Annotated in this window: 48 protein-coding genes and 2 pseudogenes (1 of these 50 running past the window's edge); 36 read left to right on the top strand and 14 right to left on the bottom strand. The window is 58.1% G+C overall.

Annotated features, from left to right (window positions below; translation table 11 throughout):
- On the top strand, positions 1-509 hold the 3' portion of the coding sequence (locus ACFOFO_RS13535) for a helix-turn-helix domain-containing protein (RefSeq protein WP_390323514.1). 31 nt of this gene lie to the left of the window's left edge; only the last 509 of its 540 coding nucleotides appear in the window; the start codon falls outside the window, past its left edge; the stop codon is at positions 507-509.
- Positions 510-630: 121 nt separating this feature from the next.
- On the top strand, positions 631-1,161 hold the full coding sequence (locus ACFOFO_RS13530; RefSeq protein ID WP_390323515.1) for an REP-associated tyrosine transposase: 531 nt from the start codon (positions 631-633) through the stop codon (positions 1,159-1,161).
- Positions 1,162-1,449: 288 nt separating this feature from the next.
- On the opposite strand, the gene ACFOFO_RS13525 is transcribed toward ACFOFO_RS13530, so the two are convergent.
- Positions 1,450-1,932, bottom strand: a complete 483-nt coding sequence (locus ACFOFO_RS13525; protein ID WP_390323517.1) for an Lrp/AsnC family transcriptional regulator — start codon at positions 1,930-1,932, stop codon at positions 1,450-1,452.
- A 121-nt stretch (positions 1,933-2,053) separates the two neighbouring features.
- Here ACFOFO_RS13525 and ACFOFO_RS13520 point away from each other — a divergent pair, with 121 nt between their 5' ends.
- The 3 genes and pseudogenes from ACFOFO_RS13520 (at position 2,054) to ACFOFO_RS13510 (ending at position 4,159) form a co-directional block, all read left to right on the top strand.
- Positions 2,054-3,085, top strand: coding sequence for a histone deacetylase family protein (locus ACFOFO_RS13520; RefSeq protein ID WP_390331777.1), 1,032 nt, complete (start codon positions 2,054-2,056; stop codon positions 3,083-3,085).
- 37 nt (positions 3,086-3,122) lie between these two features.
- Positions 3,123-3,473: pseudogene (locus ACFOFO_RS13515) on the top strand (ornithine cyclodeaminase); the annotation flags it as partial.
- 155 nt (positions 3,474-3,628) lie between these two features.
- Positions 3,629-4,159, top strand: a complete 531-nt coding sequence (locus ACFOFO_RS13510; protein ID WP_449369376.1) for an REP-associated tyrosine transposase — start codon at positions 3,629-3,631, stop codon at positions 4,157-4,159.
- Positions 4,160-4,419: 260 nt separating this feature from the next.
- Here the strand turns inward: ACFOFO_RS13510 and ACFOFO_RS13505 are convergent, their stop codons facing one another.
- Entirely contained in the window at positions 4,420-9,249 is a 4,830-nt protein-coding gene (locus ACFOFO_RS13505) for an NAD-glutamate dehydrogenase (protein ID WP_390323521.1), read from the bottom strand.
- Between the two features lie 624 nt (positions 9,250-9,873).
- Here ACFOFO_RS13505 and ACFOFO_RS13500 point away from each other — a divergent pair.
- The gene (locus ACFOFO_RS13500) at positions 9,874-10,689 is read left to right on the top strand and encodes a class I SAM-dependent methyltransferase (RefSeq protein ID WP_390323523.1); all 816 of its coding nucleotides are present in this window, start codon (positions 9,874-9,876) and stop codon (positions 10,687-10,689) included.
- A 332-nt stretch (positions 10,690-11,021) separates the two neighbouring features.
- Positions 11,022-12,767: a PHA/PHB synthase family protein gene (locus ACFOFO_RS13495; RefSeq protein ID WP_390331775.1), complete on the top strand. Its 1,746-nt coding sequence runs from the start codon at positions 11,022-11,024 to the stop codon at positions 12,765-12,767.
- A 166-nt stretch (positions 12,768-12,933) separates the two neighbouring features.
- On the opposite strand, the gene ACFOFO_RS13490 is transcribed toward ACFOFO_RS13495, so the two are convergent.
- Entirely contained in the window at positions 12,934-13,872 is a 939-nt protein-coding gene (locus tag ACFOFO_RS13490) for a LysR substrate-binding domain-containing protein (protein ID WP_390323524.1), read from the bottom strand.
- Between the two features lie 77 nt (positions 13,873-13,949).
- Here ACFOFO_RS13490 and ACFOFO_RS13485 point away from each other — a divergent pair, with 77 nt between their 5' ends.
- The 10 genes and pseudogenes from ACFOFO_RS13485 (at position 13,950) to ACFOFO_RS13440 (ending at position 23,697) form a co-directional block, all read left to right on the top strand.
- Complete coding sequence (locus tag ACFOFO_RS13485) at positions 13,950-15,062, top strand: 4-oxalomesaconate tautomerase (protein WP_390331773.1); 1,113 nt, start codon at positions 13,950-13,952, stop codon at positions 15,060-15,062.
- 35 nt (positions 15,063-15,097) lie between these two features.
- On the top strand, positions 15,098-16,123 hold the full coding sequence (locus ACFOFO_RS13480) for an amidohydrolase family protein (protein WP_390331827.1): 1,026 nt from the start codon (positions 15,098-15,100) through the stop codon (positions 16,121-16,123).
- Between the two features lie 4 nt (positions 16,124-16,127).
- The gene (ligK, locus tag ACFOFO_RS13475) at positions 16,128-16,829 is read left to right on the top strand and encodes a 4-carboxy-4-hydroxy-2-oxoadipate aldolase/oxaloacetate decarboxylase (protein WP_390331772.1); all 702 of its coding nucleotides are present in this window, start codon (positions 16,128-16,130) and stop codon (positions 16,827-16,829) included.
- A gap of 166 nt (positions 16,830-16,995) precedes the next feature.
- Positions 16,996-18,234, top strand: coding sequence for an MFS transporter (locus ACFOFO_RS13470; RefSeq protein WP_390331770.1), 1,239 nt, complete (start codon positions 16,996-16,998; stop codon positions 18,232-18,234).
- 160 nt (positions 18,235-18,394) lie between these two features.
- Positions 18,395-18,786: pseudogene (locus tag ACFOFO_RS13465) on the top strand (4-carboxy-4-hydroxy-2-oxoadipate aldolase/oxaloacetate decarboxylase); the annotation flags it as partial.
- 47 nt (positions 18,787-18,833) lie between these two features.
- Positions 18,834-19,757, top strand: a complete 924-nt coding sequence (locus ACFOFO_RS13460; protein ID WP_390323526.1) for an amidohydrolase family protein — start codon at positions 18,834-18,836, stop codon at positions 19,755-19,757.
- 112 nt (positions 19,758-19,869) lie between these two features.
- Positions 19,870-21,171: a C4-dicarboxylate transporter DctA gene (gene dctA / locus ACFOFO_RS13455; RefSeq protein ID WP_390331768.1), complete on the top strand. Its 1,302-nt coding sequence runs from the start codon at positions 19,870-19,872 to the stop codon at positions 21,169-21,171.
- A 386-nt stretch (positions 21,172-21,557) separates the two neighbouring features.
- Positions 21,558-22,586 (top strand): porin, encoded by a 1,029-nt coding sequence (locus tag ACFOFO_RS13450; RefSeq protein ID WP_390323528.1) that lies wholly within the window; start codon positions 21,558-21,560, stop codon positions 22,584-22,586.
- A gap of 23 nt (positions 22,587-22,609) precedes the next feature.
- Entirely contained in the window at positions 22,610-23,176 is a 567-nt protein-coding gene (locus ACFOFO_RS13445; RefSeq protein ID WP_390323529.1) for a chromate transporter, read from the top strand.
- Complete coding sequence (locus tag ACFOFO_RS13440) at positions 23,173-23,697, top strand: chromate transporter (RefSeq protein ID WP_390323531.1); 525 nt, start codon at positions 23,173-23,175, stop codon at positions 23,695-23,697. The genes ACFOFO_RS13445 and ACFOFO_RS13440 overlap by 4 nt, the downstream gene beginning before the upstream one ends.
- Before the next feature lie 253 nt (positions 23,698-23,950).
- Here ACFOFO_RS13440 and ACFOFO_RS13435 read toward each other — a convergent pair whose 3' ends face one another.
- The 4 genes from ACFOFO_RS13435 to ACFOFO_RS13420 form a co-directional block, all read right to left on the bottom strand.
- A complete protein-coding gene (locus ACFOFO_RS13435) occupies positions 23,951-26,995 on the bottom strand; it encodes a transglycosylase domain-containing protein (protein ID WP_390331766.1) in 3,045 nt (1,014 codons plus the stop codon).
- A 243-nt stretch (positions 26,996-27,238) separates the two neighbouring features.
- Positions 27,239-27,586, bottom strand: a complete 348-nt coding sequence (locus ACFOFO_RS13430; RefSeq protein ID WP_390323536.1) for an energy transducer TonB — start codon at positions 27,584-27,586, stop codon at positions 27,239-27,241.
- A gap of 68 nt (positions 27,587-27,654) precedes the next feature.
- A complete protein-coding gene (locus ACFOFO_RS13425) occupies positions 27,655-29,421 on the bottom strand; it encodes a methyl-accepting chemotaxis protein (protein WP_390331765.1) in 1,767 nt (588 codons plus the stop codon).
- Between the two features lie 517 nt (positions 29,422-29,938).
- A complete protein-coding gene (locus tag ACFOFO_RS13420) occupies positions 29,939-30,790 on the bottom strand; it encodes an alpha/beta hydrolase (protein ID WP_390323540.1) in 852 nt (283 codons plus the stop codon).
- Between the two features lie 463 nt (positions 30,791-31,253).
- On the opposite strand from ACFOFO_RS13420, the gene ACFOFO_RS13415 reads away from it, so the two are divergent.
- The 6 genes from ACFOFO_RS13415 to ACFOFO_RS13390 all read left to right on the top strand — a co-directional run bounded on the left by ACFOFO_RS13415 (position 31,254) and on the right by ACFOFO_RS13390 (position 38,565).
- Positions 31,254-31,448 carry a hypothetical protein gene (locus ACFOFO_RS13415; RefSeq protein ID WP_390323543.1) on the top strand — a complete coding sequence of 65 codons (195 nt, stop codon included), beginning with the start codon at positions 31,254-31,256 and terminating at the stop codon, positions 31,446-31,448.
- Between the two features lie 497 nt (positions 31,449-31,945).
- Positions 31,946-32,824 (top strand): transglutaminase-like domain-containing protein, encoded by an 879-nt coding sequence (locus ACFOFO_RS13410; RefSeq protein ID WP_390323544.1) that lies wholly within the window; start codon positions 31,946-31,948, stop codon positions 32,822-32,824.
- 84 nt (positions 32,825-32,908) lie between these two features.
- A complete protein-coding gene (locus ACFOFO_RS13405; protein WP_390323546.1) occupies positions 32,909-33,058 on the top strand; it encodes a hypothetical protein in 150 nt (49 codons plus the stop codon).
- Between the two features lie 182 nt (positions 33,059-33,240).
- A complete protein-coding gene (locus ACFOFO_RS13400) occupies positions 33,241-33,678 on the top strand; it encodes a universal stress protein (protein WP_390323548.1) in 438 nt (145 codons plus the stop codon).
- A gap of 563 nt (positions 33,679-34,241) precedes the next feature.
- Positions 34,242-36,932, top strand: coding sequence for an EAL domain-containing protein (locus tag ACFOFO_RS13395; RefSeq protein ID WP_390331764.1), 2,691 nt, complete (start codon positions 34,242-34,244; stop codon positions 36,930-36,932).
- Between the two features lie 178 nt (positions 36,933-37,110).
- Positions 37,111-38,565 carry a Ppx/GppA phosphatase family protein gene (locus ACFOFO_RS13390; RefSeq protein ID WP_390323551.1) on the top strand — a complete coding sequence of 485 codons (1,455 nt, stop codon included), beginning with the start codon at positions 37,111-37,113 and terminating at the stop codon, positions 38,563-38,565.
- An 88-nt stretch (positions 38,566-38,653) separates the two neighbouring features.
- On the opposite strand, the gene ACFOFO_RS13385 is transcribed toward ACFOFO_RS13390, so the two are convergent.
- Together ACFOFO_RS13385 and ACFOFO_RS13380 are read right to left on the bottom strand one after the other, a co-directional pair.
- A complete protein-coding gene (locus ACFOFO_RS13385) occupies positions 38,654-38,809 on the bottom strand; it encodes a hypothetical protein (RefSeq protein ID WP_390323552.1) in 156 nt (51 codons plus the stop codon).
- A 281-nt stretch (positions 38,810-39,090) separates the two neighbouring features.
- A complete protein-coding gene (locus ACFOFO_RS13380) occupies positions 39,091-40,677 on the bottom strand; it encodes a CYTH and CHAD domain-containing protein (protein WP_390323554.1) in 1,587 nt (528 codons plus the stop codon).
- Here ACFOFO_RS13380 and ACFOFO_RS13375 point away from each other — a divergent pair.
- A complete protein-coding gene (locus tag ACFOFO_RS13375) occupies positions 40,676-41,305 on the top strand; it encodes a hypothetical protein (protein WP_390331762.1) in 630 nt (209 codons plus the stop codon). The two genes, ACFOFO_RS13380 and ACFOFO_RS13375, sit on opposite strands and share 2 nt — an antisense overlap.
- A gap of 7 nt (positions 41,306-41,312) precedes the next feature.
- On the opposite strand, the gene ACFOFO_RS13370 is transcribed toward ACFOFO_RS13375, so the two are convergent.
- Positions 41,313-41,540 (bottom strand): hypothetical protein, encoded by a 228-nt coding sequence (locus ACFOFO_RS13370; protein ID WP_390323557.1) that lies wholly within the window; start codon positions 41,538-41,540, stop codon positions 41,313-41,315.
- A 144-nt stretch (positions 41,541-41,684) separates the two neighbouring features.
- On the opposite strand from ACFOFO_RS13370, the gene ACFOFO_RS13365 reads away from it, so the two are divergent.
- The gene (locus ACFOFO_RS13365; RefSeq protein ID WP_390331761.1) at positions 41,685-42,536 is read left to right on the top strand and encodes an endonuclease/exonuclease/phosphatase family protein; all 852 of its coding nucleotides are present in this window, start codon (positions 41,685-41,687) and stop codon (positions 42,534-42,536) included.
- Positions 42,537-42,592: 56 nt separating this feature from the next.
- Here ACFOFO_RS13365 and pstS (ACFOFO_RS13360) read toward each other — a convergent pair whose 3' ends face one another.
- Complete coding sequence (gene pstS, locus ACFOFO_RS13360; protein ID WP_390323558.1) at positions 42,593-43,639, bottom strand: phosphate ABC transporter substrate-binding protein PstS; 1,047 nt, start codon at positions 43,637-43,639, stop codon at positions 42,593-42,595.
- Between the two features lie 218 nt (positions 43,640-43,857).
- On the bottom strand, positions 43,858-44,217 hold the full coding sequence (locus ACFOFO_RS13355) for a hypothetical protein (protein ID WP_390323560.1): 360 nt from the start codon (positions 44,215-44,217) through the stop codon (positions 43,858-43,860).
- On the opposite strand from ACFOFO_RS13355, the gene ACFOFO_RS13350 reads away from it, so the two are divergent.
- The 4 genes from ACFOFO_RS13350 (at position 44,201) to ACFOFO_RS13335 (ending at position 47,354) form a co-directional block, all read left to right on the top strand.
- Positions 44,201-44,449 (top strand): hypothetical protein, encoded by a 249-nt coding sequence (locus ACFOFO_RS13350; RefSeq protein WP_390323562.1) that lies wholly within the window; start codon positions 44,201-44,203, stop codon positions 44,447-44,449. The genes ACFOFO_RS13355 and ACFOFO_RS13350 overlap by 17 nt on opposite strands.
- A 156-nt stretch (positions 44,450-44,605) precedes the next feature.
- The gene (locus tag ACFOFO_RS13345) at positions 44,606-45,373 is read left to right on the top strand and encodes a GNAT family N-acetyltransferase (protein WP_390323563.1); all 768 of its coding nucleotides are present in this window, start codon (positions 44,606-44,608) and stop codon (positions 45,371-45,373) included.
- Positions 45,370-46,326 (top strand): UDP-2,3-diacylglucosamine diphosphatase, encoded by a 957-nt coding sequence (locus ACFOFO_RS13340; protein ID WP_390331759.1) that lies wholly within the window; start codon positions 45,370-45,372, stop codon positions 46,324-46,326. Before ACFOFO_RS13345 ends, ACFOFO_RS13340 begins: the two co-directional genes overlap by 4 nt.
- On the top strand, positions 46,308-47,354 hold the full coding sequence (locus tag ACFOFO_RS13335; protein WP_390323566.1) for a glycosyltransferase family 4 protein: 1,047 nt from the start codon (positions 46,308-46,310) through the stop codon (positions 47,352-47,354). Before ACFOFO_RS13340 ends, ACFOFO_RS13335 begins: the two co-directional genes overlap by 19 nt.
- 185 nt (positions 47,355-47,539) lie before the next feature.
- Here the strand turns inward: ACFOFO_RS13335 and sixA are convergent, their stop codons facing one another.
- The gene (gene sixA / locus ACFOFO_RS13330; protein ID WP_390331757.1) at positions 47,540-48,010 is read right to left on the bottom strand and encodes a phosphohistidine phosphatase SixA; all 471 of its coding nucleotides are present in this window, start codon (positions 48,008-48,010) and stop codon (positions 47,540-47,542) included.
- 4 nt (positions 48,011-48,014) lie between these two features.
- Positions 48,015-50,120 (bottom strand): polyphosphate kinase 1, encoded by a 2,106-nt coding sequence (gene ppk1 / locus ACFOFO_RS13325; RefSeq protein WP_390331825.1) that lies wholly within the window; start codon positions 50,118-50,120, stop codon positions 48,015-48,017.
- A gap of 185 nt (positions 50,121-50,305) precedes the next feature.
- On the opposite strand from ppk1, the gene pstS (ACFOFO_RS13320) reads away from it, so the two are divergent.
- From pstS (ACFOFO_RS13320) to phoR, 7 genes are all read left to right on the top strand, one after another.
- Entirely contained in the window at positions 50,306-51,364 is a 1,059-nt protein-coding gene (pstS, locus tag ACFOFO_RS13320; RefSeq protein ID WP_390327994.1) for a phosphate ABC transporter substrate-binding protein PstS, read from the top strand.
- 359 nt (positions 51,365-51,723) lie between these two features.
- Entirely contained in the window at positions 51,724-52,722 is a 999-nt protein-coding gene (gene pstC / locus ACFOFO_RS13315; RefSeq protein ID WP_390327996.1) for a phosphate ABC transporter permease subunit PstC, read from the top strand.
- The gene (gene pstA / locus ACFOFO_RS13310; protein WP_390323568.1) at positions 52,719-53,594 is read left to right on the top strand and encodes a phosphate ABC transporter permease PstA; all 876 of its coding nucleotides are present in this window, start codon (positions 52,719-52,721) and stop codon (positions 53,592-53,594) included. Before pstC ends, pstA begins: the two co-directional genes overlap by 4 nt.
- An 18-nt stretch (positions 53,595-53,612) precedes the next feature.
- A complete protein-coding gene (pstB, locus tag ACFOFO_RS13305; protein WP_390323571.1) occupies positions 53,613-54,419 on the top strand; it encodes a phosphate ABC transporter ATP-binding protein PstB in 807 nt (268 codons plus the stop codon).
- 69 nt (positions 54,420-54,488) lie between these two features.
- On the top strand, positions 54,489-55,196 hold the full coding sequence (gene phoU, locus ACFOFO_RS13300; RefSeq protein ID WP_390331756.1) for a phosphate signaling complex protein PhoU: 708 nt from the start codon (positions 54,489-54,491) through the stop codon (positions 55,194-55,196).
- Positions 55,197-55,205: 9 nt separating this feature from the next.
- Positions 55,206-55,895, top strand: a complete 690-nt coding sequence (locus ACFOFO_RS13295) for a response regulator (protein WP_390331755.1) — start codon at positions 55,206-55,208, stop codon at positions 55,893-55,895.
- A 371-nt stretch (positions 55,896-56,266) separates the two neighbouring features.
- Positions 56,267-57,568, top strand: a complete 1,302-nt coding sequence (phoR, locus tag ACFOFO_RS13290) for a phosphate regulon sensor histidine kinase PhoR (protein ID WP_390331754.1) — start codon at positions 56,267-56,269, stop codon at positions 57,566-57,568.
- The last annotated feature ends 103 nt before the right edge of the window (positions 57,569-57,671 follow it).

The following is a 57,671-nucleotide window of genomic DNA, read 5'->3' as shown; positions in this document are numbered from 1 at the left end:
TCGGGTTGAGCGAGCCATGGACGGTAGAGCGAGTTGATCTGGACGTGGCCAAGCAACATGTGGATGTGTACGTTGAACACCCAAACGGGACGCGCTTTGCGTGTCCGGAATGCGGGCAAGAGTATGGGGTCTACGACCACCTGGCGACGCGGGTATGGCGACACCTGGATAGTTGCCAATTTCTGACCTACCTGCACGCCAGTCCGCCTCGTATCTCGTGCCCGGAGCACGGCGTGCGGCAGGCACGCTTGCCGTGGGCGGAGGAAGGAAGCCGGTTTACGCATTTGTTTGAGGTGCTGGCGATTGATCTGCTGCAAGCGGCCAACGTCAAGCGTGCTGCGCAAATCCTGCGCATCAGCTGGGACCAGGCGTGGCACCTGATGGAGCGAGCGGTATTGCGAGGGCGTGCGGGCAAAGAATCGGCGCTGCCAAGGCAAATTGGTATCGATGAGAAGGCGATTGCGAAAGGACATCAAGGCCGTAAGCCGCACACCGTAGGGCGTCAATAAGCGCAGCCCTTGCAGGGCGCATATCCGCTTGCAAGCGGATACCGTTTCGCAGGCGTGGCGCTACGCCCCACGAAACCCCTGCTACACCATTGCGCCGCATGTTGCGTGATAAATTCCGACAATGCCAAATTACCGACGCGCCTGGCATCCGGGCGGCACTTACTTCTTTACGGTCAATCTACTCCAGCGATTCGGCAACGATCTGCTGGTGCGTCACATTGATCTTCTGCGTGATGCGGTGCGCGTGGTGCGGATCACGCATCCTTTCATCATCCACGCATGGGTCGTGTTGCCGGATCATCTGCATTGCGTGATCGAGCTGCCGATGGGCGATGTCGATTTTGCGGTGCGCTGGCGTTTGATAAAAATCTGTTTTTCCAAATCTCTGCCGAAAACGGAGTGGCGATCCGCAGTGCGCGAGCGTCGCGGCGAACGCGGTATTTGGCAGCGACGTTATTGGGAACATCTGATTCGCGACGACCGGGATTTTGCTGCACACATGGATTACGTCCATATCAATCCGCTCAAGCATGGTTTGGTTCGCAAGGTGATTGACTGGCCGTATTCGACGTTTCATCTGTTGGCAGGGCAGGGGGTCTATCCTGCAGATTGGGCTGGTGGCGATGAGGGGCAAACGGATTATCAGGAGTAGGCATGCGGCGCAATGGTGTAGCAGGGGTTTCGTGGGGCAATGCCCCACGCCTGCGAAACGGTATCCGCTTGCAAGCGGATATGCGCCCTGCAAGGGCTGCGCTTATTGACGCCCTACGGTGTGTGGCTTGGTCTTAAATCCGCAGCCAGATGGCGGCCTGAACAGATCCCTGTGTGACGTTAAATTGAGGGAGTATGTAAATAAACACGGCATTTCCCGCGCAATTTCATTGCGCATATTAAAAATACAGCTGGCTGTATATTTTGAGCGCCGCATGCCGCCAATGCCCTAATACACCGGCAAGCGGCTCGATGATTTGATTTCGCGCAGTGCCAGGCTGGAATGAATCGAGGTGACGCCTGGCATCGCGCGTAACACCAGTTCGACGAACTCGCCGTAGGAATCCAGATCCTCGGCCACCACTTGCAACAAGTAATCTGCCGCGCCGGTAATCTTGTGGCAGGACAGCACTTCCGGATGCGACAGGATCGCTTTTTCAAAACGGTTGGGCGAGTCGTCGGTATGAATACCAAAGCCCAATTGTACAAAGGCCAGAACGCCAAAGCCCAGTTTGCGACGATTCAGATTTGCCTGATAGCCGTCGATAAACCCTTCTTCCTCCAGCCTGCGTATGCGCCGCCAGCACGGCGTCACGCTCAGCGACAAGCGCTCTGCCAGCTTGGCATTGGACAAGGTGCTGTCTTCTTGCAGAAGACGCAAAATAGTCCGATCTATCTCGTCAAGAGATGAATTGAGGCGATTATTTCGCACCCTTGCTCCTCGTTAGTCTATTCGTCTCAAATCATAGCGTCCAATGCACAGATAGAGCAAAGTAATTTCAGCGCGCCGGCGACATAATTGTTGCCATTCAAGCCTCTCCCGGAAAACCGACATGCTCACTATTTATAGCAATAATCACCACCTGCATCATGGTACTGAACTGAAAGATGGCGTATTGAAACCCTGCGTTGAAATGCCCAGTCGCGCCGACACCGTGCTGGCACGGATCAAGGCGGTCGGACTGGGCGACATCAGCGCGCCGCATGACTATGCTTCTTCCTCGTACAGCCCGGTGCACAGCGAACGTTACGTGCGCTTTCTTGAGAATGCATGGGCCAACTGGACCGGCGCCGGACGTTCGCACGACGCCCTGCCGCTGATCTGGCCGGTACGCAATTTGCGCAGCGATATAGAGCCTGAGCATATCGATGGCAAGCTGGGCTTCTACGCGATGGATGCCGGCGTGCCGATTACCGCAGGCACCTGGGAAGCGGTGCGCACCAGCGCCAATCTGGCGTTGACCGGGATGGACGCCATTTCGAAGGGCGCAGCCAGTGTGTTTGCCTTATGCCGTCCACCGGGCCATCATGCGGCCGCCGAATACATGGGCGGCTACTGCTACCTGAACAATGCCGCACTGGCAGCGCAAGGTTTTATTAACCAAGGCGCCAAAAGGGTGGCCGTGATCGATGTCGATTATCACCACGGCAATGGTACGCAAAGCATCTTTTACGATCGCGCCGACGTGCTGTTCATCTCGTTGCATGGCGATCCGAAAAACTCGTACCCGTATTTTCTCGGGCATCGGGATGAATGCGGCTCTGGTGCGGGCACCGGCTTCAATCACAACTATCCGCTGCCGCATGGTACGGCTTGGGACAGCTACCGCAGCGCACTGGCTGACGCCTGCAGCAAGCTGGCCGCCTATGCGCCGGACGCCATCGTGGTATCGCTCGGCGTGGACACCTTCAAGGACGATCCGATCAGCCAGTTCAAACTGGAAAACGACGATTACCTCCGCATGGGCGAAGTCATTGCCGGCGTGGGCAAGCCAACGCTGTTCGTCATGGAAGGCGGCTACATGGTGGATGACATCGGCGTGAATGCAGTCAACGTGTTGCTGGGTTTTGAAGGTCGCTGCTGAACACGGCACATAAAAAAATCACTAAAGGAGATTCAAGATGACCAGATATATCGATGTAGCCGACATTCAGCAACTGGTAACAAGCGTCGGCGCCGACGCATGCATGACGACGCTGGCAGAGTACATCCGCGCCGATTATTTGCGCTGGAACGAATTTGAAAAATCGGCACGGGTGGCAAACCATGTCCCCGGCGGGGTCATTGAGTTGATGCCCACGTCAGACAGCGAACTGTATGGCTTCAAGTATGTCAACGGTCACCCGCAGAACACCAAACTGAACATGCTGACCGTGATGGCCTTTGGCGTACTGGCCGAAGTCGATACCGGCTACCCGGTGCTGTTCAGCGAATTCACCATCACCACCGCATTGCGTACCGCCGCCACTTCAAGGCCGTAAGCCGCACACCGTAGGGCGTCAATAAGCGCAGCCCTTGCAGGGCGCATATCCGCTTGCAAGCGGATACCGTTTCGCAGGCGTGGCGCTACGCCCCACGAAACCCCTGCTACACCATTGCGCCGCGTGTTGCGTGATAAATTCCGACAATGCCAAATTACCGACGCGCCTGGCATCCGGGCGGCACTTTCTTCTTTACGGTCAATCTGCTGCAGCGGTCCGGCAACGATCTGCTGGTGCGGCATATTGATCTTCTGCGTGATGCGGTTCGCGTGGTGTTGGTCACGCATCCTTTCACCATCCACGCATGGGTCGTGTTGCCGGATCACCTGCATTGCGTAATCGAGCTACCGATTGGCGACGCGGATTTTGCGGTGCGTTGGCGCTTGATTAAAATCCGTTTTTCCAAATCTCTGCCGAAAACGGAGTGGCGATCCGCAGTGCGCGAGCGTCGTGGCGAACGCGGCATCTGGCAGCGGCGTTATTGGGAGCATCTGATTCGCGACGACCGGGATTTTGCTGCACACATTGATTACGTCCATATCAATCCGCTCAAGCATGGTTTGGTTCGCAAGGTGATCGATTGGCCGTATTCGACGTTTCATCTGTTGGCAGGGCAGGGGGTCTATCCTGCAGATTGGGCTGGCGGCGATGAGGGGCAAACGGATTATCAGGAGTAGGCATGCGGCGCAATGCGCTGCGCTTATTGACGCCCTACGGTGTGCGGCTTGGTTTTAAATCCGCAGCCACTTGGCGATCTGAATAGCCCTCTATTTGATCTTAAATAACTGGAGTATGCCAATAAACATGGCATCTCACGCTTGATTCCATTGCGTGTTTAAAAATACAGTGGGCAGTATATTTTCCGGCAAATAGCACCGCAACCCACGGCGAGCAAGCGCCGAAGCATCGATTCAATCCAGGCAGCCCCTGCCGCAACTCACGACAAAGAGCGGATCTCGCGCAGCGCCACCGTGAGCATCGCGGCGTCCAAGGTCCCTGCCAACTGCAGGTCGGCCAGTAGCTTGCGGTAGCGCGCCAGTGCACTGTCAAATTTGCCGGCCCAGGTGTGCAGGATCGCCTCCGCGTTCTGTTCGCCGGAGCTCATCCCGAGTGCCGCTGCGGTGAGCGTGCGGTGCGCGACCGACAGGTCGTCCAGCAGCGCGGCGCGCGCCAGCGCCTGCCATCGACTGTCGGCCGGCAGCAGCCCGATCTGGTAGTGCAGCCAGTTGATGTTGAGGTCGCCGCCGAAGCCGAAATACACCGCGGCGACCAGGTCTACCGGCCGCCTGGTTGCGGCCGCGACCTCGGTGATGTCGAGTGCACAGTACAGCGCATCGCACTTGGCGATCCGCAGCGCCAGGTCCACCGGCACGCCGGTGGCACTGAAGCTGGCCGTGTTCGCTTCCAGTTGGGCGCGATCGGGACCGACCAATAGGGTAGTCAGGTGTTCCGCCAGTGTTGCCACACCCGGCGTGAAGCGCTCGATTACCGCCGCCATGTCCAGCTGCTGGCGGTGGTGCAGGAACCATAGCGTGCCGCGCTCGGCCAGACGCTCGGCCTCGACGATCAGCGCGATTTGGGTCGCGTAATCGATGTGGCTGTCGAGTCCGGCGATCGCCTGCCACAGGCTCACCAGGCCGAACACTTCGCGCGCGAGCAGGTAGGCGCGCACGATCTCGGCTGGCCTGGCGCCGGTTTCCTCCTGCATGCGGTGCACGAATACGCTGCCGACCCGGTTGACCATGCTGTTGGTCACATGGGTGGCGATGATCTCGCGCTTGAGCGGGTGCTGCTGCATGTTCGTGCGGTAGCGCTCGCGCAGCGGCAGCGGGAAGTAGCGCTCCAGCGCGGTCGCGACATACGGGTCATCCGGCAGTTCGGAGGCGACCAGTTCCTCGCACAGCACGATCTTGCTATACGCCAGCAGCACCGCCAGTTCCGGCGCGGTGAGGCCGGCGCCAGCCAGCTTGCGGGTGCGCAGTTCCTGCTCGGTCGGCAGGAACTCCAGTTCGCGATTGAGTTTGCCGGCCTGCTCCAGCGCCTTGATGTAGCGCGCCTGCGCGTCCAGCAGGGCGCTGCCGCGGGCGCGCGTGATGGATAGGCTCTGGGTCTGGAAGTGGTTGTCGCGCAGCACCAGCTGCGCCACTTCCTCGGTCATGTCGGCCAGCAGCGTACTGCGCTGCTTGGCGGTCAGTTCGCCGTCGGCCACCACCGCATTGAGCAGGATCTTGATGTTGACCTCGTGGTCGGAGCAGTCCACGCCGCCCGAATTGTCGATCGCGTCGGTGTAGATGCGACCGCCGCCGAGCGCATATTCGATGCGTCCCAGCTGGGTAAATCCCAGATTGCCGCCTTCGCCCATCACCTTGCAGCGCAGTTCGCCGCCATCCACCCGCACCGCGTCGTTGGCCCGATCGCCGACCTGCTGATGGCTCTGCTGGCTGGATTTGACGTAGGTGCCGATGCCGCCGTTGTACAGCAGGTCCACCGGCGCCTTCAGGATGGCCCGGATCAGGTCGGTCGGCGTCAGCGCTTCGGCCTCGATGCCGAGCACGCGGCGCACCTCGGGCGACAGCGGCAGCGACTTGGCGCTGCGCGGGAACACGCCGCCGCCGGCGGAGATCAGGCTGGGGTCGTAGTCGGCCCAGGACGAGCGCTCCAGCGCGAACAGGCGCTCGCGCTCGCCGAAGCTGGCCTGCGGCTGCGGCTCCGGGTCGAGGAAGATGTGGCGGTGGTCGAACGCCGCCACCAGCTTGATGTGGCGCGACAGCAGCATGCCGTTGCCGAACACGTCGCCGGACATGTCGCCGATGCCTGTCACCGTGAAATCTTCATTGCCGATGTCGCGGCCCAGTTCGAGGAAATGGCGCTGCACCGATTCCCATGCGCCGCGCGCGGTGATCGCCATCTTCTTGTGATCGTAGCCGACCGAGCCGCCCGACGCGAATGCATCGTCCAGCCAGAAGCCATACTCCTGCGCGATGCCGTTGGCGATGTCGGAAAAGGTGGCGGTGCCCTTGTCGGCCGCCACCACCAGATAAGGGTCATCGGCGTCGTGCCGCACCACGGCCGGCGGTGGTACCACCTTGCCGCCCACCAAGTTGTCGGTCAGGTCCAGCATGCCGCGCAGGAAGGTCTGGTAGCAGGCCACGCCTTCCTTCTGCAGCGCATCGCGGTCGCCGGCCGGGGCCCGCTTGAGCACGAAGCCGCCTTTCGAGCCGACCGGCACGATCACGGCGTTCTTCACCATCTGCGCCTTGACCAGACCGAGCACCTCGGTGCGGAAATCTTCCATGCGGTCGGACCAGCGCAGCCCGCCGCGCGCCACCTTGCCGCCGCGCAGATGCACGCCCTCGACCCGCGGCGAGTAGACGAAGATCTCGAACATCGGCCGCGGCTCCGGCAGGCCGGGCACCAGCGCCGGATTGAACTTGAATGACAGATAGGGCTTCGGCGCACCAGCGGCATCGGGCTGGAAGTAATTGCTGCGGGTGGTGGCCTGGATCAGCGCCAGGTACTGGCGCAGGATGCGGTCCTCATCGAGATTGGCGACCTGCTCCAGCGCGGCCTCGATTGCCGCCGCCGGCGAAAGGGCGGGGCGGGGCTCCTCGAGCGTTGCGGCCGGATCGAAGCGCGCCAGAAACAGTTCGAGCAACTGGCGCGCGATCTGCGGATGATGGGTCAGGGTCTGGCGGATGTAGGCCAGGCTGAAGGTGAAGCCTGCCTGCCGCAAATACTTGCTGTAAGCGCGCAGGATCACGACCTCGCGCCAGGTGAAGCGCGCGCTCAGCACCAGCCGGTTGAAATCGTCGTTCTCCGCCGCGCCGCGCCAGACCTGGTCGAAGGTGTCCTCGAACAGGCCCTTAACCCGGTCGAGCGCCAGCTCCGCGCCGGCTTCGTAGGTCATCGAGAAATCGTGGATCCAGACCGGCGCCGATTCCAGCGGCACGATCTGGTACGGATGTTCGTCTTGCACCCGCACCCCCATATGCTCCAGCATCGGCAGGCTGTCCGACAACGGTACCGGCCCGCCGGCGTGAAACAGCTTGAAATGGAGTTGCTCGGGCTGCGCTTCGAGCCGCCGGTAGAGCGACAGGCCCAAGCCCGGGCCTGCGCCTGCACCTGAGCCTGGCGGCGCCAGCTGCTCCATCATCTCGATGTCGTGTACCGCCAGCCGGGCCGAATAATCTTCCCGGTAGCCGGCCGGGAATGCGCTGGCGTAGCGGCGGTAGAGCAGGGTGGCGCGCTCCTCCCCGCAGCGTTCCAGCAGCGCCGCATACACCTCGTCCTGCCAGCGCCGCCCCGCTTGCGCCAGCCGTGCTTCGAGCGCGTCCACGTCGAACTCGGGGATGCCGCTGCCGGGCCCGGTGCGCACCGTGAAATGGATGCGCGCCAGCGGCGACTCGGACAGCTGCACATTGAACTCCGCGCTCACGCCGTTGAACGCCTCCAGCAGAATCTGCTGCATGCGCAGGCGCAACTCGGTGTTATAGGTGTCGCGCGGCACAAATACCAGACAGGACAGGAAACGGCCGTAAGGATCGCGCCGCACAAACAGGCGGGTGCGCTGGCGCTCGTTGAGGCGCACGATCCCCATCGCGTGTTGCAACAGGTCATCCTCGCCCACCTGGAATAGCTCGTCGCGCGGGTAGGTTTCCAGCACCATGCGCAGATCCTTGCCGGCGTGGCTGCCGGGCAGGAAGCCGGCACGCTGGATCACGTGTTCCACCTTGCGCCGCAGCAGCGGGATCTCGGCCAGGCTGGCGCTATAGGCGTTGTGGGTGTAGAGGCCGAGGAAACGGTGCTCGCCGTTCACCTTGCCCTGCGCGTCGAAGCGCTTGATGCCGATGTAGTCGAGGTAGCCGGGACGGTGCACGGTAGCGCGCGAATTGGCCTTGGTCAGCATCAGCAACTGCGGCACCCGCGCCAGGCGGCGCGAATCCGGCGGCAGCACGGCGAAGCTGGCGGAGCGTTGTTGCCCGCTTTGGCGCAGGATGCCCAGCCCAGAATCGGGCACGATGCGCAGCACGTCTTCGCCGCCCTCCGTCACCAGATCGTAGTCGCGGTAACCGAGGAAGGTAAAGTGGTCTTGCGCAGCCCAGTCCAGGAAGGCCTTGATCTCGGCCGCCTCCGCCCTGTCGACGGGGGCGGCATCGATCTCGGCGCTGATGTCGCGCAAGCGGGCCAGCATCGGCGGCCAGTCTTCCACCGCGTTGCGTACGTCCTGCAGCACCCGCTCGATGCCAGCCCGCAGCTGCTCCAGCTGCTGCGGGTCGGTCTGCCGGTCGACCTCCATGTGGATGATCGATTGCAGCGACCCATCGGTGGCTTCGGCGCTCAGAAATTCAATGAATTCGCCAGCGGCGTCGCGCTTGATGCGCAGCACCGGGTGGATCAGCAGATGCAGGGTGAGGCCCTGACGGTTGGCCTCCATCGTCACCGAATCGACCAGGAAAGGCATGTCATCGTTGACGATTTCGACCACCGTGTGGCCGGACTGCCAGCCGTGTTCTTCGATGCGGGGATTGGTGACGCGCAGCTTGGCCGTACCCGGGCTGAAACGGCGCAGCAAATTCCAGTGCGACAACACCGCCCCGTACAGGTCCTGCACGTTGCGCTCGCGCAAGTCGTCGGGATCGACCTGCGCATAGTATATTTGGGCGAAGCGCACAATCGACGCAATGTCCTGGCCCGCGCATCGCTCTTCAATCAGTGCGCTGATCTTGCCGATCAACTCCGTTTTGGTTTCTTCGCTATTGGCCAGCATGCGGTTCACCTTATCGTTTTTCTGTGGGCAGGCGACTGCAGATGGCCGGCGGGTTGCCCGGAACCAGTCGGCTTGTTTCAGCTTAGACGACACACCGGAGGAACGAAAGCCGAATTGGGGCAGAACTGAGAATGCGAGTGAAATAGACTAAACGAAAGGAAAAAACTGCCGCTGGAATGAACGCCCCCTTCATCCACAAGGGTGACGAGGAAAGCGGACCGGAGATAACGCAAAGAAGAGGCGGATTCTCACAGCCCGACGGGATCGAATGTGCCAAAGTGGGATGTTGAATAAAACCACTTGAGGAGGGTGAACCAAAAATGAATCATGGCGTCTGTGGCATCGACATTGCCAAGCGGTGTTCCAGTTTCACTGGGTCGAGCCGGAGACCGGTGAGGTGGTCCGCGAGCAGATCAAGCAGACCCGGTTTCTGGAACATTGCTCTCTCTGAGGTGTCTCAAGATACCTCTCTGGTAGTCCATGAGATTACACCAGCCGCCAAAAGATAGTGATGCGAAAAAATAAGCGTCGATGCAGGACATTTGGCAATCTGCACCAATCCACTATTGCAAACCGCTGTAGACCAGAGTTTTCCCAATTTTGCAATGATCGAGCAGAGGCCTAATGAAACCAATTTCAAATATGGCCTTCTATTGTTGCGGCGTACGGATGCAGGATGCCGCGCGCGAAAGTCCCGTTTGTGGCGATGTGTACGCAAAATTGTTCATCGATGAATATGGACGACGCATTTGCGATAAGTTTAAAGAGGAAACAATTTCCAGTGCCAGCATCATTGTCAGGCACCGCATAATCGATGACATTGTGCGTCATATGCTGCTTTCCAGGCCCAATCTAGGCATTGTAACCATAGGCGCTGGCTTTGATAGTCGCCCTTATCGATTAGCAGGAGGCACATGGTTTGAGCTGGACGAGCCACAGGTGATGGCATACAAAAATGAACGATTACCGATTTCTGAATGCGCAAATCCACTTCACCGTGTTTCGATCGATTTTTGCATTGATTCGCTGGAAGAAAAACTTTCGCATATTGTGCATAGGGGGCCGATAATATTAATTCTGGAAGGTGTCTTTATTTATTTAAATGAAAACGAAATCAGGAAATCACTAAAAATATTCCATAATTGTTTTCCAAAGCATCAACTCGTTTGCGATCTGGTGAGCCGTAAAATGGTCGAAAGTTACGGGAAGAAACTTCATGAAATTGTTGAGGAAATGGGGGCTTCGTTCAAGGCAGTCGATAAACCTGAATCGATATTCTTAATAAGCGGCTATCACGTCAAAAAGACGATTTCCATCCTGGAAGTATCTGTGGATCTCGGGATCAACAAAATTCCGAAATTTATTTGGAGATTTTTTTTTAATGGGGAAATTAAAGATAACTCGGTCTATGTGTTGGAAAAGCACGATCCTATTGAATGATCGCCTGCGGCCTGTGGGCCATTGTGCGACAGGTCGTCGGCTTGCTGCGCAACGTTCTTGGCAGAAGTCACGAGGGAAATTCACAAGACAAGGCACTGGATGCGATGAAGGATTGGATGCGATGAGGAAATGGCCGGAAAGGTCGAAGTCTCGTAGGTGTGGGTTCGCGCGTATATTTTCGAGAAAATCCTTGGCACGGCGCTCGATCGCGGAGGTGTTGACTGCGATGGTGATCCGGCGGCAAGCTAGCCTGCAGCCAAGCCCGAGTCTGGAGACAGGCTTCACAAGGCTATAACATATATATGCCGATGTAAAAAAATAGAAGGCAGGCGATGAGGGAAACCAAGCGGAGGCGGCTTACGGCTCTACCAAAAGCCAACGTGGGACGCGCGGCATCACAGGCCGGGAGGATCAACGCGTTCGACCCGTTCGGCATCGGGAAAGCTTTCGCCACAGTGCAGCTGGCGTGGCTGGCCCACCCTAAAGAGTTGACCGACGCGTCTATCAGGCTCTCCAGCGCGCTACAAGGTTGGGTTTTCCATTCATGGAACCGGACCATGGGGCTCGAGAACGAAGCGTGGGTTCCGGTGTTGGGTCAGGATGAGCGCTTCCTGGATCCCGAGTGGGAACGGAATTCGGGATTCTCCGCGTGGCGCCAATGCTATCTCTTCTACACGCACTGGCTGGAACAGACACTTTACGACACGCCAGGCGTGTCGAAGACGGAACGCCGCACCGCGGCTTTTTGGGCCCGGCAATGGCTTGACGCCATTGCTCCGAGCAATTTCCTGTTGACCAATCCCGTGGCGCTGAAAACGCTGGTGGAAAGCGGAGGGAAGAGCTTTCTTCAAGGCATACAAAATTGGCATGACGACGTGAAAGTGGGCGACCTGCAAATGGTCGACCGGTCTGCCTTTGCCGTCGGCAAGGATCTCGCCACCACGCCTGGGGCAGTGGTCTTTCGCAATGAGCTCATGGAGGTGATCCAGTACACCCCGACCACGGATCAAGTGCATGCGCTGCCGATTGTGATCATCGCGCCCTGGATCAACAAGTTTTATATTCTCGACCTCACCCCCCAAAAAAGCCTGGTGCGTTTTCTGCTGGATAACGGATTCAGTGTTTTCGTGACCAGCTGGAAAAATCCGACCGCCGCGCTGTCCCACCTCACCTTCGATGATTACCTGTTTAAAGGTGCGCTCGCAGCCATCGACGTCGCCCGGTCGATTACAGGGGCACCGCAGGTGCACGCCGTCGGTTATTGCCTCGGCGGCACGGCGCTGGCGGCACTGATGGCGTGGCTTAACAAGGAATATGACGAGCGCCGGGAGGACATCCCGGTCGCCCATTGGACGCTGTTGGCATCCCTGGTGGATTTTTCGAGACCGGGCGAAATTGAGGTGTTCGTCAACGAGAGTGCGATTGCCACGGTTGAGAATATCGTGTCCACAAGGGGTTACCTAAGCGGGCGGGCGCTTGCCAACACGTTCCGGATGCTGCGCCCCAATAGCCTGATCTGGCATTACTTCGTTCACAGGTATCTGTATGGGGAGAGCGTGCCTGCTCTCAATGTGTTGTTTTGGAATATGGATTACACGCGCTTGCCGCGGGCCATGCACGTTTTTTACCTGCGTGAGTTTTATCTTCGTAACAAATTGGTGGAAAAGAACGGGGTCACACTCGGCGGGCACGCGATTGATCTCTCCCGGATTGCACAACCGCTTTATGCGGTCGGCGCGCATGAGGACCACATTGCGCCGTGGCGCGCGACTTTTCGCACGGCGAGTTTGGTGCAAGGGCCAGTGCGGTACGTGCTTTCGAGCTCCGGCCATATTTTCGGCATCATCAATCCGCCTGTGCAACCGCCGAAGCGCGAGTATTGGGCGGGCGACGCTACCCATATGATTGACGCCAAAGCCTGGCGTGCGCGCCAGCCGCGACTATTCGGTTCCTGGTGGGAAGACTGGGTGGGATGGCTGGACCAGCGTTGCGGGCCCTTGCGCAGCGCTGTCCCGGTGGGAAGCTCGACCTACCCAACACTTTGTGCCGCGCCCGGCAGTTACGTACATGAGACCTGAACTGGCCACTGGCCTTTCATACCGGGTCCCCGTCGCGACACACTGAACCAGCCCCCGGCAGCCAGGGCATTCCCAATCCTTGCTTCAGACCGGAGACGAGACAATCGATGATCAGCCCATACCCCCAGATATCACCTCTTGCGCGTTAATGCAACAGAACCATCGCTCACACTAAAGCCGGATTCGCCGGCTGCGAGACATTATTGATTACACTTCCAACGACCTCCGGGATCAGTGCGATCATCGCCTTTTGGGTATCTGTCGCCGGACGGTGTGCTGAAATGGCAATCGCGAGCAGGCTGGTGATGCGAGGTTCGATAATGGGGCGGACCACGAAATTGTCAGCTTTGCCTGAAGTCGCAACCGCATGCTTTGGCAAAATTGCGTGGCCGGCGCCATCGGCCACCAACTCAAGAATTGCTGCAACACCGTCGATTTCGAATGCAATATTTGGTTTGACGCCAATGAAAGCCATTTGTGTTTCAACTAACATCCTTAACGCATTTGGCAGGCTGGGAATGATCAGCGGCAGCTTGGCGACATCGCGCAAAGATATCGGTTCGGAAAGTCTGGTGTTGCTGCCTTGCGCTAACCGGGGCGCGATCAGAAACAGGTCTTCCTCAAGCAATGGCGTGATCTCCGTGTCTTTGTCAGGCGTAGGGTTATAAAGCAAGGCAATATCAAGCCTGCCACGCATTAAGGCTTCGCGTATGGATACGGACAGGCCCTCGGTGATGGAGACAATGGCATTTGGCAAACGGTTGTGACACTCACGAATGAGCGGAACAGTCATCAACCTTGCAATACTCGGCGGCAGACCTAGCGTGACCCGCCCGGCCAAGGCGCCACCTATTCTGCCCAGCTCCTCCTGGGCACGTTCGACCTGACGCAATATCCCTCTGCCATGGCTTAACAATAAGCTTCCTGCCTCAGTCATGGTAACGCCACGCCCATGCCTGATCAGCAAATGTTGTCGTAGCTCGACCTCTAGCAATCGCACCTGGCGGCTCAACGCAGGTTGGGCAACATTGAGCAAAATCGACGCCCGCGTAAAGCTGCCCAATTCAGCAACACACACGAAATATTCCAATTGCTTCAAATCCATGAGGTATCTCATATTGTTATATCAGCTAGGTGGATTATACCGTTTCTTCCTAGGTCTGACAGCCCTACAATTGACCCATGCAAACCTCGATTCCAACCTTGTTGATGCGTGCAGGTACGTCGCGTGGCCCATTTTTCCTCGCCTCCGACCTGCCGGCCGATATTGCGACCCGTGACCGCGTGCTTCTGGCCGTCCTAGGCTCTCCCGATAAACGGCAGATCGATGGGCTCGGGGGTGCGAATCCGCTAACCAGTAAAGTTGGCATCGTTAGCAAAAGCAGCACGCCCGGTGTCGCGCTGGATTTTCTTTTTGCCCAATTGCAACCGGACAGTGACATTGTCGACACGACGCCAAACTGCGGCAACATGCTGGCCGCAGTGGTGCCGTTTGCCCTTGAGCGCGGCCTGATTGAGGGGCAGGGTAGCAGCACTACCGTGCGCGTGTTGACCCTCAACACCGGCATGCAATGTGACGTGACCGTGCTGACGCCAGATGGCCACGTGTCTTATGACGGCGATGCCAGAATTGACGGCGTGCCCGGCAGCGCAGCACCAATCACGATCAACTTTCTGGATACCGCGGGTTCGGTCTGCAGTGGCCTGCTCCCCACCGGCAAGGTACTGGATGAGGTCACAGTTGAAGGCGATGACTTTGCACCGTTCACGCTGCAATTGACCTGCATAGACAATGGCATGCCGATGGTATTGATGCGTGCCAGCGACTTGGGCCGCACCGGCTATGAAACGGTAAGCGAGTTGAATGCCGACGTTGAACTCAAGGGCCGGCTGGAGACTTTGCGCCTGAAGACCGGACATCTGATGGGCCTGGGGGACGTGAGTAAAAAGTCATACCCCAAGATGTGCCTCATTGCCCCGCCAAAAGACGGCGGCAGCATTGCCACACGTTGCTTCATCCCGCATGTTTGTCACGATGCCATTGGCGTGCTGGCGGCCGTCACGGTCGGCACCGCGTGCGTGCTCGACGGCTCAGTGACCCAAGGCATCGCGGCCATCCCTGAAGGTGACTGCAAAACGGTGTCGGTGGAGCATCCGACCGGGGAATTCAGCGTCGAGCTGGCTCTGGATCCGGCGCATCCGCAAAGCGTGACCCGCGCCGCCCTGTTGCGCACGGCGCGGCTGATCATGCGCGGTGAGGTGATGATTCCTGCATGCATCTGGACCAAAGACTGAGAAATTACAAGGAGACACAATAAATGCGAAAGCCAATGATCATCGACTGTCACGGTCATTACACGACCGCACCCAAGGCACTGGAAGACTGGCGTAACCGTCAGATCGCCGGAATCAAGGATCCCTCTTCCATGCCGAAAGCATCGGAATTGAAGATCAGCGACGACGAACTGCGCGAGTCGATCGAGAGCAACCAGCTTAGGCTGATGAAGCAGCGCGGCAGCGACCTCACCATTTTCTCGCCACGCGCCAGCTTCATGGCGCACCACATCGGCGACTTCAATGTATCGTCTGCCTGGGCTGCCATCTGTAACGAACTCTGCTATCGTGTCGCGCAGCTGTTTCCGGATCACTTCATCGGTGCCGCCATGTTGCCGCAGTCGCCCGGTGTCGATCCGGCCAGCTGTATTCCAGAGCTGGAAAAATGCGTCCAGCAATTCGGCAGCGTTGGCATCAACCTGAACCCCGATCCTTCTGGCGGTCACTGGACTTCGCCGTCGTTGAGCGATCGCCACTGGTACCCGATCTACGAAAAAATGGTGGAATACGACATTCCGGCCATGATTCATGTATCCACCAGTTGCAATGCCTGCTTCCATACTACCGGCGCGCACTACCTGAATGCTGATACCACGGCGTTCATGCAATGTCTCACCTCGGATTTGTTCAAGGATTTTCCGACGCTCAAATTTATCATTCCTCATGGCGGAGGCGCCGTGCCCTACCATTGGGGACGCTTCCGTGGCTTGGCGCAGGAACTGAAGAAACCCTTGCTGCAGGACCACCTGCTCAACAATATCTTCTTTGACACCTGCGTCTACCACCAGCCAGGCATTGACCTGCTGACCAAAGTTATACCGGTCGATAACATTTTGTTCGGATCCGAGATGATCGGCGCGGTGCGCGGCATCGATCCCGAAACCGGCCATTATTTCGACGATACCAAGCGCTACATCGAAGCATCGACTCAACTGAGCGATGAGGACCGGTACAAGGTCTACGAAGGCAACGCGCGCCGGGTATTCCCGCGGTTAGATGCCGCACTTAATGCAAGAAAGTAAGCTCATGAACAACAACGATCTAGCAAATACCCTGGGAGTGGTCAAACGCAACATCATGCGTGCCGACCAGGCTGCCGTCGAAAAATTATCGCGTTTTGGCGTCGCCACCATTCACGAAGCCATGGGACGTGTCGGCCTGATGAAGCCATTCTTGCGACCCGTGTATGTCGGCGCATACGTGTGCGGCACAGCGGTGACGGTGCTGCTGCAGCCCGGCGACAACTGGATGATGCATGTGGCCGCGGAACAATTGCAGCCCGGTGACGTGGTGGTAGCAGCAGTTACTTCGGACAATATCGATGGCTTTTTTGGCGATCTGCTGGCCACGTCGTTCCGCGCTCGCGGGGCCAGGGGTTTGATCATTGATGCCGGCGTGCGCGATGTCAAGGAATTGACGGCCATGCAGTTTCCGGTGTTCTCCAAAGCGATCCATGCCAAGGGCACTATCAAGGCCACTCTGGGCTCGGTGAACATTCCAGTGGTGTGCGCCGGCGCCATGGTCTACCCGGGGGACGTGGTGATCGCCGATGACGACGGTGTCGTTGTCGTGCCTGCTGCCATCGCTCGGCAAGTGGCCGATGCGGCTGAAGCACGTGAGGCCAATGAAGGCGACAAGCGCGCCAGGCTGGCAGCCGGCGTGCTGGGTCTGGACATGTACAACATGCGTGGGCCATTGGAAAAGGCCGGTTTGAAGTACCTCGACTAAAAGCGAATTCGGCAACAGTTGATCGTCCGGCAAAGTCTACAAAAAACTTGTTTCCCCGAAAAAATTAAAAAACCCCTGATTGCCTGAAAGGATGCGCGGACAGTTTGATTGCGCTTTCAACCAAATCAGGCACATCCAATAACGATTGAATAAAGGAGATTCGACAATGTTTAAGTGGTTCACAGAGCTTACAAAGTCCGAGAAACGCACCTTCTGGGCATGTTTCAGCGGCTGGGGGCTCGATGCGATGGATACCCAAATGTATGCCCTCACCATCCCGACGCTGATCGCGTTATGGGGGATGACCAAGGGGGAAGCCGGAATTCTCGGGACGACCGTTCTCATCATGGCCGCTATCGGCGGCTGGATTGCCGGCATCCTGGCCGACCGCTACGGCCGGGTCAGAATCCTGCAATTAACCATCATCTGGTTTTCGGCGTTCACGTTCTTGTCCGCGTTCACACATTCGTTCGGGGAACTGATGTTCACGCGCAGTCTGCAAGGGATCGGTTTCGGAGGCGAGTGGGCGGTCGGTGCTGTCCTGATTAGCGAAACGATCAACCCGCAGGTGCGTGGCCGGGTGGTCGGAGCGCTACAGGCCGGGTGGGCAGCCGGCTACGGCATCGCCGTGTTGGTGTCGACGATTCTTTTCAGCTACCTTCCTCAGGATGTAGCCTGGCGGGTGTTTTTCAGTCTCGGCCTAGCACCCGCACTACTTGTTCTTTGGATCCGGCGCAACATCAAGGAGGCCCCGGTATTTGCCGAAGCGCGTCCAGATGCAAAAAAAGCAAATGTCTGGGAAGTCTTCCATGTTCCCAATAGGGCGACAACTCTCAAGGTCATCCTGCTGACATTCGGAATCTACGGTGGGAACTACGTGATGATCACCTGGTTGCCGGCCTATCTGAAATTGGTACTGCACCTTTCCATTGCAAACGTGGGTGGCTACCTCGCCATCAACATTCTCGGTTCCTTCGCCGGGGCGTTCCTGAATGGCTGGATGGCCGATGCCTTCGGACGGCGTAAGACCTTTATGATCATTGCCTGTTGTCAGGCCATCGCGGTCGCGGTTTATACGCTGACGCCGATCAACCTGACGGCGACACTTATCCTGGGATTTGTGCTGGGCACCTTGCAGTCGGGCACGGCGGCAGGCACCGCTGCCTACATCGCCGAGCTTTTTCCGACCCGCATCCGCGGCTCGGCTCAAGGTTTGTGCGGCAATGCAGGCCGCGCGCTGGGAGCCTTCATGCCGACTATGGTGGGTATCCTCAGCATGAACATGGAGTTGGGGGCCGCCATGGGTCTTTGTGCCAGCGCCGCTTATTTCCTGGTGGTCCTCGCGGCTTTCCTCTTACCCGAGACCCGGGGACGCGATCTCCGCACGATCATGGTGGCGGGCTGAATCTCGAGGCGGCGCGGGGGCGATGCTGTTGTGCCTGAAACATAGAATGAAAGAAATATTCTGATGATTATCGATATTCATGGTCACTACACTACCGCGCCCAAGGCGCTTGAAGAGTGGCGCAATCGGCAAATCGCCGGGCTCAAGAATACTGCCATGAGATCTTCTTGCTACATCCTATCGAGCGCAAGTTGCCTGCGGCCTGATCACCGACGCCGGCGTGCGCGATGTCAAGGATTTGACCGCCATGCAGTTCCCCGTATTCTCGAAGGCCATCAGTGCGAAGGGGACTGCGCGCGCGACTCTGGGCTCGGTGAATGTACCGGTGATCTGTGCGGACGCATTAGTCAACCCGGCGATGTCGTGCTGGCTGACGACGATGGCGTTGTCGTCGTACCGCGTGACGTGGCGGCCCAGGTCGCCGATGCGGCTGAAGCACGTGAGGCCAATGAAGGCGACAAGCGCGCCAGGCTGGCAGCCGGCGTGCTGGGTTTGGACATGTACAACATGCGTGGGCCATTGGAAAAGGCCGGTTTGAAGTACCTCGACTAAAAACGAATTCGCCAACAGTTGATCGATCCTTCCAATTCAGGAGCACCATGAAATTCGAGATGACCCCCGGATGGCTGCCGTTTTATCCCGTGCCATCGAAACCCCGTTTCACGCTGCCGCCTGGCGCCGTGGATGCCCACTGCCACGTGTTTGGTCCAGGCGCCGAATTTCCCTATGCCCCAGAGCGCAAATACACGCCCTGCGATGCATCGAAGGCGCAGTTGTTCGCTCTGCGTGACCACTTGGGCTTCGACAAGAATGTGATCGTCCAGGCCACCTGCCACGGCAGCAATAACCAGGCGATGATCGATGCGCTCAAACATTCCAAGGGCAGGGCGAGAGGGGTCGCAACGATCAAGCGCACGATCAGCGACGCCGAGTTGGAAGAGATGCACGAGGCGGGCGTGCGCGGCACGCGCTTCAACTTCGTCAAGCGCCTGGTCGACTTCACGCCGCGTGAAGAACTGCTGGAAATTGCCAACCGCATTGCCCCGCTGGGCTGGCATGTGGTGATCTATTTCGAGGCGGTTGATCTGCCAGAGTTGTGGGACTTCTTCACCACGCTACCGACCATCGTGGTGGTGGACCATATGGGGCGCCCCGATGTGACCAAGCCGGTGGATGGCCCCGAGTTCGAACTGTTCGTAAAAATGATGCGAGAACATTCCAATATCTGGTCGAAAGTAAGTTGCCCGGAGCGCTTGAGTGTTTCCGGCCCGAGCGCGCTGAACGGCGAGCAAAGTGCCTACCGTGATGTGGTGCCATTCGCGAAACGGCTGGTTGAGACTTTCCCTGACCGGGTGTTATGGGGCACCGACTGGCCGCACCCGAATCTCGCCAACCACATGCCAGATGACGGCTTACTGGTGGATTACTTGCCGCGCATAGCCACGACGGTTGAGTTGCAGCGCAATCTGCTGGTGGACAATCCGACCCGCCTATATTGGGGCAAGGAGGGAAATCATTCATAACTCATGAGAATTGGGCCGATCTTTAACTCTGCCAGCGACCCATTGGTAAAGCCTGCAGCGGCGCAGCACAGATAGTTACTAGCAAGAAATCTAAAATCAAGAGGAGACACTCATGAGCACGGACACATTCCATCTACGCAGTATTTCAGGCAGAGGACGACGAAGCTGGTACAAACAGCTTTGGGTCCAAGTGCTTTTTGCAATGGTAATCGGAATCGCGGTCGGGCACTACTACCCCGCCGCTGGCCAGAGCATGCAGCCGCTTGGAGACGCTTTCATCAAACTGATTCGCATGCTGATCGCACCAATCATCTTCTGTACCGTCGTCCTCGGTATTGCGAAAATGGATGACATGTCGAAAGTGGGGAGAGTCGCAATCAAAACCCTCATCTACTTTGAAGTGATGACGTCGATAGCACTGATCGTGGCGCTTGTAATCGTCAATCTCTGGCAGCCTGGCGTGGGCATGAACGTCCAGGCGTCCTCGCTCGATGCCGGATCAGTCAAAGGTTATGTTGATCAGACCCATGCGCACGGAATTATTCCGTTTCTTATGAATATCATTCCTTCGACAGTAGTGGGCTCGCTCGCCGAAGGAAATATTCTGCAGGTCCTGTTTATTTCGGTGATCTTCGGCAGCGCATTGATCGCCCTGGGAGAGCATGGCAAGCCCTTGGTCAATATTCTTGAAGTGGCCTCCAATGTTTTGTTCGGTGCTGTAGCAATTGTGATGTGGGCCGCACCGCTTGGGGCCTTTGGCGCCATTGCGTTCACTGTCGGTAAGTACGGCGCTGGCGCGCTTGTATCGCTGGGTAACTTACTGCTCTGCTTTTATGTGACATGCCTCATTTTCGTCTTCCTTGTGCTCGCCCCGCTATCGAAAATGTGCGGCTTCAGCCTTTTCAAACTGATGCGCTACATCCGCGAGGAAATCCTGATTTGCTTCGCAACCACATCTTCGGAAGTGGTTCTCCCACGTATGCTGAAAAAGATGGAAAACCTCGGTTGCAAATCCAGCGTCGTGGGACTCGTTATCCCGACCGGCTATTCGTTCAATCTCGACGGTACATGCCTTTATCTCGCAACCGTCTGTGTGTTCCTCGCCCAAGCGACCAACACGCCGTTGGACATGTACCAGCAGATCGGACTCCTCGCCGTGTTGTTGCTGACTTCAAAGGGTGCCGCAGGCGTGGCCGGTGCCGCGTTCGTGGTCTTGGCCGCGACCCTATCGACGGTCGGATCGATTCCCGTCGCAAGCGTCGCACTGGTGTTGGGAGTTCACCGTCTGTTGGCCGAAGGTTTGGTCCCGACCAATCTGATTGGCAACGCCGTTGCGACCATCATCATCTCGAAATGGGAAGGTGCACTCGACAAGGACAGGCTCGACCGAGTGCTCAATGGTCAACCCGAGTAGGTGCAAATTGTACCTAACTGGCCTCTTCTGCTGATGCAGTGATAAAGACCGCCAATGTTTTTCTTTATCTGTACACGCTTAAGATTTATCCCACCTGCATACGCGCAATTCGCACCGGTTTGGCAACCTTCTGCTGACGGGCCTCTGCAGCTTCGCCTGCAATTGTCGGAATTGTGTTGGCGGGGCAGGGCATTGCCACGGTGTTTTTGATGTTTGCCTGTGTCGCCGTCGTAGGTGTATGCACGGCGTACCGAATGATTGAAACAACTGACCGTGCATTGGAGGACATCGCTCCATGAGATAGAACCGATAGGGTGATATGGCGGCACGCCGACCGTCAGACGTCTGGAATTCCAAAGCAAAAATAAATTATCCGAGGAGATGAAATGAAAAAAATACATGTGGTGTCAAAGGCGGTCGCGGTTACTGGTCTCCTTTTAGGCTTTACGGCAAGCGATGCCGTTGCTCAGGCATCCGTACAAGTGTATGGCTTGGTCGGGGCATATGTAGGCAGCGCCAAACGCAGCGGTGACGCTTCATCCGTGCTTCAGGAAGGGGGCGGGGGATTGACCACTTCCTATCTCGGATTTAAAGGGAATGAAGATCTGGGCAGCGGTTACAAAGCCGTTTTTGCACTGGAAAGCTTCTTTCGTCCCGATACCGGCGAGCAAGGCCGCAGTGCAACCGACCCCTTCTTTGCACGGAACGCCTGGGTGGGCATCGAGGGTGGTTTCGGCAGAGTGACTTTGGGACGTCAAACCAATCCGACCTACACCAACATGGCTACGCTAAGCCCGTTCGGCTCTTCTGTCGTTTTTTCACCGCTGGTACTGCAATCGTTTGTCGCAACCTATGGCAGCGCCATTGTCGGCGACACCGTCTGGAACAACGTCATCGAATATACATCGCCAAATCTCGGAGGATTCAAAGGTGCGGCCGTGTATGGCTCAGGCGAAGTTCCCGGCCAACCCGGCATTGCCAACATGGGCCTGCACGGGAGTTACACCCAAGGCCCGTTCACTGCCGCGCTATCTGCTCAACGCGTACGCGTAAATACGCCTTCGTCTGCTGTCTCACAACAAGATGCTTATTTAGGCGGTGTTACTTACGATTTCAAACTTTTAAAAATATACACATCATTGGAAAAGACGAGTTCGAGCTCAGGTATCGCTTCTAAAACGTACGATGCAGGTCTGTCAATTCCGATAACAAAGAACGGTTCACTGTTAGCTGAAGTGGCAAGAACAAAAGTGAATGCGCCGAAGAATATTGAAACGGCGCGCACAACGGCGTCTATTGGCTACGACCATTTTTTATCAAAACGTACCGATGTATATGCCATTTATGTGTTTGATAAAAAATCCAACGCCGGCTCTGCCGGGACAGTAGGAGTGGGAATGCGACACACTTTTTAAAGAATTGATGGCGTGGTTCAAAAATGGCTTATTGGGATAACACCGACAATAGCGATCCTGCCGCCCCCGCCTCCTGCCGCGCATTATTCTGGGCGTTCGCCTGGATAGGCCTGTCTGGTTTCGGCGGCGTACTGCCGTGGGTACGACGGGTACTGGTGGAGCAGAAAAAATGGATGACGCCGGCCGAATTCACCGAGCTGCTTAGTATGGCGCAATTGATTCCTGGCCCCATCGTTTCGAGTTTCACTGTAATGCTTGGGCGGCGCTACTTTGGCCTGAAAGGCGCTTTTTTCGCCGTCACGGGGCTGTATTTTTTTCCGCTGTGCATCATCCTGATTCTGGGTTACTTGTACCAGTCCTATGGCCAGCAATCGCTGGTCCAGCATATCCTGAACGGGGTGAAACCGGTGTCAGCTGGATTGGTGATCGCTACCGCGCTCAAGCTCATCGCCAGCCTGCCGCGCGCGCTGCATACAGCACTCTTCGTGTTAACTACCTTCATCTCCATCACGTTGCTGCACATTCCCCTCGTGCTCACGATGCTGGTACTGGCTCCGATCGCCATCGCAGCAGTATGGAAGCAACAATGAGTATTTCTGAACTGAGCGATATGACCCTGCACATGGCGCTGCTGTCGCTGATGGCGATCGGCGGTGTCACTGCGGTATTGCCCGACATCCACCGCTATGTGGTGGATGCGCAAGGCTGGATGAGTAGCGAGCAGTTCGCCGCCCTGTTCGCGCTGTCTCAGGCGGCACCCGGACCCAATGCGCTGTTTATCACCTTGTTTGGGCTGCAGATGGCCGGCCTGCCCGGTGCGTTCGGCGCGACGTTGGGGATGTTTGGGCCTTCATCCCTCCTGGCCTATCACGCAGTCGGTTGGGCCGACCTGTTTGCCCATACCCGCTGGCTCAATGCTTTCCGCCGCGGCATGGCACCCATCACGGTCGGTCTGGCGCTCAGCAGCGGTGTCCTGCTGGCTCGGGCGGTTGATACTAGCTTATCCAGTGTTGTTTTGACCGGCGCCACCGTGGTGGTGGTTCTAATGCGCAGCCGTTGGAACCCCTTGTGGCTGATCATCGCCGGCGCGCTGTTCGGCTTGGCAGGTTGAATTTCACGCTCTGGTGCAAATTTTCCAGGCAGTTACACTTGCCACTTTTGAAGGGGACAAGACACGAAACGGAATTTTACGCACGCTGAGCGTGACGGCTCGTGTTTAACGCCATTTTCGGCTCACATTGTCTGCAAATGAGCGTGCAATCATCCGAAGTGTCCGTAATCGGGGTGAAGCGCGACCTGCAAGAAAACAGCCAACATGCACCTTTGGTCAGAACCATTGCAATGCCAGTGGTCGTCGTCGGCACTCAATTGATGCAGCCGCCCGGCGGTGCAGCACCGCCTGCGCCGCCGGCATCACCATTAATTAGGGGCATCAGCGTGGGCGCCAGCACTTTCAGCAATTGCACCGGCAGGCCGCTGGTGAAGTCGTAGGCGGCGGCCTGCGCTCCCGGCACGTAGGCGATGATGGTGCCGAAGAAACGTTCATCGATGTTGAACACGAAAGTCGCAGATCGATTCACCACGCGCGATGAAATCAGGCGGCCGCCAGCGCCGTAGGTATCAAAGCGCTGATCGCCGGTGCCGGTCTTGCCGCCGACCGGAATGAAGCTGCCGTCAGGCCGGACAAATGCCTGCTTCACGCGTTTGGCGGTGCCGTCTTCCACCACCCGCCGGATCGCCGCGCGCACCGCTTGCGCCACTTCCGGCGCCAGCACCCGTTCCGCCTGGGCCGGCTTGTATTGCAGCAGGGTTTCATACGGCGTCGCGACCGCGAAGTGCAGCGACCGGATGCGGGTATTCGGTTTGCGCTCGCCATCGTTGACCAGTATCCCCATCAATTCCGCCAGCGCGGCGGGACGGTCGGCCGACGCCCCGAGCGCGGTCGCATACGACGGCACCAGCGAATCGAAGGGGTAACCCGTGTGCGCCCATTGGCGGTGGATTTCCAGAAATCCTTCGCCTTCGAGCAAACCCAGAATCCGCCTGTCCTGCGCATGCTTGCGATGGGTGGAAAACAGCCAGGAATACACCGCCTGGCGCTCAGCGACACTGGCCTGCATCACTTGCGTCTGACTCGCCCCCGGATGGTTGCGCAGATAGCCGACCAGCCACAACTCGAGCGGATGGACGTTTGCCAGATAGCCGCGATCCGCCAGCGACATCTGTTGCGGCGCGTATTGCTCGTAGAGTTTGGCCAGCCTTGGCTCGGCCAGCTTGAGGCCGTCCGGCAGATTGGCCTTCACGAAAGCAGTGAACTGGTCGAGCGTCGCATCCGGTGCAATGGTGCGGAAGATGGCCGCCAGCCGCGACGCGGTCGGGCGCACGTTCTCCAGCAGCAAATCCTCCGCCTGTTGTGCGGTTTTGCCCTGGTATTTGACCAGGAAACGCCGCATGAACACCTGCCCTTCGCGATCGGCGAAGCGCGCCAGATACGCGGCACGGCGCGGATCGTCGGCATCCTGCAGCAGCTTGGCCGAGGACCCGGGGGTCAGGAACATATAGTGGTGCACGATATCGCGCATCAGCCGGATGAACACCAGGTTGACCGAATTGCGCAGTCCATCGCGTACCGACATCACCTTGCCATTGTCCTCGCGCTTGAAATTGTCGAAGTGGTGCAGCCCGCCGCCGGTAAAAAATCCTTCCCCGGTACTGGCGGAATAGCGCCGCTCCAGCGCCGCATCCAGCATCGTGCTCAGGTCCTTATCTTTCGCAGCAAGAAAATAATCGGCCGCCCAGCGCGTCAGGATATCCTGCCGGTCGACTTCCAGCGCGCGCAATTGCGTGCCATCCAGCACCGACAGTCGCTCATACAGTTTGGCCATGATGTCGAGATAGGTCACCAACGTGCGCAGTTTGGCGGTGGAGCCGAGGTCGAGCTTGGTGCCTTCGTTGATATTCAGGGGCTGGTCGAAATTATCGGTTTGCACCCGCAGGGTATTGGCGTCGCTTCCGCGCTCATATAGCGTGAAGCTATACACCACCTTGGCCGGATCACCACGGTCCAGCAACTGCTTGCTGTTGAGTCCGGCCGCCTCGGCGCTGGCCGGTTCGCGCAACTCCCGCAACAGCTTGGTCACTGCTGCCTGCACCGGCGCATCCAGCGTGCTGGCCACGCCGAGATCGAGGCGATCCAGATCGTACAGGCGACTGCCGCCGAGCAAGCCGGCAAGATGCGTGCGCACCGCATTGGCCGCCTTCTGCGTCACAAAAGAAACCGCTGCGACAGGAATCTTGTTGGCACGCCGATTCAGCTTTGCCTTGAGCGCTGCATCGCGCAGCGCAGGCGTAATCACGCCGGCACTGCCCAGCAGGCGCAGATGGCTGTCGGTGAGTTGCTCCAATTCGGCCTCATCGGCATCGAAATAATACGAAGGGCGGCGCTGTGAAATCAGCAGGCTCAGCGACTGCTTGTACAGTTGCGCCTGCTCGCTGACATCGCCATTTTGCGCCGCTGTGTTTTTCAGGATGCGGTTGACTTCATTGAAATCACGCCCATACCAGACCCACAAACCATCGCCCAGGCCATGCACTTCACCAAAGCCGGCCTTGGCTGACAGTGGCATCGTATTCATGTAGCTCAACACGATCTGGCGCCGCACCGCACCGGTATCCTCGCCCTGCTGATAGGCGCGCAAGGCGGCCGACACCATCTGCTGCAATTTTTCCTGGATCGATGACGTGCGTCCTTCGGAAGAATGACGGTACTTCTCTATTTGGGTCGCCAGCGTGCTGCCGCCGGGCGTACTGCCGTTGCCGGTGACGGCACTCTTGGCCTTGATCAGCACCGCATTTGCCAGCCGGTCCCACTCCACTGCCGGGTTGCGCTTCGGATGGCTAGGATCGAGCAGTTCACGGTTCTCGATGAACAGCAGGCTCTGCACCAGGATCGGCGCGATATCGTCAAAGCGTTCGTAAATCCGTTTCGGATAGCGCTCCTGAAACAGACTATCGTTGTGACAATCGAGAATGCTCAGACCGCTCTGGGTCTTTTCAAGATAGGGGGCGAAATAACCGGCGTCGACGATCTCCGTCATGCCCTTTGAGATCCGGGCCTGTTTGACGATCTCGAAATCCCGGGCCGTGAGCTTGCCGAGAAACGCCGGCAGCTGGGCATAACCGAGACGATCGTCATACGGCGCGCTCTGGGGGAAACGGATAGACGGACTCGGCCCCGCGCCGAGCGTATAGCTGGCCTTGCTGGCCAGGCCGGCAAAAAAACGTGCCTGATAGTCCGAAGTGCGCATCTCCTGGGCGACCAGCAGCCCACCGACGACGAGCAATATCAGCATCGAAGATGCCAATACGATCTTGAGCCAGAAAAAAAATGACGATCTCTTTTCCCGCATACTTATTATCCCGAATCTCGTTGTTAGTTATTCTGTGCACACCCGCGCTGCTCTAGTATGGGTGGAGATTTGACAAAGCGATAGGAACAAAACACGCACCAATCTCCCGCTTTTGCGCGAAGTAACATCTTACAGACCGTTGCCGGCTTTGCGTACCGTCACTTAGCACACCCGAAACGAGGGGACCCCGGTAAAAATAAGGGAGCGCGTCGCTCCCTTATTTGTTGGGTGAGACCGGCCGATTTATTCCAGCTTCCAGGTGAAATCGACTTTGGCCCACACCTCTGACGGCTTGCCATCCTTGCTACCCGCCTTGAATTTGCATTGCGACAATGACGACAGCGCGGCCTTGTCCAGGCTCTTGGAGCCGCTGGATTTTTCCACTTTCGATTCCATCACCTTGCCGTCGGCTGCGATCAGGAAACCCAACGAAACCGTGCCGGTTTCTTCATTGATCAGCGCCGCTTTCGGATATTTCTGTTTGTCGCAGGAATTGGCATCAATGACTGGCGCCACATCGGCGGCGAGAGTGGCAGCGCTGCACAAGCTGAGTAACAAAGCGGACAGGGCGGTTCTGAGATGGATATTCATACACAGGCTTTTCTGAAAGGATGACTGAAAATGTGAGGGTTTATCTGGATACCTGTACGGCGGAATATTTAGAACTCTTCCCATTCCTCATTACTGCCATTGACCACTGACAGTTTCTTGGGTGCCGGTTTTTTCAGCGCAGGAGGTGTGGTCGTCACGGCCTTCGATACAGGCTTGAGCCGGATTTTGGCCGGGGCCGCGGCCGACCTCGTGGCCGCCTTGGAGGCCACGGCCGGGCTGGCGTAATTTGTCGCCGGTTGTTGGTCGCCATTGAGCTTGAACACGCTGACCACCTTGGCCAATTCCGCTGCCTGATCCTGCAGGCTTTGCGCAGCAGCGGCGGCTTCTTCCACCAGCGCGGCATTTTGCTGGGTCACGCTATCCATTTCGATGATCGCGTGATTGACTTCCTCGATGCCGGCGCTTTGTTCCTGGCTGGCAGCGCTGATTTCGGCGATGATGTCAGTCACCTGCTTGACGCTGGTGACCACCTGATCGATCGTGATGCCGGCCTGGCCGACCAGGTTGCTGCCAACCTCGACCTTTTCAACCGAGTCGCCAATCAGCGACTTGATTTCTTTCGCCGCTGCGGCGCTGCGCTGCGCCAGATTGCGCACTTCCGACGCTACCACTGCAAAACCGCGGCCCTGTTCGCCGGCGCGGGCGGCCTCGACCGCCGCATTCAGCGCCAGGATATTGGTCTGGAACGCAATGCCATCGATCACGCTGATGATGTCGACGATCTTCTTCGCTGATTCATTGATCGACCCCATGGTGTCGACCACTTGTGCCACCACGACGCCGCCCTGACGTGCGACTTCGGATGCGGATGCCGCCAGCTGGTTCGCTTCGCGTGCATTGTCGGCATTCTGCCTGACCGTGGTGGTCAGTTCCTTCATCGACGAGGTAGTTTTTTCCAGCGAACCGGCTTGCTGCTCGGTGCGTGACGACAGATCGAGATTGCCGGTCGCGATTTCGCTGGACGCGGTGGCGATGGTATCGGTGCCGACCCGCACCTGGCCGACAATATTGACCAGACTGTCGCGCATCGCCTTCATTTCGGCGAGCAGGCTGGACTGATCGCCAGCCTTGGTATTGATTACCGATGACAGATCGCCGGAGGCAATTTGTCCGGCAATCTTGGCCGCATAGTCCGGTTCGCCGCCGAGCTGTTTCAGCAGGCTGCGCGTAATGGCGTAGGCCGCGCTGATGCCGGCCAGCAGCGCCAGCGCGCCGAGCAGCAGCATCGTGTTGCGGGCGGTGGTGAAGGCCGATTCGGCGTCCTTGGCGATCTGGGCATTGAGCTTGTCTTCCAGCGTCACGAATTCATCCAGCGTATCGAGCCATTTCTTTTGCACCGGGCGGATTTTCTTGATCAGCCCGACCGTCGCCAGTTCCGGATTGTTTGCCAGACCCAGGTCCTTGGCCTTGTCCACCAGTGGCTGGGCCGCCACCTCCTGTTCTGTCAGTTTCGCCAGCAGTGCTGTTTTCTCGGCCGGGACAGTTGCCTGGCCGACGAACATTTTGTTCAATTTACCCTCGGCTTGCGCGTATTGATCCGACTGTTGCTTGATCTTCCCCATTTCCGGTTCCATGTCGCCGGCGTCATTGAGCAGGGTGAGGTTGCGCAGCGACTGCAGGCGGTCATACACAATCGCGCGCATGTCGATGATCAGGCGCGATTCGACGTTGCTGATGTTGACGACTTCTTCCAGCCGGTTTTGCACCTGTGCCATGCGGCTGATGCCAAGCGCAGTGACTGCAATCAGCAGCACCAGGACCAAAGCGAATCCAAGACCCAGTCGTTTGCCGACCTTCATTTTTGCTAAGTTCATTGGCTTGTCTTGTAATGAGGTTGGAAATATGGCTTGCGGTGTTGGTCTGCATTTTTGCCGCAAATACGAAGGTCGTCGATGCTTGGATTGCCCTGCATCCTGGTGGATAGTATCGAGCGCAGAATACTCTTTTATATTTCCATGTAGCAAGTAATTTCTATAGGGAAAAGCCCCTGATCACCGTATTTGTGCCATTGAAAATTCGACAGCTTTCATCTTGTCGAGCAAGAAAGGCTTGTCTGGAAATTATCGAGATTAACTATTGCTCGAGTATTCCGATGCTGGCGAAAGATTATTCGGCGAAATTCTGTTTTTGTCAGATATTCAATGCTATCGCCTGCGTGATTTTTGCCACCATCAGCGCGGTATAGGAATGGTCTTTCAATGCACAGGTGTGGAACATGAATCTCGCGCTCATCGGTCCGCACGCAATCGCGAAGCCTCCCGCGAAACGTGTGTATCCGGGATCTGTATTACTGGTTGGCTGCGAAAGCTGCGGCCGGCATTGACTGAGCGGTCAAGCGAGATCGGCAATCAGTTTGCGCGTCGCTTCGAATAGCGCATCACCCGGAGTGGCGAATGCATCGCAGATGGTCATGTGATTGGCATCGGGCAGCGCTATATCGCCCGCAAAATTGGCCTGCCATGCCTGTCCGATCAAACTGTTCTGGCGTTTGAATTCATCCGATTCCTGACCACCGACCGCGGTGATGAAGGGTGCCGGATGCGACGGCGCCATCAACACCGGTGACAGCACATTGGCACTGGCTGGTGTCAATTTCAGATCGAGATTGACGTAGTCGGCCTGACGCACCGGCTCCAGATCGTACAGGCCGGACAGCAGGACGCCGGCGCGTACCAGGTCAGGCGGCAAATCGCCGCCGTACACTGGCCACAATGCTGTCATCAGCATGGCCGACAAATGTCCACCGGCAGAATGGCCGGACACCACGATGCGGTGCGGGTCGAAATCGTATTTGTGGGCATTGCGGTACAGCCAGGCCAGCGCGCGCAATTGCTGCAGCGTGATATCGGCCAGTGTCGCCTGTGGCGCCAGCGTGTAGTTGAGCAGCGCGACATTGACGCCGGCGCGGGTGTAGGCCGGCGCGATGAACGAAAAGTCGGATTTATCGAACGAGCGCCACCAACCGCCGTGGATGTACACCAGCAGCGGCGAACCGCTGCGGGTAGCCGGGAAAAAATCCAGGCGTTCGCCGGACGCTTCGCCATACGCCAGATCGAATAAACCGAGCGTGGTGCGCCGCACGCGCGACGAGTCCTGGGCCCAGCGTGTGAAGATAGCCGGATGATCTGGCACCATCGCACGGGTATTGAATTGCTGGTTGTAATAATCGGTCTGATTTCTCATGGTGTGCGTCGTTTCGATCGGGGCTGACATGGATCCGGTGGCGATTGCAGATGATTTGATTGGAGCGGAATATTGTGTGCTGCGCGTGCGTATTGTGCGGCATCTGATTTGTCGATGTCGTCGGCAAGGGCGGCCGCGGGCAACGGGGCATTGTAAGGGCCCAACAAATCGCCGGTATTTTGCGATAGTTGTTGCGCTAGGCCAAATTCATGTATAGGATGCTTCGCTAAAGTAATCAATACAAGAGCGGATTCTTTTCTCGACGACGCCACTTTCCAGATAGGACTGGGTTTCGGGAATCTTCTCTTGTATTGGTTTCAGGTACGGATTACTAATAGAGGTTACGACGTCTTGGGAAACCGAACGAACAGTAAGAGAGTCAAACTCACTGAGGTGGGTTTTTTTTCGTCGCTCACTTTTATTGCCTAATCGGCATCATTGCAGAAATTCTGGGTGAAAATGTATGCTCAAATCTGACGATGTAATTGAAAATCTGGTTCAACTGGTTTGCGGCGAGACAGCCAGCGCACAGGACCGGCATGTCTACCGGGAATCGCTGCGCAATCTGGTGCGCCTGGCAAAGGCCGAGCAGAAGCAGGAAATCAGAATGGATAGGCACCAGATCAACGCAGTGCGTGAAAGTGACGTGCTGCACTGATCGTGCCTGCGCATGGAAAAGCCCGCTTCGGCGGGTTTTTTTTGCGGTCAACAAAAATCCCGGTCAGCCGTTTTATTGGTGTGCAGTCCCATGGACTGTCAAATTGATGAGGCGTGCAACGTGGAATCTGGTATGAGCAAGTTCACCCATCCAAGCAAACAGGCAGTACGCGATTATTTGCAGCGTCGATGGACTGATCGCAGGGCACCGCCTGACCTTCAGGAAATCCGCCGCTTACTGTGGGAGAGTTCGAAATGCGGACCAGACACGCGTCGGTAAGATCGGCGCATCGGCGCATCGGCATTCGGCGCAGCGTGGCCAACCTCACATCTTCCCGTCGCCGATCCTGCAACGACAAAGTATTGGCGTGACTCAACATTCATTGAAATCTGCACAATGCTAGATCGGGTCTCTAGACCGATACACTAAAACGGTGTAAACACGACTTGTTATGTAGCCACTCCGGCCACGCGCAGCAGATTGCCAGGGAACAAGTCATGGTCAGACTCAAATTCTCGATTGAACTGTTGTATGACATCGCCGACCCCACGTGCGATTTGATCTTCAACATCCACGCGGCGCGCACGCGCTACCAGACAGTTGTTGCCGAGCAGCTAGCGCTAAACCAACCGGTTCAACCCTTGCTGTATGACGATGCACACGACGGCACCCGTCACATGCGGTTGCAGGCGCATCAGGGGCAGTTGAAGTTGCGTTACGACGCCACGGTCGATATCAAACATCATGTCGAGTCGCCGCAGCGGCTCGCTGAAATGCCGATTTCGGCGTTGCCGCAGCAGGCATTACCTTATATTTACCCGAGTCGTTATTGCCAGTCGGACCGTTTGCGCAAACTGGCAGCGCGGGAATTCGGCCTGATGATGCCGGGTTATGAGCGCGTACGCGCGGTCCAGCAATGGGTGCACCAGCGCGTCGATTTTGTGTCCGGCAGCTCGAACGACAGCACCTCCGCGCTCGATACCCTCATCGCGGGGACCGGCGTGTGCCGGGACTTCGCGCATCTGATGATTGGCTTGTGTCGTGCGCTGAACCTTCCCGCACGTTTTGTATCCGGTATCGATTACGGCGCCGATCCGGCGATGGGGCCGACCGATTTTCACGCCTATGTCGAGGTCATGTTGAGTGGTCGCTGGTATCTGTTCGATCCCAGCGAAGTGTCGCCGCCGATGGGGCTGGTCCGGATCGGCACCGGGCGCGACGCGGCGGATGCCGCATTCGCCACCGTGTTCGGCGCCGTCAGGACTTACGCGCCCCTGATTGTGATCGAGGCGATCGAGGATCCGCAGCAGGGCTGGACCTTGCCGCACCTTTGCGCCGATGGGTTATCGAGCGCGCACCACATCACGCCTGGTTGATTCGTGGACGCCGCGCATCCCATTCCGATGACGTCATCGGTGAGGCTCAGACCCGTACCGGAATTCATGCAAGGAGAATCAGCAATGCAGACCGTCGTTACCCGAACATCCGGCCATCCTCATCGGGAGCCGGGCACACCGCCGATCGACGAACCGGTGCCGCCGCCGCAGCCGCATCCGCATCCATCGCCGGCAGAGGAGCCGGTACCCGACCATAATCCCAGCATTGTTTGACACAGTGCAACACGGCGTTGGCGGCAGACTGGACTATGATGATCTGGGTGGTTTTGCCGTCGTCTGATGGCGCAGCGGGGTTGCGCCTGGGCAAACCAAACACGTGACGCGTCAGTGGCCGGTGGCACCTTGCACTGGGCGCCGAGCGCGCCGGCTGATTCGGAACGGATTGGGAGGACTCCATGTACCAGAAAATATTGGTCGCATATAACGGCACCCCGGAAAGCAGGTCCGCGTTGCAGGAATGCATCCGCCTGGCGCCCGGACCAGGGGCGGAAATTCATCTGCTTGCCGTGATCCAGATTTCCGCGTTTCTACTGGTCGGCGAATTCGTGGCGGAGGCCGCACTTGCCGATGAGAAGGTCAGAATGGAACAGGAATTGAACTCTGGTCACGCCATGATGACGTCGGCTGGCCTGTCCGTCAGCAAGCACCTGGAAATCGGCGAACCAGTCGCCGTCATTGCCGAAATGGTCGATAAGCTGGGCATCGAGCTGGTCATCGTCGGCCATTCGCGACAGAAGCCGCTGGCGATGCGCTGGTGGCGCGGTTCGGTCGATGCGGTGCTGGTCGAGCGCGTGTCATGCAATATTCTGGTGGCGGCATACCTGCCGCACTAGGAGCCTGTCGGACTTACGGAATCGAAGCGAAAAATTAGCTTAACGAGGACAGATTTTGCCGGATTTGCAGCGTCAATAGCGAGCTATTGACCAAAAAGCCGGTGAAATATGGACCGTTCAGGTAATTTTGCAGCCGATTCTCCGTAAGTCCGACAGGCTCCTAGAGCCGGCTGAGAATGGTATTGGGCAAGAATGAGGTGCTGCAACCGAGAGACTGGCGTGGCGGATGTACAGCTCATTGATGCCAGATGACGTCTGCAACACTGATCCATCTTCCCAGCGCGATTTTTTCTCCTGCAAAAAAATGCTTTACGGCAACTTTCCGATAAAAAAGGAGTAGTATGCCTGTCGTCGTCGTCACACTTCGAGCGACTGCAATCCTTGATCGGGAGACTGAGCAGTGACCTTGATACCTTCATATACTCCAATCATCAATATCGGATCTCGCAATGAAATAGATGGGAATGTAGTGATACTGGCAAGACAATAGGAATTGAATAATTATTTTGGCCGACGGTCAACGGTTACATCCGGCAGTCGTCCCGCCGCTCCACAGAGGTGTTATGAACCCCAGCCTTGAAATCAGCGATAGCGGCGACGGCAGCAGCGGCGACATGGCGGTGTTCGACGACCGTTATGAGGCACTCGTGCAACAGCTGCCGGACGCCCTGTACGTGCTGCAGGATGGGTGTTTCGTGTTCATCAACCCGGCCGGCGTGAAACTTTTTCGCGCCCGGCATAGCGACCAATTGCTGGGTTCACGGCAATCCGATTTCCTGCATCCCGATTTTCAGCCTGCAGTGCAGTCTGGAGTGCTGCAGATGTTCAAGAGCAGCCAGACAGTACCGCTGATGGAGCAGCGCTACGTCTGTTGCGATGGCAGCCTGATTGATGTTGAGGTTTGTTCCACGCCGTTCCTGTACGAAGGCATGGCCGCAATTCAGGTGATCGCGCGCGATGTGACGGTGCAAAAAACTGTCGGCGCGGCGTTGCGCGAGAGCGAAGACCGTCATCGCCAGCTGGCGCACAAGGCGAACCAGGCCAAGGAATCGCTGCAATACGAGAAAAAAATCCTCGAAATGATTGCGCTCGACCGGCCGCTGCCCGCCATCCTGAACGAGGTTTGCTGGTGGGTCGAAAAAGTGCTGTCGGGTCATCCGCGTTGCTCCATCATATTGCTCGATCCCGATGGCGTCCATGTTCGGGTCGGCGCCGCGCCGTCCTTGCCCGTCGCGTACCACCATGCGATTCACGGGTTGCCGATCGGTCCGGCGGCCGGTTCCTGCGGCACCGCAATCTATCGCAACGAACAGATCATCGTGGCCGATATCGCGCGCGATTCGCGCTGGGGCGCCTATCGCGCGGCGGCGCTGCCGCACGGCTTGCGTGCGTGCTGGTCGACCCCGATTACGGTCGCGTCTGGCGCCGTGCTGGGCGCGTTCGGCGTGTATTACGGCGAACCGGCCACACCGAGCGCCGAGGATCAGGCCTTCATCTGGGCCATCACCCACCTGGTCGGGGTGGCGATCCACAAGCATCGAGTCGAACGCAGCCTTGAAGAGAGCGAAGAGCGCTACCGCGCGATGGTGGTCGCCATGGCCGAGGGCATCATGGTGCAGGCGCGTGATGGCACCATTCTTACCTGTAACCCGAGCGCGGAAAGGATCCTGCGCACCGGCCCGAACCAGCTTGCAGGGCAGATCCGCGGCAATTATTGCAAGCGGGTGCTGAACGAAGATGGCATGGAAATTCCGAGCAGCCAGCTGCCATCCGAAATAGTGTTGCGCACCGGCCAGCCTCTGGTCGATCTGGTGATCGGCATGGAAGTGGCCGATGGCGACATAGTCTGGATGTCGGAAAATATCTTGCCGATCCGCCGCCCCGGCGAGTCCGAGGTGAGCTCGGTGCTGATCTCTTTTACCGACATCAGCGCGGTGAAGGAGGCGCAGCAACGCCTGCTGTTTTCCGCCAATCATGATGCGCTGACCGGTCTGCCGAACCGGTCGTGCCTGGCTGAACGGCTGGCCAGTTCGCTGCCCAAGATCCGGCGCAACGACTTGCGCGCCGCCATCCTTTTTCTGGATCTCGACCGTTTCAAGAACGTCAACGACACCATCGGCCACGAGGCCGGTGACCGTCTGCTGCAGACCGTGGCGGTACGGCTGGCGTCCTGCATTCGCGAGGCGGACATGCTGGCGCGGCTGGGTGGCGACGAGTTCGTCATTCTGGTCGAAAATTTCGATGACGCGTCCTATCTGTCGACGCTGGCCGAGCGGATCGTGCAGGTCATTTCAGAGCCTTTCCATCTGGAGGGCAACGATTATTATCTGGGCGTGTCGATCGGCGTCAGCATTTTTCCAGACGATGGCGACGACGGGCCAACGCTGTTGCGCAGCGCCGATTCTGCGATGTATTTCGCCAAGGAGCGTGGCCGCAACCAGCACCAGTTTTACACCTCGGAACTGAGTGCACGGGCGCAACGACGCTACGCGATCGAAAAGAACCTGCGGCGAGCGTTGCTGCAAAACGAATTCTTCTTGTTGTACCAGCCCAAGATCGCTCTGCGCAGCGGGCGCATCGTCGGCGTCGAAGCGCTGGTGCGCTGGCAAAGCGCCGACCATGGCGTGATCGAGCCGAACGATTTCATCCCGATCGCCGAGGATACCGGCCTGATCGTGCCGATTGGCCAATGGGTGCTGGAACAGGCCTGCCGTCAGGCCGCGCAATGGCAGCAATTGATGCCCGATTTGCGGATGGCCGTCAATTTTTCGCCGCGGCAATTCCAGGACGACACTCTGGTCAAGCAGATCGGCGCCACGTTGCAAAGCACCGCTTTGGCGCCGGACGCGCTGGTGGTGGAAATTACCGAAAGCCTGCTGATGGGTGACAGCACCAAGCTGACGCCGGTATTTGAGGCGCTGTTGGCGCTCGGGGTCGGGATATCGATTGACGATTTCGGCACCGGTTATTCGTCGCTTTCCTATTTGCAGCGCTTCCCGATCGACAATATCAAGATCGACCGTTCATTTATCGACGGTATCCCGGGCAATCGCGACTCAGTTGCATTAACGCAGGCCATCATTGCGATGGCACACGCGCTCGAGATGAGCGTCACCGCCGAAGGGGTCGAGTTGGAAAGCCAGATGCGTTTCCTGAAGGACGCCGGTTGTGACGAGATGCAGGGTTTTTATTTCAGTAGGCCGATCAGCGCAGAAGCCTTCGAATCGCTGCTGCGCCAGACCAAGGCGCGTTGATTTTTGCGCAAAGACATCCGCTTGTCACATTGCGCGACTATGATTGCCTTATCTATCGCACTGACGGCAGATCCTCGCGCGATTGCGGCCTGACATCGTTTGCTGCACGCAGCATGTCTCACGATGCATCCCCGTGACGCCGGCGGTCCGCAACGCGCAGTGACAATGAAAGGATGGCATGTTCGCAGCAGTAGATCTGGGCTCCAATAGCTTTCGCATGCATATTGGGAAGCACGATGACGAGGCGATCCGGGTGGTCAAAAGCGCGCGCGATCCGATACGGCTGGCCGCCGGACTCGACAACAAGGGCGCGTTGACGACCACCGCGATGCAGGCTGCGCTCGCGTCGCTGGTGCGTTTCAACGCCATTCTGAGCGCCTATCCGCTCGATGCGGTCAGAGTGGTCGCGACCAATACGATGCGCATCGCCAACAATGCGTCGGAATTTTTGCCGGCGGCAGAAAAGGCAATCGGCTATCCGATTGAAATCATCTCGGGCGAAGAAGAGGGGCGCCTGATCTACATGGGCGTTGCCAATTCGCTGGCGCTGCCAGGCGAACGGCGACTGGTGATGGACATCGGCGGCGGCTCGACCGAGCTGATCCTCGGCCGCGGTCAGGAAATCGAACGGGTCGAGTCGTTTTCGATCGGCACCGTCAAGCAGAGCTTGTCGTTCTTTCCCGGCGGCCGGATCGACGGCGCCGCATTCGATGCGGCGATCCTGTCGGCGCGCAGCCATTTCGAGGACGCGGCACCGCCGTATCATCCGCAGCACTGGAAAAACGCCTACGGTTCGTCCGGCACGATCCGTGCCATCTCCGATGCGATCGCCAAAAACGGGCTCGGCAAAGACCTATCCTACAAGAGCCTCGTTGCGCTGAAGCAGCACTTTGTGGAAGCGGGCCACGTCAACCGCATCGATCTGGCCGGGCTGCGTCCCGAACGAGCGTCGACCGTGGTCGGCGGACTGGCCATCCTGATCGCCCTGATCAAGGAACTCGGCATCGAAGTAATGACGCCGGTTGAGGCGGGTTTACGCATGGGCGTGTTGTGGGATCTGCACTTGCGGGCCACGAAGCGCGACCGGCGCGAGCAATCGGTGCGCGCCTTCCTGCAGCGGTTTCATGCCGACGAGACACGTGCCAACCGGGTCGCAGAAGACGCGACTGCGTTGTATGGTCAACTCAAACCGGCTGCCGATGCGCATGGTCGGCCGTTGTACTGGAGTGCGCTGTTGCACGAGGTCGGCACGGTCGTGTCGCCGACCGACTTTCACAAGCATGGCGCCTATCTGATCGAGAACGCCGATCTGCCCGGATTCACCACGCGGGAGCAGCGCGTAATGAGCAAACTGATCCTGAGCCAGAAAGGGAATCTGCGCAAGGTCGCCGAGTTGCTGTCAGAGCCCGATTTTGCGAAAGCAGTGCTGGCGCTGCGGCTGGCGACGATGTTCATGCATTCGCGGATCGAGGTCGATCTGTCCGAGTTGCGCATCCGGATGAAGAACAAGATCGAACTGGACATCCGCAAAGACTGGGTGGCCGAGCACCCGACACTGTCCTACTGGATCGAAAAAGAGCGCGAGTGGTGGGATGAAGTTGGCGTCAATTTCAGCATCAGGACGCAAAACTGACGGCATTGTGACCGCACCATCAACACGGCGACCTGCGTTAGAAAATGCTGCTGTGTTTGACTAAAAATGACGAACGGCAAGCTCAGCGTTACATCGGCGACCACTGCAACGGCTTGCCCTTGGCGTCGGCGACCTTGGTCATCTCCTTGAAAATCCTGGCCTGCACCTTATCCGGCAAGCGCACGAAGTCCATGCCCGTCCCCGGATGATCGCCTTGCATGAAGCCCCAGCAAAATAATTTCATCGCGGCGATCGTCCTTTCCGGGTGTTGTGTGGCCTGGGGAATGATGACGAAGAGCTGATCTCGCCGGCAAAAATATCGGCCAGAATTTCTCCGCTCAGCATTAGCCGGCCTTGATGCCCGGGACGTTAATTACCGGCACCACTCCCGAAATTGCACTCGGGAAATTGATCAGTTTTTCCTTTTTCAGTTCTTCCGCCGACATCGCCACGTCGCTGGCCCCGAAGTCGACCGTAACTTAACGGCATTGGAAGTTGGCCCAAGTTCGCCCTGTCAGTCAGGGCTCAGGCGACCCTTCTTCCGCATCGGCGTGAACGCCACAAGCTCAGATCCATGGTCTTGTCCCATTTGCAATTCATCTGCGCGAACTGCTGCCAGAGCTTGCCGAGTTTGCGAACGTCCCGTTCGGTGCTAACCGAGAGATAACCTCGAACGAAACCAGCGCTGTATGCCACGTCGGGGTGGCTGTGCGCAAGATGCCGCAACAATCCCTGTGCAACCGCGGCGTCATTGAGCCAGCCCAGCGCGTCCTGCAGGGTGGTCAGCGCCTCGACAAAGGGGCGTGCCCACTTGGCCGGATACAGCGACTGGAAGAACTCAGTGGCGTACCGAACTTTCTTGGCCGCAATGCGCACCCGATGGCGCACCTGCGGTGTTCCGTCCCGGAGCCGTTTGCCACGCTTCTTCAATTTGCCGTGGCACAGCGTGAGCGTCTGCGCGGCGAACTCTGCGAGCGGTGCCGCCAGCGCGCGCTCAGGGTCTGCCAGCAGATCGCGCCAGCGCGTCCCTTGGGTCCAGCCACCAAGGGAGAGCAGGAGATGGGCATACCGCACCGAGCCCACGGCCGCGGCCGCCTGTTGCCGGTTCTCCTGGGCCACCGCGAGCGCTGCCTGCTGCAGCTGTGACAAATCCGGTTCGTCGGGACAGGCGCTGGCCACTACCGTCAGTGTGCTGCCGGCAAATACTTCCCAGTCGCGTGCTGCGCCCAACTCGGTTGCCAGCCAATTGAGCTCTGCCTGCAATGCGGCAGGGCAAGGCGCGACTTGGGCGAACAGCCCGAGTGCCGAGCGCAGCCGACGCAAGCCTACTCGCATCTGGTGCACACTTTCCGGGTCGCTTCCTTGCGCGACTCCGGTCTCGTTGCCCTGGACTTGCGTCAGGCAGTTGCCGACGATGATCTGAAATCCTTGCTCTACCGTTAATTTCGAGGAAAGTTCGAGGCGCGCGGCCTTGACCACCGCCGGCGGCTGCGGCGCGTACAGTGCATAGCCGCGCTCCGCCTTGCTGATGTTGCCGACGCGCAGCGGCACCGCATTTTGTAGTTGCAAGGCGAGGTCGAATAGCTCACCGGGATCTCCGGACTTGAGTTCCAGTTCGACCTCACTGATCGGCACCCGGGTCGCGCCGTGCTGCACTTCCCCTTGGTCGAGCGCCAGTTCGACCTCGGCCCCGCGCGCCAACCGCAATAGCCAAACCGTGCGCCGGAACTTGGTGGTGAAGATCGGGACCAGCCGGTCGGTTAGCGCCGGGGTCGCCAATATCTTGGCCCAGCCTGTGCCGTGGCCGACCAAATCGCTCAACACAGCCAAGTCGGGGTGCGCTCCGTTCACGTGGGATTCCCACTCCTGGCGCTGGTGTAACCCCGCCGCAACCTGCCCGCCGCCTTTCAGGGTCTGAATCCAGTCGCGGTTCACCTGGCGCACCCGCAATGCAGCATCGTGCCGCCTGAAATGGAGGTCCGGCGTGTCGAAGTAAATGCTGGAGAGCTGTTGCACGCGCGGCTTGGCGATCGCATGCTGCTTCAGTAGCGGGTGCCGGCGAAAGGCCGCAACGTCGGCTGGGTCGAGCAACAGCTTCAATTCGATTTCCATGATCACCCACACCGGAAATTTTGTTCGCGGAACCAAGCCGGCCAGGGCAGCTGTTTGTACCAAAGGACTGAAAAATGGTATATGGTATAAACAGTATATTCTGTTTATTGCGGCGTGCCGTTTATCGCATCACGTCGATTTTGATTTTTTGTCAGATAGGGAGTTTGTCATGCCTGCAGCGACACCTAAAACCACCCGCGCCGCGCCCGTAACGCATTCGAAGAAGTCAGTAGCAGCCAAGGCGCCGGTGGCAGCCAAGCCGCAAAAGCCCGCCAAGGCCACGGCGATAGCGCCAAGCCCGACGCTGAAGCGAGACGCCATTGATGCCGCATCGGCCAAGTCCATTGCACCAGGCGTGGAAATACCCGCGAAGAAAGCCAAGGTCATTCGCGACAGCTTCACCATGCCCGAGGTGGACTACCGCAAGCTCGCCGAACTCAAGAGCAGATGCCTGGCCGCCGGAGTGAGCGTGAAGAAGAGCGAGCTGCTGCGGATCGGCCTGCATTTGCTGGCAGCGCTGCCGATAGCACGATTGACGGCGGCGGCAACTGCGCTGGAGAGCGTAAAAACCGGCCGCCATGCAGTGGAGAAAGCGGCAAAAAACGATAAGCTCGCCAAGGGGCACTGAGTCAGCATCAGGCCAGCGCGGCGAGCAGCTTGCTCTGGGCAAAATAAGCGCGGCCGCGGTGGCGCCGACGCCGGTAGCTGCCGTCGGAGTCCATTTCCCGCGCGTCCTTGTTGTCCTTCAAATAGGATTGCAGACCCTCCAGAATGACGCGCCTCTTCAGACTCCGGTCCAGCACGGGGAAGCATACCTCGATGCGACGGAAGAAGTTGCGGTCCATCCAATCGGTGGGCGACATTACGCAGCGTACCTGATGACCTGGCGCTGGAAGTTCCAGCTCTTGCCGTCTATAAAGAAAAGAGCGCCCGACCTAAGCGGTGCCGCCTAGGCCTGCAGTGAACACTATTCGCGCGACGTCACGGCTCAACCTTTGCTGCACATCATGAAACTTATCACCTGGAACATCCAATGGGGGTGCGGCGCTGATGGCCGCGTGGACCTCGATCGAATCGTTGCCCATGCTCGCCAACTCGGGGATTTCGATGTGCTGTGCCTGCAGGAAGTGTCTGCCGCTTATCCCGAGTTGGCCGGCTGCGACGGCAGCGATCAATTCCAGGGCCTTACCGCTCGCCTGCCCGGGTATACCGCTGTCGCCGGCGTGGCCACGGACACTCCCCACTCCTCGGGTGGACGACGCAGCTTCGGCAACATGATCTTTTCGCGCTTGCCGGTCCTGCAGGTGTTCCGTCACCTACTGCCGTGGCCAGCCGAGCCCGGGGTCTTGAGCATGCAGCGGCTCGCGCTCGAAGCGACGCTCGAAACGCCGCTGGGACTGGTGCGGGTGACCACGACCCATCTCGAATATTATTCCGCGCTGCAGCGGGCGGCCCAAGTGGAGCGGTTACGCGAGTTACATCGGGAAGCCGTTGCCCAAGCGCACACTGCACGTCCCGGCGACGCGTCCGATGGTGCTTTTTGCAGCCTGCAGCGCGCTGCGGCAGCGATCCTGACCGGCGACTGCAACTTCTGCCCAGAAGCGTTGGAACGAACGCGCTTGTGCGCTCCGATAGACGAAGCGACGCCACCATATTGTGACGCATGGGAAATCGTCCATCCCGGTCAGCCGCATGTGCCAACGGTCGGCCTGTATGACAAGGTGCAATGGCCCGGGCCACCGTTCACCTTCGACTTCGTGTTCGTCAGCGAGGATTTGGCACCCCGCGTGCGGGATTTACAGGTAGATTGCGCCAGCGATGCATCCGACCACCAACCCGTGTTGCTTGAACTGGGCTGAATCGGCGGTCAAATCCACCCGCGTTTTACTAAAAATGACGAACGGCAAACTCAGCGTTACATCGGCGACCACTGCAGCGGCTTGCCTTTGGCGTCGGTGACCTCGGTCATCTCCTTGAAAATCCTGGCCTGCACCTTATCCGGCAAGCGCACGAAGTCCATGCCCGCCACCAGATGGTCGCCCTGCATGAAGCCCCAGCAAAAAAATTTCATCGCGGCGATGGTGCTTTCCGGATGTTGTGCGGTCCGTGGGATGATGATGAAGGTACCCATCGTGATCGGCCAGCTATTCGCGCCCGCCTTGTCGGTCAGCATTTCTTCGAAGGCGGCTTTTTTCAGCCAGTCGCTATTGTTCAGTGCTGCGGAAAATGATGCGGCAGTCGGCGCCACAAATTTGCCGTCACGGTTCTTCACCTGCACATAGTTCAGACGTTCCTGCACGGCATAGTTATAGTCGACGTAGCCGATCGCGCCGCTGGTTTGCTTGACCGCCGTCACGATGCCGGAACTGCCCTTGGCCGGCAGCGCGTGTTCGTGCCATTGGATGGTGAAGTTTTTGCCGAATTTTTCTTTCCAGCTCGGGCTGATCTTGCTCAGATAGTCGGTGAAGTTATACGTGGTACCCGATCCGTCCTGCCGCACCACGGTCACGATGGCAGTCTTGGGCAGCGCCAAGCCGCGGTTAAGCGCGGCAATCGCCGGGTCATTCCAGTAGCTGATCTTGCCGGCAAAAATATCGGCCAGAATTTCTCCGCTCAGCATTAGCTCGCCGGCCTTGATGCCGGGGACGTTAATTACCGGCACCACACCCGAAATTGCACTCGGAAAATTGATCAGTTTTTCTTTTTTCAGTTCTTCCGCCGACATCGCGACATCGCTGGCGCCGAAATCGACCGCTTGCGCCTTGATCTGCTTGATGCCGCCGGACGAGCCGATCGGCTGGTAGTTGAGCCTGACGCCGCTGCTCTGGCTGTAGACCTCAGCCCATTTAGTATAGATTGGCTTGGCGGCAGAAGAGCCGGCGCCGGTAATTTCAGCGGCGCCAACGCCGACCGACATCGCCAGAATGAACAGGGTAGAAAGGATGATTCGGGTGTTGAGCATAGGAGGCTTTCGCGGTTGACGGGCACGATGGCAGCGCCGGTTTCATCGATGCATTCGCTGCCAAACTGCGTGGCGATGCGTTGCAATAAAATTTGCCGCGATTTTCTCTTTAAATTGTGACGAGATTATGAATTGGGCGGAAATGTGGCGAGAATTGAAGCAGAAGGGGGCGGTAAACCCAAGAAATCCTTGAAATTTGCCTGTTTCAATGCAAAAAATTAATGAATTGTCATCGATTGGCGATGCCGCGCGATATTGTTTGCAACGACAAATAAATTGTATATATTGTTTATACCATTTAAAAACGAGGAATAAAACGTGGTAACCAACCCAAAAAAACCACCAGGCAGACGCGCTGCCAAGCCGGTTACACAGGTCAGTCCAAAACCAAGAGCCGCCGTCGCGAAGGTGAAACCAGCCCCAGCCCCGGCCGTCAACGCTGTGACGACCAGCGTGCCGGTCCTTGCATCGCAAGCCGCCGCCGAGCCGGCAATGAGAGCACTCGCCAAAAAAATCATTAAGCCGTCGCCCACACAGGGGCTGAAGAAGAAAACCGCGCCGATGACAGAAAAAGTCAAAGACAAAGTCAAAAAAACGAAACTGGTCCGTGACAGCTTCACGATGCCGGAAGCCGAATATGAAGTATTGGGTCAAGTGAAACGGGCCTGTATCAAGGCCAGCATCGAGATCAAGAAAAGTGAATTATTGCGGATCGGCGTTGCTTTGATTCGCGAGCTGGATCCGGCCAGACTGGAAGAAATCCTGCGCAGCTTGCCCAAGCTGAAGTCTGGACGACCGAAGAAAGTGTGAACTGGGTGGGTGACTTGCCCTGAAGCGGCCGGGAATTTCCCGGCTTTTTCTATTCTGACGCCGATTGTGGTCATGTCATCAAACAGACATGAAACTGTCATTTTGCTGAAGTAATAGGGCGCTACGCTTGATCCGTCACCATCACGAGGATGAAGCATGCAACTGCCAATCACTTCTACTGAATCCACCACGAGCGCTGCCAAGCTGGTCTTGAGTCTGGCGACCACGCCGAAGGAATTGCGCGAAGTACAGCGCCTGCGCTACAAGGTCTTCGTCGACGGCATGGGCCTGTCGGCGCTGGCCAACGAGGACCGCCTCGATCAGGACGAGTTTGACGATTATTGCGACCACCTGATTGTGCGCGATAGCCAAACGCTCAAGGTGGTCGGTACCTACCGGCTGCTGAGCGCGAGCGCCGCGCGCCGGATCGGGCGTTTCTATTCGGAGAGCGAGTTCGACCTGAGCCGGCTCGACAATCTGCGCGACCGCATGGTCGAAGCCGGGCGCGCATGCATCCACCCGAATTATCGCAGCGGCAGCGTGATCATGCTGCTGTGGTCCGGGCTGGCGGCCTATATGCAGCGCGAACGGTGCGACTACCTGATCGGCTGCGCCAGCATGAGCCTGGCCGATGGCGGTCACAACGCCGCGGCGGTGTACAACGAAATGTCGAAAACATACATGGCAGCGGCGGAATACGGCGTCACGCCGCATTTGCCGTTCCCGATTCAGGAACTGAGTTCCGATATCAAGCCGCAAATCCCGCCGCTGATCAAGGGCTATCTGCGCTCCGGCGGCTGGATCTGCGGCGCACCGGCCTGGGATCCCCAATTTCATAGCGCGGACTTATTCCTGATTCTGCGGCTCTCCAATCTCGATCAACGCTATGCCCGCCACTACGGTACCGAAGAGGGCGGCAAGTGAAATCGCGCGAGGGTTTTTTCGATCCCGGTTTTTTCGATATTGATGCGCTCATCCATCAGAAATTGAAACAGGATGCGGAGCAGGATGCTCCGCAGGAACCCAAGCGCAAATTGTCATCAGAGCCGAACCGCTTCAGAACCATCTGGATTTCGGATCTGCATCTGGGCACCACCGGTTGTCAGGCCGGCCGCGTATTGGAATTTTTGCGCGCAACCGAATCCGATACGCTCTACCTGATCGGCGACATCATCGACGGCTGGCAACTGCGGCGTCGCTGGTATTGGGATCAGAACCACAACAACGTGGTGCAGACGGTGTTGAAGAAAGCGAAGAAGGGCACCGAGGTGATCTTCATCCCCGGCAATCACGATGAAATGATGCGCCAGTTCATCAATCTCAATTTCGGCGGTATCCGTATCCGCGATGAGCTGGTGCACACCACCGCACAGGGCAAGCGGCTGCTGGTGCTGCATGGCGACCGCTTCGATGGCGTGATCGCCTGTGCCAAGTGGCTGGCCTATGTCGGCGATAGCCTGTATACGATGATTCTGAAATTCAACCAGGTCTTCAACAACTGGCGCGCCCGCGCCGGGCTGCCGTACTGGTCGCTGTCGCAGTACCTGAAACTGAAGGTCAAGAACGCCGTCAACTATATCTCGTCGTTCGAGGATGCGCTAGCCGCGGAAGCACGCAAGAAGGGACTGGACGGCGTCGTCTGCGGCCATATCCACAAACCGGAAATCCGCAGCATCGATGGCATCACTTATTGCAACGATGGCGATTGGGTGGAAAGCCTGACCGCACTGGTCGAGGAAGCCTCCGGCGAATTGCGGCTGGTGAGCTGGCAGGAAATCATGCAGAGAACGATGCAGGGAACTATGCAGGAGCAGCGCAGGCACGGCACACCGCATTCAAGCGCGAAGGAGAGTGAATTATGCGTATCGCCATCGTAAGCGATGCCTGGGAGCCGCAGGTCAATGGCGTCGTCAACACCATCAAGAACACTCGGCACAGCCTGCTGGAGCTCGGCCATGACGTGCTGCTGGTCACGCCCGACAACTGCCGTACCTTCGCCTGTCCCACCTATCCTGAGATTCGGCTGGCTTATCAGCCCTATGCCAAGGTCGCAGCCAGTCTGGACGGGTTTGTACCGGACTGCATCCATATCGCAACCGAAGGGCCGATGGGATTGGCGGCCCGCCGTTATTGCCTGAATCGCGGTTTGCATTTCACTAGCGCCTATCACACCCGGTTCCCGGAATATCTGCGCTCCCGCAGCAGGATACCGCTGGCGCTCAGTTATTGCTGGTTGCGCTGGTTTCACGGCCCGTCGAAGGCCGTGATGGTGGCTACGCCGCGGATGCAGGATGCATTGCAGCAACGCGGTTTCACCAACCTCAGCCTGTGGGGGCGCGGCGTCGATACCACCCATTTCGCGCCGCGCGAGCGCGAGCAGTCGTGCATCGAGCGACCACTGCATTTGTATGTCGGGCGCCTGGCGGTGGAAAAAAATGTCGACGCGTTCTTGCAACTCGATGTGCCAGGCAGTAAGTGGGTAATCGGCGACGGCCCGCTGCGCGAGGCCCTTGAACAGCGCTATCCTGCCGTGCATTTTCTGGGGGCCAAACCGAACAACGAGTTGGCGCCATATTACAGCTGCGCCGACGTGTTCGTGTTCCCCAGCCGCACCGATACCTTCGGGTTGGTGCTGATTGAAGCGATGGCCTGCGGCGTGCCGGTCGCAGCCTACCCGGTCGAGGGGCCAATCGATGTCGTCGCGCAGGGACGTTCCGGCATGCTGGACGACGATCTGGGACGCGCCTGCCAACAGGCATTGGCACTCGATCGCGTCGAAGTCAGGCAGTGTGCGCTAGCGTATTCATGGGAGGCCGCGACCAGGCAATTTCTACATCACCTGCATCCGGTGCGGCATGCAGGTGCGCCGCAGGAACACGGCTTGCCGGAGGTAGTCGGGATTTAAGCTGGGAATTAAGCTGGGAATTAGCTGGGATTCACGTCGACCCGCCACCATCGATCTACTTAAAATACGACGAGTATATGATAATACTGCTTGTTATATAGCGGGTATGGTAACTATGGGTGACGAGTATATGTATTTTCTCATGGCGCGGGCACAGGGATCGGGTGCAGCAGCGTCGCTCCCCGTCATTTCTTGATCAGCTCCGGCGCCATCACCGCGCGCAGATAATTGCTGGTGTCGTCACCGCGGTCCTTCTGCGCAATCCACCACACGTTCCCCTTGCGGATGCTCCAGTTCTGTTCGACGCCGGCCACCAGAGCTGCGGCGATTTGGCCCAGCGTCGGTTGATGGCCTACGATCAGCACCGGTTCCTTGGCGTGCGGCCAGTTGGCGGCGGTCAGGATCTGCACGACGCCGGCCATCGGCCCCAGATCGGGATGGATCTTGAACTTGCGACCTAATGCCTCCGCCGTCTGGACGGCGCGGGTCGCCGGACTGACCAGGATTTTGCAACGCTCGGGCAGGTTGGCAGCCAGCCATTCGGCCATCCTGGCGGCCTGCTTGTGGCCCTTCGCGGTCAAACGACGCCCCTCATCCAGCGCTCCTTCGGGGTCGCCAATTTCCGCTTCTGCATGCCGCCACAAGATCAGTTCCATGTTGTCACCCAATGTCTTCAGTAATGTGCGCCCCGAGTTGCTGCATCAGATGCTGCTGCGCGCTGTACGGGGACTGCTTGCCACGCGCGGTGCGGCGCAGGTATTGGCCATCCGGTTCCAGCTCCCACGCATTGCTGTTGTCTTTCAGGTAGGGGTCCAGACCCTCCGAGATCACGCGCTTTTTCAGCGCCTTGTCAAGCACCGGAAATGCCACTTCGATGCGCCGAAACAGATTGCGGTTCATCCAGTCGGCGCTGGACAGATAGACGTCGTGCGCCAGATCGTTGCGGAAATAATAGATACGGCTGTGCTCCAGGAAGCGACCGATGATCGAGCGCACCCGGATGTTTTCCGACAGCCCCGGAACGCCCGGTTTCAGCGAACAGGCGCCACGCACGATCAGCTCGATCTTGACGCCATCGTGGCTGGCGGCGTACAGCGCACGCACCACGGATTCGTCCACCAGTGCATTCATCTTGGCCACGATGCGGCCGGGTCGGCCGAGACGCGCAATCTTTGCCTCATTGCGGATCGCCTTGATCAGCTCGTTATGCAACGCGAACGGTGCCAGCCACAGGTGCTGCAGTTTCTTTGGCTTGGTCAGGCTCGTCAGATGGATGAATACTTCGTTCACCTCGTCGGTCAGCTTCGGATGCGCCGTCAGCAGGCCGAAATCGGTATACAGCTTGGTGGTGGTCGCATGGTAGTTGCCGGTGCCGAGATGGGCGTAGTAACGCAGCGTCCCTTCTTCGCGCCGGATCACCAGCGCCAGTTTCGCGTGCGTCTTCAGTCCCACCACGCCGTACACTACTTGCGCGCCTGCATGTTCGAGCCGATCGGCCCAGTTGATGTTGGCTTCCTCATCGAAACGTGCCTTCAGTTCCACGATCACGGTCACTTCCTTGCCGAGTCGGGCCGCGGTCAGCAGCGACTCCATCAGGTCGGAACTCATGCCGGTGCGGTAAATGGTCTGCTTGATGGCGACCACGTTGGGGTCATTGGCCGCGCTGCGGATGAAATCGACCACCGTCTGAAACGACTGGAACGGATGATGCAATAGTATGTCCTGTTTCTGGATGGTCGCGAAGATGTCGTTGTTGACCAGCCTCGGCGGCGAACCCGACACGAACGGCGGGAAACGCAGGGCAGGCGTTTTCACATGATCGATCAACTCGGACAGCCGCACCATGTTGACCGGCCCATTGACCGGGTACAGCCGGCTGCGGTCGAGTGCAAACTGATTGAGCAGAAACTGCGCCAGATCTTCCGGGCAATTCTTGGCCACTTCGAGTCGTACTGCGGCGCCGAACTGGCGGCTTTGCAGTTCGCCCTGCAAGGCCTGGCGCAGGTTTTTGACTTCTTCCTCATCGACCCATAAATCGCTGTCGCGCGTCAGGCGAAATTGCGAATACGCGATCACTTCACGGCCGGTGAACAAGTCTGAGATATGCGCGTGGATGATCGACGACAGCAGGCAGAACGCTACGCCGTTTTTCGACAGCTCGTCAGGCAGCCGGATCACGCGCGGCAGTACACGCGGCGCCTTGACGATCGCGATCGCGGTGCCACGCCCGAACGCATCCTTGCCGGATAGCGAGATGATGAAATTCAGGCTCTTGTTGACGACTTGCGGAAAAGGGTGGGCCGGATCGAGGCCGATCGGTGTCAGCAGGGGCCGCACCTGGCTGTCGAAATAGCTCTTGACCCAGGCGCGCTGGGCCGCGTTGCGCTCAGTGTGGCGCAGCAGATGCACGCCCTTGACCGACAATTGCGGCAGTACCTCGGTATTGAGGATCGCATATTGATGTGCGACCAGATCATGGCATTCGGCGCTAATGCGTTCCAGTGTGGCCACCAACGCCGGACTTTCACTCAGATCGCCGTCGATGCTGGCTTGTGCCAGCAGGCTGGCGACGCGCACTTCAAAAAATTCATCCAGATTATTGCTGACGATACATAAATAACGCAGACGTTCCAGCAGCGGTATGCTTTTGTCTTCGGCCTGCGTCAGTACGCGCCGGTTAAAGCTCAACATCGACAATTCGCGGTCGAGGTAGATTCCAGGCCGGGCAATGCGTCCGGCGGCGGCCATCATATTGTCCGGTTTCATCTTTTTCAGTCTGGCCACTTGATCATCGTCCCGAGTGTAATTAGCCAATGTGACAAGTTAATGACAAGTACCGGCCAGATTTTCAGTATATTTTTACAAAAAACCAGATCGTCATAAACTTGTCATATTTGATGAGTAGAGTCCGCACTGTCAAATCTGTCTTAACCCAAGGAGCTGATATGCGAATGAATTCATTGATTAAATCTGCGGTACTCAAATCTGCAATACTCACGGCAACTACCGTCATCGCGTTTTCTGTGACGCCGGCCATCGCGGCTGACATGACGGGGGCGGGCGCTACTTTTCCTTACCCGATTTATGCAAAATGGGCTGAGGCCTATAAGGCTGCCACCGGCAACGGCCTGAACTATCAGTCGATCGGTTCCGGCGGCGGTATCAAACAGATCAAGGCCAAGACCGTCGATTTCGGCGCATCGGACATGCCCTTGAAAGCGGAAGAACTCGATGCCGAAGGACTGATGCAGTTCCCGGCCATCATGGGCGGCGTAGTGCCGGTTGTCAACCTGGACGGTGTCGCCGCCGGCCAATTGAAATTGACCGGTCAACTGGTTGCCGATATCTATCTGGGCAAGATCACCAAATGGAATGCCGCGGAAATTGCCGCCCTCAATCCTGGCGTCAAGTTGCCGGCGGACGACATCACCGTGGTACACCGCGCCGACGGCTCCGGCACCTCCTTCCTGTTCACTGATTTCCTGTCCAAATCCAGCCCTGAATTCAAGACCAAGATCGGTGCCGGCACCGCGGTCAAATGGGCGGTCGGCGTCGGCGGCAAGGGTAACGAAGGCGTTGCCGCCAACGTGCAGCGGATCAAGGGTTCGATCGGTTATGTCGAGTACGCCTATGCCAAGAAGAACAAGATGGCCGACGCCCAACTCAAGAACCACGACGGTCAGTTCGTCAAGGCTGACGATGACACCTTCAAGGCGGCTGCAGCCGGGGCCGACTGGGCCAAGACCCCTGGTTTTGGCGTGGTGCTGACCGACCAGGCAGGCAAGAGCAGCTGGCCGATTACTGGTGCATCATTCATCCTGATGCACAAGGCGCAGGCCGATGCAGCCAAGGCCAAGGAAGTATTGAAGTTCTTTGACTGGTCCTACAAGAATGGCGGTGCCTCGGCGAGCGAACTGGACTATGTCGCGATTCCGCCGGCGGTCGTCAAGCTGGTGCAGGAAGGCTGGAAAACGCAATTGAAAGACGCTTCCGGCAAGGCAATCTGGTAAGCATCATTTTGATGTAATTATGGCAATAAAGGCCGCATTCCATCAGGGATGCGGCCTATCTCGATGATCCTAGCGACGGTAGTTGGACAGGTGCGAGTGTGCGCTTTTCTGGCTGTCTGGCTAGGCGCGACGACGCTGCAGACTGCATTCTGCAAGGAGAAGGGTGCTCCACTGGAGCACCGAAAACGCCAGAGAGCCAGAAAAGCGTGCAATCGTGCCTGTAGCGCTCTCAGCTAAACGGTAAATGTTTTCGCCATGAGAAATTTCAATCAATTCATAAGCTTATTGAAGCTAACAAGCGGTCAACTGCCGTTTCTAGGAGATGGCAAACCATGAGCGTCAATCCCACTTCAGTCCTTATGCCGCCAGCCCAGGCCATGCAAAGTAATGAGGCCGCCATGGCGAGCAAGGCAATGGCAGCGACGATGCGCAAGCAGCGGCTGCAGGATTTCATTTTTCATAAAGTCACGCTGGTATTTGCGCTGAGCGTGCTGCTGGTGCTGGCGGGCATCATCATTTCGCTGATTATCGGCGCCTGGCCTGCATTTCACGAATTCGGGCTGGGCTTCATCACGACCGAGGAATGGGATCCGGTCAACGACAAGTACGGCGCATTGATCGCGATTGTCGGTACCTTGTCCACCTCGCTGATCGCGCTACTGATCGCGTTCCCGATCAGCTTCGGCATCGCCTTGTTCCTGACCGAAATTTGTCCGACCTGGCTGCGCCGCCCGATGGGCACGGCGGTCGAATTATTGGCCGGCGTGCCCAGCATTATTTACGGCATGTGGGGGCTGTTCGTGTTTGCCCCCATCTTTGCCGACTATGTGCAGCCGGCGTTAAAGCAGTCGCTGGGACAGTTGCCGCTGATCGGCAAGCTGTTTCAGGGCCCGATGATGGGGATCGGCATTCTGGCCGCCGGACTGATCCTGGCGGTGATGATCATTCCGTTCATCGCCTCTGTAATGCGCGACGTGTTTGAAGTGGTGCCGCCGGTGCTGAAGGAATCGGCCTATGGCCTCGGCTGCACCAAGTGGGAAGTGGTGCGCAAGGTAGTGCTGCCGTACACCAAGACAGGCGTGGTCGGCGGCGTGATGCTGGGCCTCGGCCGCGCGCTGGGCGAAACCATGGCAGTCACCTTCGTGATCGGCAATGCGAATAAATTGTCGTGGTCGCTGTTCTCTGCTGGCAACAGTATCGCGTCGACCCTGGCCAATGAATTTGCCGAAGCGGAATCCAGGCTGCACGTATCGTCCTTGTTCGCGCTCGGCCTGATCCTGTTCGCCATCACCTTCATCGTGCTGGCTGCCGCCAAGCTGATGCTAATGGGAATGACCCGCAAGGAGGGCACAAAATGATTAATCCTGCTTTGCTGTCGGCTGCCGCCAACCCGGTCTACCGGATGCGCTTGTGGAAGCACCGGATCGGTATCGCGCTGTCGTTCGCCGCCATGTCGGTCGGCCTGTTTTTTCTGATGTGGATCCTGCTGACGCTGGTCGTCAAGGGCGTCGGTGCAATCAACCTGGCGATGTTCACGCAAACCACGCCGGCCCCCGGCAGCGATGGCGGCGGCTTGCTCAATGCCATCGTCGGTAGCCTGATGCTGGTTGGTGCGGCGACCCTGATCAGTACCCCGATCGGTATCCTGGCCGGGATCTATCTGGCCGAATACGGCGAAAAGAACTGGTTCGCGCAAGTCACGCGTTTCGTTACCGACATCATGCTGTCGGCACCTTCGATCGTGATCGGCTTGTTCATCTATGCGTTGTACGTCGCCAACGTCAAGCATTTTTCCGGTTGGGCGGGCACGTTTGCGATCTCGCTGATCGCCATACCTGTGGTGGTGCGCACGACCGACAATATGCTGAAACTGGTGCCAAACAGTTTGCTGGAAGCCGCATTTGCGCTCGGCGCGCCGCGCTGGAAGGTCGCGACCCTGGTCCGCCTGCGCGCGGTGAAGGCGGGCGTGCTGACCGGTGCGCTGCTGGCGCTGGCACGTATTTCCGGCGAGACCGCGCCGCTATTGTTTACTGCGCTGAACAACCAGTTCTTCAGCGCCAACATGAACGCGCCGCTGGCCAATCTGCCGGTCGTGATCTACCAGTTTGCGATGAGCCCGTATGACAACTGGCGTGCGCTGGCCTGGGGCGGGGCGCTGCTGGTGACGTTCAGCGTGCTGGGCCTGAATATCCTGTCCCGCATTCTGCTTCGCCAGAAACAGCCGGCTTAACCTTTACAAGCGAACGATATGTATAGTCTCCTACCGCAGATTACCGAGGATACGGCAATGGATGTCCGGCAGAAAGCAACCATCGAGATTTCGGAGCTGTTTTTTTTCTATGGTCAGACTCAAAGCCTGAACAACATCAATCTCGATATCCATGACAAGAAGGTCACCGCCTTCATCGGTCCCTCCGGTTGCGGAAAATCGACCTTGCTGCGCACGCTGAACCGGATGTACGACTTGTATCCGGGCCAACGGGCCGAAGGCAAGATCATGTATCAGGGCCGCAATATCCTGGACCCGGGGCAGGACCTGAACATGCTGCGCGCCAAGGTCGGCATGGTGTTCCAGAAGCCGACGCCGTTTCCGATGTCGGTCTACGACAACATCGCATTCGGCGTGCGCTTGTACGAAAACCTGTCGAAGGGCGAGATGGACGAGCGGGTCGAATGGGCGCTGAAGAAAGCCGCGTTGTGGGGCGAGGTCAAGGACAAATTGAACAAGAGTGGCCTCAGCCTGTCCGGCGGTCAGCAGCAGCGCCTGTGCATCGCGCGCGGCGTCGCGGTCAAACCGGACGTGCTGCTGTTGGACGAGCCGACCTCGGCACTGGATCCGATTTCAACCGCCAAGATCGAAGAGCTGATCAGCGAACTGAAAGAGGATTACACGATCACGATCGTGACCCATAACATGCAGCAGGCGGCGCGCTGCTCCGACTACACCGCTTATATGTACCTGGGCGAACTGGTCGAGTTCGGCGAGACCGACCAGATCTTCATGAATCCGGCGAAGAAGGAAACCCAGGATTATATTACCGGCCGCTTCGGCTGATGCCGGATGGCGCGGCGGCATGCAAGCCGCATAAAAATACCCATAGACGAATCAGGACGGAGAATCACGATGATCGGCGAGCATTTATCCAAACAATATGACACGGACCTGGAGACTATACGCTCCAAGGTGCTGCTCATGGGCGGCATGGTCGAAACCCAGTTCACAGATGCGATGACCTGTTTTCGCAGCGGCAATATCGAACAGGCCGAGCTGGTGATGAAGGCGGACGAGAACGTCAACCGGCTTGAAATCGCACTGGACGATGCCTGCAGCCATCTGATCGTGAAGCGGCAGCCGGCTGCCAACGACCTGCGCACGGTGATGGCAACGACCAAGGTCATCACCGACCTCGAGCGGATTGGCGACGAAGCGGCCAAAATCGCACGCAGCGCCAGAAATCTGTACACCCGCAATGCGGGCATTGTCAGCCATTACGACACGGTCCGCGTGATTGCCGGCAGCGCCAGCACCATGCTGCACGACGCACTGGACGCATTCGCCCGGCTCGATGCAGAGCAGGCGGTCAAGGTGATCGCGCAGGATGAGCTGATCGACCACGAGTTCGGGTCCATCATGCGCAACCTGATCACCTTCATGATGGAAGACCCGCGCACGATCTCGGCATCGCTCGACACCATGTGGGTGGCCAAGGCGATCGAACGGATCGGCGACCACGCGAAGAACATTGCCGAATACGTAATTTTTATCGTCGAAGGCAAGGATATCCGGCACGCCAATCCGTATGCCGGCAGCAAGCAAGACCAGCAGCCTTAGCGCAAGCCCATGGCCGCCGATAAAACCATGATCCTGATTGTTGAAGACGAACCTGCTATCGCCGAGCTGGTGACCTTTACTTTACGCGAGGCCGGCTGGGCCACCTACCCGGTCAGCAGCGTCGCCGATGCCTGGGATTTTCTGCAGCGGCGCACGCCGCACCTGATCCTGCTGGACTGGATGCTGCCGGACCAGACCGGTTTGCGGTTACTGTCGCGGATCCGCTCGGACCGCCAGTTCAACGAGATCCCGGTGATCATGCTGACCGCGAAAAGCATGGAAGAAGACAAGATCGCCGGGCTCGATCAGGGCGCCGACGATTATGTGACCAAGCCGTTTTCGCCGCGCGAACTGACTGCGCGCATCAAGGCCTTGTTACGCCGGAAGAGTCCGGAACACGCGCAGAGCGTGATGAGTGCCGGTGCGATCACGCTCGATCCGGTCAGCTGTTCGGTGCGGATGGAAGATCAGAAAATCGATATCGGTCATGCCGAATTCAAGCTGCTCAAATTTTTCCTGGCGCATCCGGACCGGGTATTCTCCAGAAGTCAGTTATTGGATAAAGTATGGGGCGATCACGTCGTGATCGAAGAACGCACCGTCGACGTCCATGTACTGCGCCTGCGCAAGGCGCTGAAGGAAGCGGAATACCTGATCAAGACCGTGCGCAGCGTCGGCTATATGCTGTCGGAAAAATAAATCTCGGGGAGCAGCTTAAGGGCATCGCTATTCATCGGATTGTCGTCCCTGCTCTTCGGCGAACTCAGGATAAACTGGCCTGTGGCCACGCTGGGACCCGTGCGGGGAGTCCTCGCACCTTATGTTGCCCAAGACGCATCTTGCCCTTCGTTTAGCTTTAAAACGGCGGGCTTTTTGCTCATATCGAGCGCTAACGGTGCGCGGCGAAAGACCCTGGATTCCAGCGTCCGCTGGAATGACACGGATTTTGAATTAATAGAGGTGCCTTTAAGTTCTGCGCAATTCGATCTCGCGTTTGCGATGCGCACCGTATCTGCGTACGATTGCGCTTCTGTACGCAGCCACGAGCCGCTTTTGATCAAAGGTTTTGCATGAATCCACAGTTATTGTTCTGGGTGCCGGCCACATTGCGGCTGGTCTTCGTGTTCGTCGGTACCGCGATTGCCTGGTATTTCCTGGGGCCGGTGATCAGCCTGGGCCTGGGATTGCTGGTGATGTGTGGGATGACGGTGCTGCAACTGCATTATCTGTACCGGCTGGGCGACTGGCTCGATCACCCCAGTAGCGTCAAATTGCCGGACGGCTGGGGCGCGTGGACCGATGTTTTTTCACGCCTGTACCGGCTGCGGCGCGACGATGAAAAGAACAAGGCGGAACTGACCGAGTGGCTGGCGCGCTTCCGCCAGGCCATGAGCCTGTTGCCGGATGGCGTGGTGATCATGGACGACGTGCTGTTCCTGGAATGGTGCAATCCGGAAGCGGAAAGACACCTGGGCATGACGCTTGCGCGCGACAAGGGCATGCGCGTGACCAATCTGATCCGCAGCCCCGCGTTCATCGATTACATCATCCTCGGACGCTACGAACAGCCGCTGACCCTGATGCTGAAGGAGCGCAAGCTGATCGTGCAGATCATCCCGTTCGAAAACCGGCGCCAGATCCTGGTCACGCACGACGCGACCGAATCGGACCGGATCGACATGATGCGGCGCGACTTCATCGCCAACGCGTCCCATGAATTGCGCACGCCGCTGACCGTGATCAACGGGTTTCTGGAAATTGCATCGAGCCAGCCCAATCTCGATCCGGCGGTCCGGATGTCGCATTTGAAGCTGATGACCGAGCAGGGTCAGCGCATGCAGAATCTGGTTGAAGACATGCTGACGCTGACCCGGCTGGAGTCGATCGATTATCCGCTGCGCCCCGAACGGGTCAATATTCCCGTGCTGCTGGAGCAGATTTTGCAGGAGGCGCGCGCGATGTCGGCCGGCCGCCATCAGATATCGCTGCAGGTCGACGGGCCCGACCTGAAGGGCGGCACCGAAGAGCTGCGCAGCGGCTTCGCCAATCTGGTGCTCAATGCGGTGCGCTACACACCGGCGGGTGGGCGTATCGACATCCGCTGGGAGATGGGGGCGTCGGGGCCGCAGTTCGTGGTGCAGGATACCGGCATCGGCATCAGCGCCGAACATATTTCGCGGCTGACCGAGCGCTTCTATCGCGTCGACAAGGGGCGTTCACGCGAGACCCAGGGTACCGGGCTGGGGCTGGCGATCGTCAAGCATGTGTTGTTGCGGCATGGTGCGACGCTCGGGATTGCATCGCAACCGGGCCAGGGCAGCGTGTTTTCGGTGCATTTTCCGATGCATGCGGTGTTGGCGCCGCTGCAATAGATTTCTGGGGAGTATGGCCTAATACTGGCCAGATCCGGCTTATTCTATTGCGGGCGGTTTCAATGTCCAAGTGCAACAAGACCAAGCTTATCTGCCCAGTATG

The organism is Pseudundibacterium arcticum, from assembly GCF_042646465.1.
Classification (GTDB): Bacteria; Pseudomonadota; Gammaproteobacteria; order Burkholderiales; family Burkholderiaceae_D; genus Undibacterium_A; species Undibacterium_A arcticum.
Note: the sequence above shows the minus strand (reverse complement) of the source record. Positions and strands in the feature narration are given on the sequence as shown.

Coding starts and splice junctions, on each gene's coding strand:
- ACFOFO_RS13530 (WP_390323515.1), top strand. CDS start 631: ATGCCAAATTACCGACGCGCCTGGCATCCGGGCGGCACTTACTTCTTT.
- ACFOFO_RS13520 (WP_390331777.1), top strand. CDS start 2,054: ATGCTCACTATTTATAGCAATAATCACCACCTGCATCATGGTACTGAA.
- ACFOFO_RS13510 (WP_449369376.1), top strand. CDS start 3,629: ATGCCAAATTACCGACGCGCCTGGCATCCGGGCGGCACTTTCTTCTTT.
- ACFOFO_RS13505 (WP_390323521.1), bottom strand. CDS start 9,249: ATGCTGGCCAATAGCGAAGAAACCAAAACGGAGTTGATCGGCAAGATC.
- ACFOFO_RS13500 (WP_390323523.1), top strand. CDS start 9,874: ATGAAACCAATTTCAAATATGGCCTTCTATTGTTGCGGCGTACGGATG.
- ACFOFO_RS13495 (WP_390331775.1), top strand. CDS start 11,022: ATGAGGGAAACCAAGCGGAGGCGGCTTACGGCTCTACCAAAAGCCAAC.
- ACFOFO_RS13490 (WP_390323524.1), bottom strand. CDS start 13,872: ATGGATTTGAAGCAATTGGAATATTTCGTGTGTGTTGCTGAATTGGGC.
- ACFOFO_RS13485 (WP_390331773.1), top strand. CDS start 13,950: ATGCAAACCTCGATTCCAACCTTGTTGATGCGTGCAGGTACGTCGCGT.
- ACFOFO_RS13480 (WP_390331827.1), top strand. CDS start 15,098: ATGATCATCGACTGTCACGGTCATTACACGACCGCACCCAAGGCACTG.
- ligK (WP_390331772.1), top strand. CDS start 16,128: ATGAACAACAACGATCTAGCAAATACCCTGGGAGTGGTCAAACGCAAC.
- ACFOFO_RS13470 (WP_390331770.1), top strand. CDS start 16,996: ATGTTTAAGTGGTTCACAGAGCTTACAAAGTCCGAGAAACGCACCTTC.
- ACFOFO_RS13460 (WP_390323526.1), top strand. CDS start 18,834: ATGAAATTCGAGATGACCCCCGGATGGCTGCCGTTTTATCCCGTGCCA.
- dctA (WP_390331768.1), top strand. CDS start 19,870: ATGAGCACGGACACATTCCATCTACGCAGTATTTCAGGCAGAGGACGA.
- ACFOFO_RS13450 (WP_390323528.1), top strand. CDS start 21,558: ATGAAAAAAATACATGTGGTGTCAAAGGCGGTCGCGGTTACTGGTCTC.
- ACFOFO_RS13445 (WP_390323529.1), top strand. CDS start 22,610: ATGGCTTATTGGGATAACACCGACAATAGCGATCCTGCCGCCCCCGCC.
- ACFOFO_RS13440 (WP_390323531.1), top strand. CDS start 23,173: ATGAGTATTTCTGAACTGAGCGATATGACCCTGCACATGGCGCTGCTG.
- ACFOFO_RS13435 (WP_390331766.1), bottom strand. CDS start 26,995: ATGCGGGAAAAGAGATCGTCATTTTTTTTCTGGCTCAAGATCGTATTG.
- ACFOFO_RS13430 (WP_390323536.1), bottom strand. CDS start 27,586: ATGAATATCCATCTCAGAACCGCCCTGTCCGCTTTGTTACTCAGCTTG.
- ACFOFO_RS13425 (WP_390331765.1), bottom strand. CDS start 29,421: ATGAACTTAGCAAAAATGAAGGTCGGCAAACGACTGGGTCTTGGATTC.
- ACFOFO_RS13420 (WP_390323540.1), bottom strand. CDS start 30,790: ATGAGAAATCAGACCGATTATTACAACCAGCAATTCAATACCCGTGCG.
- ACFOFO_RS13415 (WP_390323543.1), top strand. CDS start 31,254: ATGCTCAAATCTGACGATGTAATTGAAAATCTGGTTCAACTGGTTTGC.
- ACFOFO_RS13410 (WP_390323544.1), top strand. CDS start 31,946: ATGGTCAGACTCAAATTCTCGATTGAACTGTTGTATGACATCGCCGAC.
- ACFOFO_RS13405 (WP_390323546.1), top strand. CDS start 32,909: ATGCAGACCGTCGTTACCCGAACATCCGGCCATCCTCATCGGGAGCCG.
- ACFOFO_RS13400 (WP_390323548.1), top strand. CDS start 33,241: ATGTACCAGAAAATATTGGTCGCATATAACGGCACCCCGGAAAGCAGG.
- ACFOFO_RS13395 (WP_390331764.1), top strand. CDS start 34,242: ATGAACCCCAGCCTTGAAATCAGCGATAGCGGCGACGGCAGCAGCGGC.
- ACFOFO_RS13390 (WP_390323551.1), top strand. CDS start 37,111: ATGTTCGCAGCAGTAGATCTGGGCTCCAATAGCTTTCGCATGCATATT.
- ACFOFO_RS13385 (WP_390323552.1), bottom strand. CDS start 38,809: ATGAAATTATTTTGCTGGGGCTTCATGCAAGGCGATCATCCGGGGACG.
- ACFOFO_RS13375 (WP_390331762.1), top strand. CDS start 40,676: ATGATCACCCACACCGGAAATTTTGTTCGCGGAACCAAGCCGGCCAGG.
- ACFOFO_RS13380 (WP_390323554.1), bottom strand. CDS start 40,677: ATGGAAATCGAATTGAAGCTGTTGCTCGACCCAGCCGACGTTGCGGCC.
- ACFOFO_RS13370 (WP_390323557.1), bottom strand. CDS start 41,540: ATGTCGCCCACCGATTGGATGGACCGCAACTTCTTCCGTCGCATCGAG.
- ACFOFO_RS13365 (WP_390331761.1), top strand. CDS start 41,685: ATGAAACTTATCACCTGGAACATCCAATGGGGGTGCGGCGCTGATGGC.
- pstS (WP_390323558.1), bottom strand. CDS start 43,639: ATGCTCAACACCCGAATCATCCTTTCTACCCTGTTCATTCTGGCGATG.
- ACFOFO_RS13350 (WP_390323562.1), top strand. CDS start 44,201: ATGACAGAAAAAGTCAAAGACAAAGTCAAAAAAACGAAACTGGTCCGT.
- ACFOFO_RS13345 (WP_390323563.1), top strand. CDS start 44,606: ATGCAACTGCCAATCACTTCTACTGAATCCACCACGAGCGCTGCCAAG.
- ACFOFO_RS13335 (WP_390323566.1), top strand. CDS start 46,308: ATGCGTATCGCCATCGTAAGCGATGCCTGGGAGCCGCAGGTCAATGGC.
- sixA (WP_390331757.1), bottom strand. CDS start 48,010: ATGGAACTGATCTTGTGGCGGCATGCAGAAGCGGAAATTGGCGACCCC.
- ppk1 (WP_390331825.1), bottom strand. CDS start 50,120: ATGAAACCGGACAATATGATGGCCGCCGCCGGACGCATTGCCCGGCCT.
- pstS (WP_390327994.1), top strand. CDS start 50,306: ATGAATTCATTGATTAAATCTGCGGTACTCAAATCTGCAATACTCACG.
- pstC (WP_390327996.1), top strand. CDS start 51,724: ATGCCGCCAGCCCAGGCCATGCAAAGTAATGAGGCCGCCATGGCGAGC.
- pstA (WP_390323568.1), top strand. CDS start 52,719: ATGATTAATCCTGCTTTGCTGTCGGCTGCCGCCAACCCGGTCTACCGG.
- pstB (WP_390323571.1), top strand. CDS start 53,613: ATGTATAGTCTCCTACCGCAGATTACCGAGGATACGGCAATGGATGTC.
- phoU (WP_390331756.1), top strand. CDS start 54,489: ATGATCGGCGAGCATTTATCCAAACAATATGACACGGACCTGGAGACT.
- ACFOFO_RS13295 (WP_390331755.1), top strand. CDS start 55,206: ATGGCCGCCGATAAAACCATGATCCTGATTGTTGAAGACGAACCTGCT.
- phoR (WP_390331754.1), top strand. CDS start 56,267: ATGAATCCACAGTTATTGTTCTGGGTGCCGGCCACATTGCGGCTGGTC.